The sequence below is a fragment of the Granulicella mallensis MP5ACTX8 genome, assembly GCF_000178955.2.
GTDB lineage: Bacteria > Acidobacteriota > Terriglobia > Terriglobales > Acidobacteriaceae > Granulicella > Granulicella mallensis.
In genome coordinates, this window is sequence record NC_016631.1 from 4,196,570 (window position 1) to 4,253,418 (window position 56,849).

52 protein-coding genes are annotated in these 56,849 nt (G+C 59.3%); 32 read left to right on the top strand and 20 right to left on the bottom strand.

Annotated elements, in window-relative coordinates:
- Positions 1–44: 44 nt before the first annotated feature.
- The 7 genes from ACIX8_RS16465 (at position 45) to ACIX8_RS16495 (ending at position 7,037) form a co-directional block, all read left to right on the top strand.
- Positions 45–407 (top strand): cupin domain-containing protein, encoded by a 363-nt coding sequence (locus ACIX8_RS16465; protein WP_014266500.1) that lies wholly within the window; start codon positions 45–47, stop codon positions 405–407.
- A gap of 141 nt (positions 408–548) precedes the next feature.
- Entirely contained in the window at positions 549–1,424 is an 876-nt protein-coding gene (locus ACIX8_RS16470; protein ID WP_014266501.1) for an N-acetylneuraminate synthase family protein, read from the top strand.
- Between the two features lie 124 nt (positions 1,425–1,548).
- A complete protein-coding gene (locus tag ACIX8_RS16475; RefSeq protein WP_014266502.1) occupies positions 1,549–2,088 on the top strand; it encodes a KdsC family phosphatase in 540 nt (179 codons plus the stop codon).
- Positions 2,089–2,150: 62 nt separating this feature from the next.
- On the top strand, positions 2,151–3,980 hold the full coding sequence (locus ACIX8_RS16480) for a thiamine pyrophosphate-binding protein (protein ID WP_014266503.1): 1,830 nt from the start codon (positions 2,151–2,153) through the stop codon (positions 3,978–3,980).
- Between the two features lie 154 nt (positions 3,981–4,134).
- On the top strand, positions 4,135–4,992 hold the full coding sequence (locus tag ACIX8_RS16485) for a sugar phosphate isomerase/epimerase family protein (protein WP_014266504.1): 858 nt from the start codon (positions 4,135–4,137) through the stop codon (positions 4,990–4,992).
- A gap of 200 nt (positions 4,993–5,192) precedes the next feature.
- A complete protein-coding gene (locus ACIX8_RS16490) occupies positions 5,193–6,050 on the top strand; it encodes an SDR family oxidoreductase (protein WP_014266505.1) in 858 nt (285 codons plus the stop codon).
- Between the two features lie 207 nt (positions 6,051–6,257).
- Positions 6,258–7,037, top strand: coding sequence for an SDR family NAD(P)-dependent oxidoreductase (locus tag ACIX8_RS16495; protein ID WP_014266506.1), 780 nt, complete (start codon positions 6,258–6,260; stop codon positions 7,035–7,037).
- Between the two features lie 254 nt (positions 7,038–7,291).
- Here ACIX8_RS16495 and ACIX8_RS16500 read toward each other — a convergent pair whose 3' ends face one another.
- Positions 7,292–8,137, bottom strand: coding sequence for an SDR family oxidoreductase (locus ACIX8_RS16500; RefSeq protein WP_014266507.1), 846 nt, complete (start codon positions 8,135–8,137; stop codon positions 7,292–7,294).
- Between the two features lie 270 nt (positions 8,138–8,407).
- On the opposite strand from ACIX8_RS16500, the gene ACIX8_RS16505 reads away from it, so the two are divergent.
- From ACIX8_RS16505 to ACIX8_RS16530, 6 genes are all read left to right on the top strand, one after another.
- On the top strand, positions 8,408–9,259 hold the full coding sequence (locus ACIX8_RS16505; protein WP_014266508.1) for an SDR family oxidoreductase: 852 nt from the start codon (positions 8,408–8,410) through the stop codon (positions 9,257–9,259).
- 42 nt (positions 9,260–9,301) lie between these two features.
- Positions 9,302–9,928: a GtrA family protein gene (locus ACIX8_RS16510; RefSeq protein WP_014266509.1), complete on the top strand. Its 627-nt coding sequence runs from the start codon at positions 9,302–9,304 to the stop codon at positions 9,926–9,928.
- Positions 9,929–9,999: 71 nt separating this feature from the next.
- Positions 10,000–11,040: a glycosyltransferase family 2 protein gene (locus ACIX8_RS16515; protein ID WP_014266510.1), complete on the top strand. Its 1,041-nt coding sequence runs from the start codon at positions 10,000–10,002 to the stop codon at positions 11,038–11,040.
- Between the two features lie 140 nt (positions 11,041–11,180).
- On the top strand, positions 11,181–11,792 hold the full coding sequence (locus tag ACIX8_RS16520; RefSeq protein WP_014266511.1) for a D-sedoheptulose 7-phosphate isomerase: 612 nt from the start codon (positions 11,181–11,183) through the stop codon (positions 11,790–11,792).
- A 2-nt stretch (positions 11,793–11,794) separates the two neighbouring features.
- Positions 11,795–12,079, top strand: a complete 285-nt coding sequence (locus tag ACIX8_RS16525) for an ankyrin repeat domain-containing protein (RefSeq protein WP_014266512.1) — start codon at positions 11,795–11,797, stop codon at positions 12,077–12,079.
- Positions 12,080–12,235: 156 nt separating this feature from the next.
- On the top strand, positions 12,236–12,658 hold the full coding sequence (locus ACIX8_RS16530) for a peptidase inhibitor family I36 protein (RefSeq protein ID WP_014266513.1): 423 nt from the start codon (positions 12,236–12,238) through the stop codon (positions 12,656–12,658).
- A 54-nt stretch (positions 12,659–12,712) separates the two neighbouring features.
- Here the strand turns inward: ACIX8_RS16530 and ACIX8_RS16535 are convergent, their stop codons facing one another.
- Positions 12,713–14,050, bottom strand: coding sequence for an MFS transporter (locus ACIX8_RS16535; protein ID WP_044178883.1), 1,338 nt, complete (start codon positions 14,048–14,050; stop codon positions 12,713–12,715).
- Between the two features lie 96 nt (positions 14,051–14,146).
- Between ACIX8_RS16535 and ACIX8_RS16540 the strand changes: the two genes are divergently transcribed.
- Complete coding sequence (locus ACIX8_RS16540) at positions 14,147–15,202, top strand: NAD-dependent epimerase/dehydratase family protein (RefSeq protein ID WP_014266515.1); 1,056 nt, start codon at positions 14,147–14,149, stop codon at positions 15,200–15,202.
- Between the two features lie 395 nt (positions 15,203–15,597).
- Here the strand turns inward: ACIX8_RS16540 and rfbH are convergent, their stop codons facing one another.
- Entirely contained in the window at positions 15,598–16,935 is a 1,338-nt protein-coding gene (rfbH, locus tag ACIX8_RS16545; RefSeq protein ID WP_014266516.1) for a lipopolysaccharide biosynthesis protein RfbH, read from the bottom strand.
- A 182-nt stretch (positions 16,936–17,117) separates the two neighbouring features.
- Between rfbH and rfbF the strand changes: the two genes are divergently transcribed.
- Positions 17,118–17,888 (top strand): glucose-1-phosphate cytidylyltransferase, encoded by a 771-nt coding sequence (rfbF, locus tag ACIX8_RS16550; RefSeq protein ID WP_014266517.1) that lies wholly within the window; start codon positions 17,118–17,120, stop codon positions 17,886–17,888.
- A 98-nt stretch (positions 17,889–17,986) separates the two neighbouring features.
- Entirely contained in the window at positions 17,987–19,060 is a 1,074-nt protein-coding gene (rfbG, locus tag ACIX8_RS16555; protein WP_014266518.1) for a CDP-glucose 4,6-dehydratase, read from the top strand.
- A gap of 93 nt (positions 19,061–19,153) precedes the next feature.
- Here rfbG and glgX read toward each other — a convergent pair whose 3' ends face one another.
- Complete coding sequence (glgX, locus tag ACIX8_RS16560; RefSeq protein WP_014266519.1) at positions 19,154–21,316, bottom strand: glycogen debranching protein GlgX; 2,163 nt, start codon at positions 21,314–21,316, stop codon at positions 19,154–19,156.
- A gap of 383 nt (positions 21,317–21,699) precedes the next feature.
- Between glgX and yihA the strand changes: the two genes are divergently transcribed.
- On the top strand, positions 21,700–22,314 hold the full coding sequence (gene yihA / locus ACIX8_RS16565) for a ribosome biogenesis GTP-binding protein YihA/YsxC (protein WP_014266520.1): 615 nt from the start codon (positions 21,700–21,702) through the stop codon (positions 22,312–22,314).
- 148 nt (positions 22,315–22,462) lie between these two features.
- On the opposite strand, the gene ACIX8_RS16570 is transcribed toward yihA, so the two are convergent.
- Complete coding sequence (locus tag ACIX8_RS16570; RefSeq protein ID WP_014266521.1) at positions 22,463–23,803, bottom strand: inositol-3-phosphate synthase; 1,341 nt, start codon at positions 23,801–23,803, stop codon at positions 22,463–22,465.
- Positions 23,804–23,974: 171 nt separating this feature from the next.
- On the opposite strand from ACIX8_RS16570, the gene ACIX8_RS16575 reads away from it, so the two are divergent.
- Together ACIX8_RS16575 and ACIX8_RS16580 are read left to right on the top strand one after the other, a co-directional pair.
- Positions 23,975–25,051: a hypothetical protein gene (locus tag ACIX8_RS16575; protein WP_014266522.1), complete on the top strand. Its 1,077-nt coding sequence runs from the start codon at positions 23,975–23,977 to the stop codon at positions 25,049–25,051.
- Between the two features lie 122 nt (positions 25,052–25,173).
- Entirely contained in the window at positions 25,174–25,752 is a 579-nt protein-coding gene (locus ACIX8_RS16580) for a YkgJ family cysteine cluster protein (protein WP_223295569.1), read from the top strand.
- Positions 25,753–25,939: 187 nt separating this feature from the next.
- Here the strand turns inward: ACIX8_RS16580 and ACIX8_RS16585 are convergent, their stop codons facing one another.
- Positions 25,940–27,025 carry a hypothetical protein gene (locus tag ACIX8_RS16585; protein ID WP_014266524.1) on the bottom strand — a complete coding sequence of 362 codons (1,086 nt, stop codon included), beginning with the start codon at positions 27,023–27,025 and terminating at the stop codon, positions 25,940–25,942.
- Positions 27,026–27,160: 135 nt separating this feature from the next.
- Here ACIX8_RS16585 and ACIX8_RS16590 point away from each other — a divergent pair, with 135 nt between their 5' ends.
- Complete coding sequence (locus ACIX8_RS16590; RefSeq protein ID WP_014266525.1) at positions 27,161–27,787, top strand: UbiX family flavin prenyltransferase; 627 nt, start codon at positions 27,161–27,163, stop codon at positions 27,785–27,787.
- A 309-nt stretch (positions 27,788–28,096) separates the two neighbouring features.
- Here ACIX8_RS16590 and ACIX8_RS16595 read toward each other — a convergent pair whose 3' ends face one another.
- From ACIX8_RS16595 to ACIX8_RS16605, 3 genes are all read right to left on the bottom strand, one after another.
- Positions 28,097–29,059 carry an alpha/beta fold hydrolase gene (locus tag ACIX8_RS16595; RefSeq protein ID WP_014266526.1) on the bottom strand — a complete coding sequence of 321 codons (963 nt, stop codon included), beginning with the start codon at positions 29,057–29,059 and terminating at the stop codon, positions 28,097–28,099.
- A 56-nt stretch (positions 29,060–29,115) separates the two neighbouring features.
- On the bottom strand, positions 29,116–29,763 hold the full coding sequence (locus tag ACIX8_RS16600; RefSeq protein WP_014266527.1) for a nitroreductase family protein: 648 nt from the start codon (positions 29,761–29,763) through the stop codon (positions 29,116–29,118).
- 119 nt (positions 29,764–29,882) lie between these two features.
- On the bottom strand, positions 29,883–30,932 hold the full coding sequence (locus tag ACIX8_RS16605; protein WP_150110640.1) for a hypothetical protein: 1,050 nt from the start codon (positions 30,930–30,932) through the stop codon (positions 29,883–29,885).
- A gap of 212 nt (positions 30,933–31,144) precedes the next feature.
- Between ACIX8_RS16605 and ACIX8_RS16610 the strand changes: the two genes are divergently transcribed.
- Entirely contained in the window at positions 31,145–32,074 is a 930-nt protein-coding gene (locus tag ACIX8_RS16610) for a hypothetical protein (protein ID WP_044176935.1), read from the top strand.
- Between the two features lie 228 nt (positions 32,075–32,302).
- Here the strand turns inward: ACIX8_RS16610 and ACIX8_RS25985 are convergent, their stop codons facing one another.
- On the bottom strand, positions 32,303–32,473 hold the full coding sequence (locus ACIX8_RS25985) for a hypothetical protein (protein ID WP_014266530.1): 171 nt from the start codon (positions 32,471–32,473) through the stop codon (positions 32,303–32,305).
- 260 nt (positions 32,474–32,733) lie between these two features.
- Here ACIX8_RS25985 and uvrA point away from each other — a divergent pair, with 260 nt between their 5' ends.
- Together uvrA and ACIX8_RS16620 are read left to right on the top strand one after the other, a co-directional pair.
- A complete protein-coding gene (uvrA, locus tag ACIX8_RS16615; protein WP_014266531.1) occupies positions 32,734–35,853 on the top strand; it encodes an excinuclease ABC subunit UvrA in 3,120 nt (1,039 codons plus the stop codon).
- 168 nt (positions 35,854–36,021) lie between these two features.
- Positions 36,022–36,906, top strand: a complete 885-nt coding sequence (locus ACIX8_RS16620) for a CPBP family intramembrane glutamic endopeptidase (protein WP_014266532.1) — start codon at positions 36,022–36,024, stop codon at positions 36,904–36,906.
- Positions 36,907–37,469: 563 nt separating this feature from the next.
- Here ACIX8_RS16620 and ACIX8_RS16625 read toward each other — a convergent pair.
- Positions 37,470–38,342, bottom strand: coding sequence for a TIGR03435 family protein (locus ACIX8_RS16625; protein ID WP_014266533.1), 873 nt, complete (start codon positions 38,340–38,342; stop codon positions 37,470–37,472).
- A 395-nt stretch (positions 38,343–38,737) separates the two neighbouring features.
- On the opposite strand from ACIX8_RS16625, the gene ACIX8_RS25325 reads away from it, so the two are divergent.
- Complete coding sequence (locus ACIX8_RS25325; protein ID WP_014266534.1) at positions 38,738–39,715, top strand: rhodanese-like domain-containing protein; 978 nt, start codon at positions 38,738–38,740, stop codon at positions 39,713–39,715.
- Between the two features lie 49 nt (positions 39,716–39,764).
- Here ACIX8_RS25325 and ACIX8_RS24725 read toward each other — a convergent pair whose 3' ends face one another.
- The 4 genes from ACIX8_RS24725 to ACIX8_RS16650 form a co-directional block, all read right to left on the bottom strand.
- Positions 39,765–40,163 carry a hypothetical protein gene (locus ACIX8_RS24725; protein ID WP_014266535.1) on the bottom strand — a complete coding sequence of 133 codons (399 nt, stop codon included), beginning with the start codon at positions 40,161–40,163 and terminating at the stop codon, positions 39,765–39,767.
- A 160-nt stretch (positions 40,164–40,323) separates the two neighbouring features.
- The gene (locus ACIX8_RS16640) at positions 40,324–41,064 is read right to left on the bottom strand and encodes an SDR family oxidoreductase (RefSeq protein ID WP_014266536.1); all 741 of its coding nucleotides are present in this window, start codon (positions 41,062–41,064) and stop codon (positions 40,324–40,326) included.
- A 91-nt stretch (positions 41,065–41,155) separates the two neighbouring features.
- The gene (locus ACIX8_RS16645) at positions 41,156–42,082 is read right to left on the bottom strand and encodes an AraC family transcriptional regulator (RefSeq protein WP_014266537.1); all 927 of its coding nucleotides are present in this window, start codon (positions 42,080–42,082) and stop codon (positions 41,156–41,158) included.
- Between the two features lie 66 nt (positions 42,083–42,148).
- Positions 42,149–43,525, bottom strand: a complete 1,377-nt coding sequence (locus ACIX8_RS16650; protein WP_014266538.1) for an alpha-L-fucosidase — start codon at positions 43,523–43,525, stop codon at positions 42,149–42,151.
- Between the two features lie 129 nt (positions 43,526–43,654).
- Here ACIX8_RS16650 and ACIX8_RS16655 point away from each other — a divergent pair, with 129 nt between their 5' ends.
- Entirely contained in the window at positions 43,655–45,976 is a 2,322-nt protein-coding gene (locus ACIX8_RS16655) for a DUF4838 domain-containing protein (protein WP_190273681.1), read from the top strand.
- A gap of 34 nt (positions 45,977–46,010) precedes the next feature.
- The gene (locus tag ACIX8_RS16660; protein WP_014266540.1) at positions 46,011–46,676 is read left to right on the top strand and encodes an HAD-IA family hydrolase; all 666 of its coding nucleotides are present in this window, start codon (positions 46,011–46,013) and stop codon (positions 46,674–46,676) included.
- Here the strand turns inward: ACIX8_RS16660 and ACIX8_RS16665 are convergent.
- Both ACIX8_RS16665 and ACIX8_RS16670 read right to left on the bottom strand, forming a co-directional pair.
- Entirely contained in the window at positions 46,663–47,103 is a 441-nt protein-coding gene (locus ACIX8_RS16665; RefSeq protein ID WP_014266541.1) for a VOC family protein, read from the bottom strand. The two genes, ACIX8_RS16660 and ACIX8_RS16665, sit on opposite strands and share 14 nt — an antisense overlap.
- Positions 47,104–47,192: 89 nt before the next feature.
- The gene (locus ACIX8_RS16670; RefSeq protein ID WP_190273682.1) at positions 47,193–47,996 is read right to left on the bottom strand and encodes a helix-turn-helix domain-containing protein; all 804 of its coding nucleotides are present in this window, start codon (positions 47,994–47,996) and stop codon (positions 47,193–47,195) included.
- 202 nt (positions 47,997–48,198) lie between these two features.
- On the opposite strand from ACIX8_RS16670, the gene ACIX8_RS16675 reads away from it, so the two are divergent.
- Positions 48,199–49,059, top strand: coding sequence for a TIGR03435 family protein (locus ACIX8_RS16675; protein ID WP_014266543.1), 861 nt, complete (start codon positions 48,199–48,201; stop codon positions 49,057–49,059).
- Between the two features lie 127 nt (positions 49,060–49,186).
- Positions 49,187–49,612: a hypothetical protein gene (locus tag ACIX8_RS16680; protein ID WP_044176941.1), complete on the top strand. Its 426-nt coding sequence runs from the start codon at positions 49,187–49,189 to the stop codon at positions 49,610–49,612.
- 174 nt (positions 49,613–49,786) lie between these two features.
- Here ACIX8_RS16680 and ACIX8_RS16685 read toward each other — a convergent pair whose 3' ends face one another.
- Positions 49,787–50,683, bottom strand: a complete 897-nt coding sequence (locus ACIX8_RS16685) for an RluA family pseudouridine synthase (protein ID WP_014266545.1) — start codon at positions 50,681–50,683, stop codon at positions 49,787–49,789.
- Positions 50,684–51,323: 640 nt separating this feature from the next.
- On the opposite strand from ACIX8_RS16685, the gene ACIX8_RS16690 reads away from it, so the two are divergent.
- The 3 genes from ACIX8_RS16690 (at position 51,324) to ACIX8_RS16700 (ending at position 53,746) form a co-directional block, all read left to right on the top strand.
- Positions 51,324–51,881, top strand: a complete 558-nt coding sequence (locus tag ACIX8_RS16690) for a DinB family protein (protein WP_014266546.1) — start codon at positions 51,324–51,326, stop codon at positions 51,879–51,881.
- 104 nt (positions 51,882–51,985) lie between these two features.
- Positions 51,986–52,837, top strand: coding sequence for a TIGR03435 family protein (locus ACIX8_RS16695; protein ID WP_014266547.1), 852 nt, complete (start codon positions 51,986–51,988; stop codon positions 52,835–52,837).
- Positions 52,838–52,858: 21 nt separating this feature from the next.
- Complete coding sequence (locus ACIX8_RS16700; RefSeq protein WP_014266548.1) at positions 52,859–53,746, top strand: pyrroline-5-carboxylate reductase; 888 nt, start codon at positions 52,859–52,861, stop codon at positions 53,744–53,746.
- Between the two features lie 296 nt (positions 53,747–54,042).
- Here the strand turns inward: ACIX8_RS16700 and ACIX8_RS16705 are convergent, their stop codons facing one another.
- Together ACIX8_RS16705 and ACIX8_RS16710 are read right to left on the bottom strand one after the other, a co-directional pair.
- On the bottom strand, positions 54,043–54,879 hold the full coding sequence (locus tag ACIX8_RS16705; protein WP_014266549.1) for a type 1 glutamine amidotransferase domain-containing protein: 837 nt from the start codon (positions 54,877–54,879) through the stop codon (positions 54,043–54,045).
- Between the two features lie 62 nt (positions 54,880–54,941).
- The gene (locus ACIX8_RS16710) at positions 54,942–55,820 is read right to left on the bottom strand and encodes an NmrA family NAD(P)-binding protein (RefSeq protein ID WP_014266550.1); all 879 of its coding nucleotides are present in this window, start codon (positions 55,818–55,820) and stop codon (positions 54,942–54,944) included.
- A 107-nt stretch (positions 55,821–55,927) separates the two neighbouring features.
- On the opposite strand from ACIX8_RS16710, the gene ACIX8_RS16715 reads away from it, so the two are divergent.
- Positions 55,928–56,848 (top strand): LysR family transcriptional regulator, encoded by a 921-nt coding sequence (locus ACIX8_RS16715; RefSeq protein ID WP_014266551.1) that lies wholly within the window; start codon positions 55,928–55,930, stop codon positions 56,846–56,848.
- Position 56,849 lies beyond the last annotated feature (1 nt).

Consider the following 56,849-nt stretch of genomic DNA (forward strand, 5'->3'; position numbering starts at 1 on the left):
ACAGGGAGAGGGCTCCTTACCGCAAAACCCTTTAGTCTTACTCTATGTCTTCCTCCACCGCGCATCACACATCCTGGGCCGAACTCCCCGTAGAACAGCTTGATTCCTTGGTCACCCGGCAGTTTGTTACCGGGTCGCAGGTCATGCTGGCTCGTCTTGAACTTAAGAAAGGCAGTACAGGACCGCGTCACGTGCATCCTAACGAGCAGATCTCCTACCTCGCTGTAGGAGCCATGCGTTTTTCGATCGGCGAAGAAGGTTCCGCCGAAGAAAGGATTTTCCGCGCCGGCGATGTACTTGTGATCCCCGGCAATCTACCCCATACGGCCGAGGCTATAGAAGACTCTGTGATCTTCGACATCTTTGCACCGCCACGAACAGAATGGCTTGGTCGCAATAACGGTTAGCCACTGAATGTTCATTGCATTTCAATGATTTGCAGTCTGGACGCTCTCCGTTGTTCCTGTAAGAATGCAGACAGTCTCTCAAGTATCTCTTTTTGGCCCTCAACCCGCTCCCAGCCTCTGGGAGCAACCTCTGGAGCATGAATGAGCACCGTAAAAGTCGGAAATAAGCAGCTTGGCGTCGGTCAACCCTGCTATGTCATCGCCGAGATCGGCATCAATCACAACGGCGACATCGACCTCGCGAAACGCCTCATCTCGGTCGCTGTCGCAGCCGGTTGCGATGCAGTCAAATTCCAGAAACGCACCGTAGAGATCGTCTACACCGAGAAGGAACTTGCGACGCCCCGCCCCAATCCCTTCGGCGAGACCAATGGCGACCTCAAGCGCGGCCTCGAGTTCGGTCAGGAAGATTACGAAGAGATCGACAATTTCTGCAAACAGGTCAAGATCGACTGGTTCGTCTCTCCCTGGGATGAGCCCTCCGTCGACTTCATCCAACAGTTCGACACCCCGGTCTACAAGGTCGCCTCGGCTTCTCTGACCGACGACAACCTGCTCAAGTACATCCGCAAGACCGGCAAGCCGGTCATCGCCTCCACCGGTATGAGCACCTATGCTGAGATCGATCATGCCGTCGAAGTGCTGGGCAAGGAAAACCTGATCCTCATGCACACCACCTCGACCTACCCTGCCAAGTATGAGCAGCTCAACCTGCACGCTATTCCGAACATGATTCAGCGCTACGGCGTTCCGGTCGGTTATTCCGGCCATGAAACCGGCATTCCCACCTCTGTTGCCGCCTCTGCTCTCGGTGCCTGCTGCGTGGAGCGCCACATTACGATGGATCGCGCCATGTGGGGTTCGGACCAGGCCGCCTCGCTCGAGCCCAACGGCATCTCGCGCCTCGTGCGCGATATCCGTCTGTGCGAGCAGTCCTATGGCGACGGCATCAAGCGCGTCTACGAGGAAGAGATTCCCGTCATGAAGAAGCTGCGCCGTGTCGGTGCCGCAGTCTAATTGCCTCAACCAAACAAAAGCGCCCAGTCCAAATGGATTGGGCGCTTTTGCTTGTTCCTGTTTATCCCTGGCACAGCGACCAACCGGAAACTGCCCCCGGACATCCGACTAAACTGGAAGACACATGCCCTTTGATCCCTCACAGCTTCAAACCCTGCAGGCCATCGCCTTTGATGTCGATGGCGTTCTCACGGACGGCACCCTCACCTGGTCTCCCTCCGGCGAAGAGTCCAAGAGCTTCTCCTTCACCGACATCATGGGCGTCTCGCTGCTGCGGCGGCTGGGCATCAAGATGGCGCTGATTTCAGGCGAGCCCTCACCTCTGATCGATCTCTATGCACAGAAGATGCACATCCCTTACGTCGTAAAGGGTACCCGCGACAAAGCCACCGCCCTGCGCGAGTTCGCCATCAAGTTCGAAGTCCCCCTGGAACAAACCTGCTTCTTCGGCGATGACGTCAACGACCTCTTCGCCATGGAGATCGCCGGCCTCTGCGCCTGCCCCTCCAACGCGGCAGCAGATGTACTGGCTCACGTCAGTGAACATGGTTTCGTGTCAACGCAACCCGGTGGCCACGGAGCAGTTCGCTCCTTCGCCGATGCCCTTCTCTCCGCTCGCAACCTGCGTGGTCGCGACGTCTTCCAAATGCGTCCCCCCGAATAGCCAGGTCATAGCCAATCGCCTCGAGTTCCTCTTCCTTTGTCAACGGTTTACGATAGGTGCCAATGAAGCTCTCCGATTATGTTCTGAAGTTCGTTGCCGATCTGGGCATTACGAATGTCTTTCTCGTTACCGGCGGCGGTGCGATGCACCTCAACCAGTCGCTCGGCGCGGAGTCCCGCATCACTTCGATCTGCAACTCGCACGAGCAGGCCTCTGCGATCTGCGCCGAAGGCTATGCGAAGGCCTCCAACGGCCTCGGCGTCTGCATGGTGACCACCGGCCCCGGCGGCACCAACGCGGTCACCGGCGTGGCCGGCGCGTGGCTCGACTCTACCCCGACCCTCTTCATCTCCGGCCAGGTCAAGCGCCCCGACCGCATGTTCGACGCCGTCACCGGCAAGCCGCTCGGCATGCGCCAGCTCGGCGTGCAGGAAGTCGACATCTGCTCCATCGTGGGTCCGATCACCAAGTACGCCGAGACCATCCTCGAGCCCAGGGACATTCGCTACCACCTCGAGAAGGCCGTCTACCTCGCGATGAACGGCCGCCCCGGCCCGGTCTGGATCGACATCCCGCTCGACGTGCAGGCCTCGCCCATCGACGAGACCGAACTGCGTGGCTTCGATCCCGCAGAGTACGCGCATGCGGACTTCATCCACGGAACCTCCAACATCCCTGAGGAAGTAGCCCGCGCCATCGAGGCCTTCAACGCCTGCGAGCGCCCCCTGCTCTTCGCCGGCAACGGCATCCGTCTCGCTCGCGCTGAAAAAGAATTCGAAGAACTGCGCAAGTATCTGGGCGTGCCCACGGTCGCCACCTGGTGCGCCGCCGATCTCGTCCCTTCCGACGATGCCACCTACGTAGGCCGTCCCGGCTCGGTAGCGGCTCGCGGCGCCAACTTCGCGCTGCAGAACTCCGACTTCCTGCTGGCCATCGGCGTGCGCCTGGACTTCGCGATCACCGGCTACGCACCGCACAACCTCGCTCGCGAGGCCCACAAGATCGCCGTCGACATCGACGCCGCCGAACTCGGCAAGCTGCACCCCTACCTGCAACAGCCCGTCTGCGCCGACGCCAAGGACTTCCTCACCGAACTGCTCAAGCACAAGGACAAGCTCAAGCCGCGCAACATCGACGCCTGGCTGGCCCGCTGCGCCGACTGGAAGACCCGCTATCCCGTTGTCACTGACGAGCACCGCAAGCCCGAAGGCCTGGTCTCGATCTTCAATCTCGCCGAAGTCCTCGGCGAAGAGGTCAGCCCCAACGACCGCCTCGTCGTAGGCAATAGCGGCTCCGGCATCGAGATCTACCTGCTCGCCTGCCCCACGCTGCACTCCCAGCGCCTGTACCACACCGCGGGGCTCGGCTCCATGGGCTACGCCATCCCGATGGCCATCGCAGTCTCCATCGCCAATCCCGGCCGCGAGGTCATCGCAGTCGACGGCGACGGCGGCTTCATGTTCAACATCCAGGAGCTCGAGACCATCCATCGCCTCCAGCTTCCAATCAAGTTCTTCGTCCTGAACAACGATGGCTATAGCTCCATCCGCGCCTCGCAGACGGCCTACTTCGGCAAGCCCAACATCGGCGCCGACAAGAACACCGGCCTCACGATTCCGGACCTCTCGAAGGTAGGTGCCAGCTACGGCCTAGGCACTCATGTCATCAAGGACCAGACCGACCTCCGCGCCGAGGTCCGCAAGGTCCTCGACATGAAGGGCCCAGTGCTCTGCGACGTCAACGTGCTGCCCGACGAAGTCCGCGCACCGCGCCTCCAGAGCTACCAGAAGCCGGATGGCAGCTTCGTCTCAAAACCGCTGGAAGACCTGTTCCCCTTCCTGCCACGCGAAGAGTTCCTCGCCAACATGATCGTGAAACCACTGCCGGAATAGCTCTTGCTGTTGCTCTTGCCTTTCTGGTTGTCATTCCCGCAGGGAATCTGCTTCCTGCATTTGCTGTTGTCGTTGCCTTTGCTTTTCTGGTTGTCATTCCGAGCGCAGTGAGGAACCTGCTTCCCGCTGCGCCCCAACCTCTCCTTGAGGTCCCATGTCCCACACCTACGGCATCATGCAAGGCCGTCTCTCCCCCCCGGAAGACGGCCGCTTCCAATCCTTCCCCCGCAGCGCCTGGCGCGAAGAGTTCCCCCGCGCCAAGGCCGCCGGGTTGGACTACATCGAATGGATCCACGATGCCTACGGCGAAGGCAAGGACTCCACCGGCCGCATCGCCAACCCGATCTTCACGGAAGCCGGCCTGACCGAATTCGACGCCCTCAAGCGCGAGTACAACATCGCTACCCCGGCACTCTGCGGCGACTGGTTCATGGACGTCCCGCTCATCCGCTGCTCTCCGGCGGAACGCGAACGCCGCGAGCGCCACCTGCACGACCTCATTACCATCGCGAAGCGTATTGGAGCCACTCGCATAGTACTGCCCTTCGTAGACAACTCAAAGATCAACGGCGAGTACGAACGACAGACCGTCATCGAGATCCTCAAACGCGCCCTTCCCGTCGCGGAGAAGAACGGCGTGGAACTCCACCTCGAAGCCGACTTCAACCCCACCGACTTCGCCGACTTCCTCAAGCGCATCCCGCATCCCATGCTCAAAGTAAACTGGGACTCGGGCAACAGCTCCGGCCTCGGCTACATCGCCACCGAAGAGTTCGCCGCCTACGGTGACCGCATCGGCTCGGTCCACATCAAGGACCGCTACAAGAAGCCCGAAGGCGGCGTAGAAACCCGCCCTCTCGGCACCGGTTCCGCAAACTTCGACGATGTCTTCAAGGCCATCAACAGCATCAGCTACCAGGGCGGCGTAACACTACAGGTAGCCCGCGGCGCAGACAACGACGAGGTCGAATTCATCAAGAGCCAACTCGACTTCGTAAAAAAATACTGGTAGCCGCATCCCTCTACCTTTGCTCTTGCTGTTGTTTTTGCCTTTGCCTTTGCCTTTCTTGTTGTCATTCCCACAGGGAATCTGCTTTTGCTTTTGTCGTTGCCCTTACTTTTGTCGTTGCTTTTGCCTTTCTGGTTGTCATTCCGAGCGCAGCGAGGAACCTGCTGTCTCCCGTTCTTCGTTAGCCTGCCCCAGGAGCCTTCATGCCCATCACCGCCGCCGACCTCAAGCTCAACTCCCTCTTCAACCTCGAAGGCAAGACCGCCGTCCTCACCGGCGCCTCCGGCTTCCTGGGCCGCACCTTCGCCCTGGCACTCCTCGCCAACGGAGCCCGCGTCGTCGCGCTAGGCCGCAGCGAACGCCTCCAGAGCGAAGCCAAAACCTGGGCCAACCAGTTCGGCGCGGACAAGATCTCCGTAGCGCAGATCGATATGTACAACGTCGCAGAATTAAACGAGCTCTGCGACAAGATCGCTGCGGAAGAAAAATCCATCGACATCCTCATCAACAACGCCCACGAGCTGGGCTCGGCAACCGGCTTCAACGTCCCTGAAGGCTCGCTCGAAAACTCGACCTTCGACCAATGGCAGCGCAACCTGCAAGGTGGCGTCTACTGGGCCGTGCAGACCACCCAGCGCCTCGGCATCAAGATGAAAGAGCAGCACCGCGGCTCCATCATCAACATCGCAACCATGTACGCTTCTGTCGCACCGCGCCCCCAACTCTACGAGGGCACGACCTCACTCAACCCACCCGGCTACTCCGCCTCCAAGGCCGCCCTCGCCGCCTTTACGCGCTACACGGCCAGCTTCTGGGGACGCGAAGGCGTCCGCGCCAATTGCATCTCACCCGGCCCCTTCTCCAACACCGAAGACGCCGAAGGCCAGAACTCCGTCGCCGAAGACTCTCCCTTCGTACAAAAGCTCAAGGGCTACACCGTGCTCAACCGCATCGGCCGCCCGATCGAACTCTGCGGAGCTCTGATCTTCCTCGCCTCCGACGCCAGCACCTATGTCACCGGCCAGAACCTCAACGTAGACGGCGGCTGGACCGCCGTCTAGAGGTCACCCTCCGGTAGACCTACCCCAAATTTGTCATCTCGACCGAAGGCGACGTTCTCTGTCGCCGAAGTGGAGAGACCTGCAGGTTGCTCACGCTGGCACGATTGCCTGCCGCACGGAGCCATAACCTTATCGGTCTAGATACGCGAGTATCCGTTTAGCAACGTAAAACAATCTACCCCTGTCCTTAGCGTCTAAACTACCCGCATGGATCTTCGTCTCGACAACCAGGTCGTCTTCGTCGCCGGCTCCTCCCGCGGAATCGGCCGTGCCATCGCTGCCGCGCTGCTAGAGGAAGGTGCGCGAGTCGTGCTCACCGGCCGCGACGAGACCTCCCTGCGCAGCACGCAGATCGAACTCACCACACCGATCAACCAGGACCGCATCCTTGCCATTCGCGGCGACTTCGCCGATGCCGCCACGATCTCCCGCGCGCTGGAGCGCACCGTCCATCACTTCGGCCGCATCGACCACCTCATCGCCAACCTCGGCACCGGCAGCGGCAAGCCCGGCTGGGACCAGCCCGAGGAAGAGTGGGAGCGCCTCTTCGAGCTGAACTTCTTCGCCTCGACCCGCCTGACCCAGGCCGTTCTCCCGGATCTGCTCTCCAACTCCAACGGCGGCAGCATTCTCTACATCTCTTCCATCGTGGCTATCGAAGCCACCCCCGCCCCGCTGCCCTACTCCGCCGCCAAGGCCGCGCTGGTGAACTACTCCAAGAACCTCGCGCGCCAGCTCGGTTCGAAGAAGATCAGGGTCAACACCATCGCTCCCGGCAACATCTACTTCCCCGGCGGCTCGTGGGAGCGCCACCTGAATAACCGTCGCGAGTCCGTCGAGGCCATGCTGCACAACGAAGTCCCACAGCAGCGCTTCGGCACCCCGGAAGAGATTGCCTCGCTGGCGGTCTACCTATGCTCACCACAGGCCGCCTTCGCCACCGGCTCCTGCTACGTCATGGACGGCGGCCAGACACGCAGCCTGTAGCTCTCTAGACTCACCCCAAAACAGTGGGCTCCTGCATCAGCGTTGACGATGAAGCACTTGGTGCGCCACGGCTTCGCCGCTCGGCGTTGTCGTCGTATCTGTAATGACCAGGGTATTTCCATCTGCTGACAGCACCACCGTATCGTGCTTGGTTTCCCCATGCCCGTGATCGGCGTCCCGTATCGCTCAAGGTATTACACGTTTGGTGCGATGACCCCAATATCCACATAACGGGAATATTGGGGTCTACACAGTTACCGGCTCAGCTCTTCCATCAAGCGAGCAAAAAAGACCTCGTCGCTCGCCGCCCACAACTCGACCCATTCCTCATCTGTCAGTCTCTTGCGCATCTCCATGAAGGGGACGGCGTCCGGGCCTGCCAGGTGGCGGAGCTGCCATGTACCGCTATCGGCCACTTCGAGGATTTTCTGGCCCACCAGCGATGGCGGCACCGGCTGCTGCAGGGAGTTTGCAACGATCGCAGTGAAACGTCCACACTGGCTGTAAATCGATTTGGGCGCTAAAGCCGCGACACGTTGTGACATCGCTGTATCGATGGCGCCAGGCTCCACCAGCGCAACCCGAACATTGAAGGCCTTCATCTCACTCGCCAGCGCTTCAGTCAAGCCTTCGAGTGCAAATTTGGAGCCACAGTACGCACCTTGCGAAGGGATTGCAATTCGGCCAGCGACGGAGGTTACGTTGATGATGCAACCACTCTGACGCTGACGCATGCCGGGCAGAACTGCCTGCATGCAACGAATCGCGCCAAAGTAGTTCGTCTCCATGATGGCGCGAGTCTCAGACAGAGGTTGCTCTTCCACGGAGCCCATTCCCTCCAGGCCCGCATTGTTGACCAGTACGTCCAGATGGCAATTAGCCAATACCTCTGCAATCCCCTTGCGAACCGATTCGTCCGAGTCGACGTCCATCTGGGAGATGGTGATTGAAAGCGCTTCACTTGCGGCAACCTCGGCCAGCTTCGGAGCCCTCGCCGGATCGCGCATGGTGGCAAATACATGATGTCCAGCACGAGCGAACGCCAATGCCGTTTCAAATCCAATACCCTTGCTTGTTCCAGTTACCAGGACCGTAGCCACGTAAAACTCCTCGATTGCAATATGGCGCTCCGTCGGCGATTTGCCTTAAGTCCGGAGTGCTCGCTTAGAAAGACACGAATCTCACACATTTATTCCATGAGCGCCCTATCCGCGGAAAGAATGGCCTTTACCTCGTATTCACGATTGCAAATTTTCCAGGGGATTCAAACTGATCCACTACCCAATCTTTGGGGATCTCGATCAAAAAAAGCATCCTACAAAAAGGCGCGCTTTGAACCCGCCACCACCTGCGATACTGAAGAGGCCCCTATGACTACCGTTCCCAATCGCGCACAGACCCTCTTCGATCTCACCGGCCGCGTCGCCATCGTCACCGGCGGAGCAGGCTTGCTGGGCTATCACCACGGAGCGATCCTCTCCGCTGCTGGCGCCCACGTCGTACTGCTTGACCTCGCAGGCGCCAACCCTGCACTGCGCGCCGAGCAGCTCACCCTGGCCCACGGCCCCGAGTGCCTTGGCCTCGCCGCAGACATCACCTCAGAAGCCTCACTCGAAGAGGCCCGCGACGCCATCCTCGCCAAGTTCGGCCGCATCGACATCCTCATCAACAACGCCGCCAACAACCCGAAGGTTGAATCCCATCCCCACGCCGAGCCCAAGCAGTGGTCTCGCCTGGAGAACTTCCCGCTCAAGATCTGGAACGACGACATCGCCGTCGGCCTCACGGGAGCCTTCCTCTGCTCGCGCATCTTCGGCCAGGAGATGGTGAAGCGCAACGCCGGTGTCATTCTCAACGTCGCCAGCGATCTCGGCGTCATCGCGCCCGACCAGCGCCTCTACCGCAAAGAAGGCCTCCCCGAAGACCAGCAGCCCGTAAAGCCTGTGACCTATTCAGTCGTAAAGACCGCGCTGATCGGTCTCACCCGTTATCTCTCCACCTATTGGACCGCGCACAACATCCGCGTGAACGCCATCTCCCCCGGCGGCGTCTTCGCCGACCAGCCCGACGAGTTCACCTCCAAGCTCCACCAGCTCATCCCTATGGGACGTATGGCCCACAAGGACGAATACCAGGGCGCGATCCTCTTCCTCTGCTCGGACGCCAGCTCCTACATGACAGGCCAGAACCTCATCGTCGATGGCGGTCGCAGCGTTCTGTAATCCGTTTCGGGGGCCAGGCCCTCACCCCACAGGAGAGCTCCTATGAACCCCGAAACCACTCAGTCCCGCGAGCACCTACCCGTCGTTGGCGTTCCGGCGATTCCGGAAGTCGACACACCGCAGAAGGGTGGCTTCGCCAGCCTCTTTCCCGGCGGCCAGTTCGTGCGCTATCTCTGTGTCGGCGTCTTCAACTCTCTGTTCGGATACACCACCTCGGTCATAGCGTTGACCCTGTTGAACCTGTTTCACCCCGAACAGCTTCTTTCCCTAAAGGCCGTGCTCGCCTCGGTCATCTCGACCCCGTTCAACATCACTGTCGCCTACTTCGGCTACAAGTTCTTCGTCTTCCGCACCAAGGGCAACTATCTGAGCGAGTGGCTCAAGTGCTTCGCCGTCTACGGCACCAGCATGATTCCAGGCCTGATCGCACTCGCGGCGATCACGCGTCTCCTGCAGTCCGTCATCCATCGCCATGCGGTCTCACTTCACGCCTTCCTGAGCGCTGTCGAAAGCCATCTCGGAGGCAAACCGCTGGCACTCCTGCAGCACGTCGCCACCGGCAGGGCCATGGCCGGCTACCTCGCCATCGCGATCGTCATGGGCTTCACCACGATCTACAGCTTCATCGGGCACAAGAAGGTGACCTTCAAGGTCAAACCCGCCGCCTAGTTTCTGTCCCACGCGGACGGCAATTTTCGCATCAGATAAACTTGACCCAACCCTTCAGGAGTCTTATCTCAGTGAGCCAAAAGACCATCACCATCATGACGCCCTGCTATAACGAGGAAGAAAACGTCCTCAACGTCTACAACCAGGTGCGCGAGGTCATGGTCGGCATCGGCAAGTACGAGTACGAGCATCTCTTCATCGACAACTCGTCACAGGACAACACCGTCGCAATCCTGAAGATGATCGCCGCCGATGACCCCAACGTCAAGATCATCGTGAACTCGCGCAACTTCGGCCACATCCGTTCGCCGATCCACGCGCTCTTTCAGTCCCGTGGCGACTGCGTGATCTCCATCGTCGCCGACCTGCAGGACCCGCCGCCAATGATCGCTGACATGATCCGCGAGTGGGAGAACGGCGCGTACTGCGTGCTCGGCATCAAGCGCACCAGCGAGGAAAACTCGCTGATGTTCTGGCTGCGCAAGCAGTACTACAGGCTCGCCGAACGGCTCAGCTCCATCGAGACCATCCAGAACTACACCGGCTTCGGCCTCTACGACCGCAAGGTGGTAGAGCTGGTGCGATCCTTCGACGACCCGTACCCCTACTTTCGCGGCATGATCGCCGAGATCGGCCTGCCCACCGTCAAGCTGCTCTACGACCAGCCAGCCCGCAAGTTCGGCATCACCAAGAACAACTGGTACACGCTGTACGACATCGGAATGCTGGGCATCATCAACCACTCAAAGGTGCCGCTGCGCCTGGCCACCTTTGCGGGCTTCCTCGGTGCGGGGCTCAGCTTCGTCATCGCCCTCGGCTACCTGCTCGCCAAGCTCCTCTTCTGGTCGACCTTCACCGTCGGCGTCGCGCCCATGATCATCGGCCTCTTCTTCATCCAGTCGCTGATGCTGGTCTTCCTCGGCATCATGGGTGAGTACGTCGGCGCGATCTATACACAGCTCCAGCACCGTCCTTACGCCGTCGAACTCACGCGCGTGAACTTCGAATCGGGCTTCGGCTATCCCAAGCCCAACCCCGTAGCGTTGAACGGCATCACCTCCGGCAACCCACTCGTCGTCGCGGCAACCACTAACATCGCTTCGCCGTCTTAATCCGTTGCAGTTGCCGTTGCTTTTCTAGTTGTCATTCCCAAAGGGAATCTGCTTTTGCTCTTGCCTTTCTAGTTGTCATTCCGAGCACCGCGAGGAACCTGCTTCCTCCCGCTCTTCGCCAGCCCCACCCCAGGAGTCCCATGCAAGATCTCATCCGCAAACAACTCGCCCAGTCCATCGAGACCATGACCAAAGTCCTGAACGACGAGGCCATCCACACCGCCGTCGTCGAAGCAGGACGCATCACCGCCGAAGCCATGAAGTCCGGCAAGAAGCTGATGGTCTGCGGCAACGGTGGCTCCGCCGCCGACTCCCAGCACTTGGTCGCCGAGTTCGTCTCGCGCCTCACCATCGACCGCCCCGCCCTGCGCGCGGTCGCCCTCACCACCGACTCCAGCATCCTCACCGCTATCGGCAATGACTACAGCTATGACAACGTCTTCGAGCGCCAGGTAGAAGCTCTCGGCCTCGAAGGTGACGTACTGCTCGCGATCTCGACCAGCGGCAACTCGAAGAACTGCGTTAAGGCACTGAAGCTCGCGAAGAAGCTGGGCATCCATACCGTTGCCTACACCGGCAACAAGGGCGGCACGATGGCAGAACTCGCCGACATCAACGTCATCATCCCCTCGGATGTGACGATGAACATCCAGGAGTCGCATCTCGCGCTCGAACACATCTACTGCATGGTGGTGGAGCGCTATTACTTCGGCGCAGACTTCGGCAAGAAGCCGCAGCAGTTGGCGGAATAATCATGTCCCTTTCCTATCGCGCAGCCCAAACCGTGATCAAGCGCGGCGACGAAGAAGCTCTTCGCACCGCGCTCGACCAACACCTCGACCCCAACCTCACCAACCAGAACGGCTGGTCGCTCCTCATGCTCGCCGCCGTAGAGGGCTCCGTCCCGCTAGGCCAACTCCTCATCGAAAAGGGTGCGAATCTCGTCGCCCTCAACGGCAAGGGCGACACCCCGCTCAGCATCGCTACCCAAAAAGGCCACACCGCTTTCATCGAGCTTCTCCACGGGCACGGAGCCTAAGGACCTTACGCGAACCATTGAGATACAGCCGAAACCAGGTTTTGAGTGATACCTTTCCTGAGACGATATTCACGTTGTACGAGGGCGTCTATCCTTCGCCGCTCTTCCCTATCGTGAATTGTCGCTTCTGCACCCAATCAACCTGGAGAGTCTGTCATGAAGCCTATCGTTCTCGCATTCGCTGCTTTCATCGTCCTCGGCGCATCCGGCGTGGCCAAAGCGCAGTACCCACAACCCCAAAACCGCCCGTGGATCTATAACGGCCAGCCTGGCACCTATCGTCCCGAGTGGGACCGCTACCCCACGCCTAACCGTGGAGCCTGCTTCTTTACCGATGCAAACTTCCGTGGCCGTCGCTTCTGCGTTCGCGCCGGCGACCGCCTGCCATTTCTCCCGGGGGGCTATGGCCACAGCATCTCGTCCATTCGCACCTTTGGGCGCGTTCGCGTAACTGCCTTCGCAGCCCGCAACTTTAGCGGCCCGAGCGTCAGCTTTGGCACCGTTCCCGATCTGGGATACACCAGCAACGGCCCCTTTCGCGGCTGGAACGACCGCATCTCGTCCATCGTCGTACGCTAACTGCTGTCTACCTTACAAAGAGACGCGCCACCATGGCGCGTCTCTTTACGTCTACTACGTTCCCGCGCCCTCTTCCAGATTGGGTTCACGGTCACGCAACAACCCCATCTCCCGGTAGATCGGCCGCATAATCTTCCGCACCGCCGGCAGCTCAACCGTGAACCAAACCGCTCCCAACACGCAGCACGCACCGGTCATGATCACCGTATACGGTGCTCCAAATCGATGCGCCAACCCACCCGCCAGCAGGCTGCCGAACGGCGACATCCCCACGAACGCCATCGTGTAGTAGCTCATCACGCGCCCGCGCTTGTCCTCCGGCACCAGCGTCTGGATCACCGTGTTGCTCGCCGCCAGCCCCTGCATCATCCCGAAGCCGACGAACAGCATCAGCAGCAGCGAAAGCCACAACACGTGCGACAACCCAAACAGGATCAACCCTCCGCCGAACATCGCAGCGGCGATCTGGATCATCCGCGTCAGCCCCACCACGCTCTTGCGCATCGCCAGCGATATCGCCGAAACCAGAGCGCCGATGCCCGAGGCCCCCGTCAGAAAGCCCAGCGTGTGCGGCCCGCCACGCAGCACCTGACCCGCGAAGATCGGCAGCAGCACCATGAACGGCCAGCCCATCAGGCTCAGCAGCGCAAACAGCAGCAGGATCGTGCGAATCGGCCGAAAGGTGCTCACATACGACCACCCCTCCTGCAACTGCTCCAGCATCGACGTCGTCGCGCGGCGCATGGCCAGCGGCTTCACCCGCATCGCCAACAGCGAGGCAATCACCGCGAAGTAGCTCACGCCATCGATCAGGAAGCACCAACCCTCGCCCACCGCGCCGATCACAATACCCGCCAGCGCCGGCCCTATCAGCCGCGCCAGATTCACGATGGACGAGTTCAGCGCGATCGCATTGCTGAGGTCCTTCTTGTCCTCGACCATCTGCACGGTAAAGGCCTGCCGCCCGGGCATGTCGAACGCATTGATGAGCCCCTGCAACGCGCTGAGCGCAATGATCTCGTGAATGGTGATGATCTTTGCCAGCGTCAACCCGGCCATTGCGAGCGACTGCACCGCCGCCAGCACCTGCGTCCACACCAACAGCTTGCGCCGGTCGAGCCGCTCCACTATGACGCCAGCCACCGGAGCCAGCACAAACGCCAGGATCTGCCCGGCAAACCCCACAACCCCTAGCAGCAGCGCCGACTTCGTCAGCCGGTAGACCAGCCAGCTCGTCGCCACCCGCGTCATCCAGGTACCGATCAACGAGATGCTCTGCCCCGCGAAGTAGAGCTTGAAGTTCCTATGCCGCAACGCCCGCCACGCATGGGAGAATCGCCCGCGCGACTCGACACCTGACAGTTGATCCGTGGAGGCTGTTTTCTGATTCATGGTCTTCGGATGAGACGCGCGACGGACCGCCATAGACTCATCAATGAATCGTGTGGATTGCACTCTCACAATCTCACAAGGAGGCATACTGGAAAGATGGCACCCCGCCCCCTGCCCCCCGAAGACCTCGCCCACATCCTCAAGCATGCGCACGAATCGTTTACCGCACTGCAGGACGCCCGCCTCTTCATCACCGGCGGTACTGGCTTCTTCGGACACTGGCTGCTGGAGTCGCTGCTCCATGCCAATCGCGAGCTTTCACTGAACATCCGCGCAACGGTCCTCACGCGCAACGCCGCATCCTTCCAAAACAAAGCCCCGCACATCGCAAATGATCCAGCGATCACCCTCCTCGAAGGTGATATCCGCACCTTCGCCTTCCCTGCCGAGCCGCACACCCACATCCTGCACGCCGCGACGGACTCCGGTGGTCAACAAGCCTCTCGTCCCGCCTACGAACTCGCGGAGTCCATCCTCGAAGGTACCCGCCGCGTCCTGCAGTTCGCCCAAGAGACCGGGGCTACCCGCCTGCTCTACACCAGCACAGGCGCGGTCTACGGCCGCTCCACGACGCTGCAACACACGCCCGAGACCTACACCGGCGCCCCCGACCCTCTACTGCTGCAAAGCTCCTACGACGAAGCCAAGCGCATGGCCGAGCACCTCTGCGTAGCCTACTCGCACGGAACCGACCTCCAGGCAGTCATCGCCCGCTGCTTCGCCTTCGTCGGCCCCCACCTGCCTCTCGATCAGCACTTCGCCATCGGCAACTTCCTAGGCGCGGCCATTGCCGGCACGCCGATCCACATCAAGGGAGACGGCACACCGCGCCGTTCCTGGCTCTACATGGCCGACCTCAGCCTCTGGCTCTGGACGATGCTCGTGCGCGGACAAGCCAATCGTGCCTACAACGTAGGCTCCGACAAGGGCCACACCATCGCGGAAGCAGCACGCCTCACCGCGGCCCTCCTGCGGCCCGGCCTGCCCCTCCAGATCGACGGCACACCTAACCCCGCAGCCCCGCTCAACAGCTACGTCCCCAGCATCGAACGAGCCCGCGACGAACTAGGACTGAAGGTCACCATCCCCCTCAACGAAGCGCTGCGACGTACCGCCGCCTGGCATGGATACGCAGTGAAAGACAATATCTGACCAGTTCCAAACTGCGCACGCAATCGCACAGAATGCTTTTGCCTCTGCCTTTCTGGTTGTCATTCCCGCAGGGAATCTGTTTCTGCCTTTGCACTTGCTTTTGCCCTTGCTTTTCTGCTTGTCATTCCGAGCGGAGCGAGTGAACCTGCTGTCTCCCGTTTTTCGCTTGGGTCGCCCAAGAGATATTTAGGCAGAACTGGAAAGCCAAAATTTATCTCAGCGCATAGTGTTTTCTAAGTCCCTGGCAAAGAACGGGAGACAGCAGGTTCACTCACTCCGCTCGGAATGACAACCAAAAAAGCAAAAGCTAAACCAGAACAGCAAAACCAAAAACACCTACGGCAGAGATTGATATCACTCCCGTAGGTGCACCTTCTCATCAAAAGAACAAAAAACTAAACCACCACCAACCCAGCCTTCGCCTGCTCCACAAACTCAATCGCCGTCTTCGCAATGAAGTCCAGCATCTCGTTCGTAAGCCCCGGAAAGACCCCAATCCAGAACACATTGTTCATCACGTAATCGGTGTTGGTCATCTCCCCAACCACGCGATACTCCCAGCCCTCATACGCAGGCTGCCGCGACAAATTCCCCGCAAACAAAAGACGCGTGCCAATCTTCTGGGCCTCGAGAGCCTTGGTCAGTTGATCGCGCTTGAAAGGAGCATCCGCCTTCACGCCGATGGGAAATCCAAACCAGCTCGGGTCGCTCTTCGGCGTCGCCTCCGGCAATACCACGTACTGCTCCAGGGGCTTCAAAGCATTCTTCAGATACGCAAAGTTCGCCTTGCGCCGTTCGATGAACTCCGGCAGCTTCGCAATCTGGCTCACACCCAGCGCGGCCTGCATATCGGTCGCCTTCAGGTTGTAGCCCACATGCGAGTACGTGTACTTGTGGTCATAGCCGCAAGGCAGCGTGCCCAACTGCCAGTCGAACCGTTTTCCACAGGTATTATCCACACCCGGCTCGCACCAGCAATCACGGCCCCAGTCGCGAAAGCTGTCGATCAAAACCTGCAGCGCGGGCTTGTCGGTCAGAACCGCTCCGCCCTCGCCCATCGTGATGTGATGCGCAGGATAGAAGCTCACCGTGGCGATATCGCCGAACGTACCGACCTTCTGGCCGTTGTACGTCGAACCCAGCGCGTCGCAGCAGTCTTCCACAAGCCACAGGTTGTACTTTTTGCAGAACGCAACCACCGCATCGAGATCGAAGACATTCCCCAGCGTATGCGCGACCATCACAGCCTTGGTCTTCTCGCTGCGTGCGTCTTCGAGCTTCGTCACATCGATCTCATAGGTCGGCAGTGTCACATCGACAAACACAGGCACGAGCCGATTCTGGAAGATCGGGTTCACCGTCGTCGGAAAGCCCGCGGCGACGGTAATTACTTCATCTCCCGGCTTCAACTGGCGGTCGCCGAGCTTCGGCGAGGTCAAAGCCGATAGCGCCACCAGGTTGGCCGACGAACCTGAGTTCACCAGCGACGCCGACCGCAGCCCAAAGAACCGCGCCAGCTTGCGCTCGAAGTCCTTGGCCCAGCGGCCTGTCGTAAACCAGCCATCGAGCGCGGAGTCCACCACGGCGCTCATATCGGCGGCATCGATCACCTTGCCTGAAACCGGAACCACCGAACTGCCCGGCACGAAATCACGCCGGGCAAAGGCCTCGGCATGAAACTCGGCAGTAAGTTGGAGAATTTGTTGACGTAGCTGCTCGGACCGCTCACTCATAGATACTTGCAAGGATAGCAAAGCAGGAGAAACGGTTGCCTGTTGTCCGTTGTCAGATAACAACCAGGACTACACAAACAACTGACAACTGAACTCCTCCAAATGCAGTCATAGCAATAGACATCAAGCTGCCCTTCTCACCGCGCGATACCATAGAGGGAGCCTCAAAAGGACGCAAACACATGAAAGCAGTCATTCTTGCCGGCGGCCTCGGCACTCGTATCTCAGAAGAGACCAGCCTCCGTCCCAAGCCGATGGTGGAGATCGGCGGTCGTCCCATCCTCTGGCACATCCTCAAGATCTATTCGCAGCACGGCATCAACGACTTCATCATCTGTTGCGGCTACAAGGGCTACATCATCAAGGAGTTCTTCGCGAACTACTTCCTGCACACCTCCGACGTCACCTTCGACATGAAGGAGAACAAGATGATCGTGCATAACACCGACGCCGAGCCCTGGCGCGTCACCCTCGTGGACACCGGCGAAAACACCGGCACCGGCGGACGCCTGCACCGTGTCGCAAAGTATCTCGAAGGCGAAGAGGCCTTCTGCATGACCTACGGCGACGGCGTGGCCGACGTGGACATCCCCGCCTCCATCGCCTTCCACAAGAAGCACGGCAAGAAGGTCACGCTCACCAGCGTGCAGCCGGTGGCCCGCTTCGGAGCCCTCGGGCTCAAGGACACGCAGATCTACTCCTTCCAGGAGAAGCCGCAGGACGAAGGCGGCTGGATCAATGGCGGCTTCTTCGTACTCTCGCCCAAGGCCATCGAGGCCGTCACCGATGACTCTCAAATGTTTGAACGCGAGCCCATCGAGAAGCTCGTCGCACAAGGCGAAGTCCACGCCTTCTTCCATCACGGCTTCTGGCAGGCGATGGATACGCTGCGCGACAAACATCAACTCGAAGATCTCTGGAGCAAAGGCAAGGCTCCCTGGAAGATCTGGTAATCGCGCCAGTAAGCCAAGCCATAACCATGCTGGAACCATCGGGCTTTAGCCCTTGAGGGAAACGACCTTTGAGCTCGACGCAAAACGCAACACCCATAATGAACCTCTGGCAAGGCAAGCGCGTCTTCCTCACCGGCCACACCGGCTTCAAAGGCGGATGGCTGGCCCTCTGGCTCGCCTCCAAGGGCGCCATCGTACGCGGCTACGCGCTCGACCCCAGCACCGAGCCCAACCTCTTCACGGCAGCCAAGATCGGCAGCGTGATCGAAGACATTCGCGGCGACATTCGCGATTCATCGAAGCTTGAACCAGCCCTGCGCGACTTCGCTCCCGAGGTCGTCTTCCACCTCGCCGCGCAGCCGCTCGTGCGCTACAGCTACGAAGACCCCATCGGCACATACGAGACCAACGTCATCGGCACGGCACGCGTGCTCGACGCCGTACGCCGCACGCCCAGCGTTCGCGCCGTCGTCAGTGTCACCACCGACAAGTGCTACGAGAACAAGGAGTGGCTCTGGGGCTATCGCGAGACCGATCCCCTCGGCGGCTACGACCCCTACTCCAGCTCCAAGGCCTGCGCCGAGATCGTCTCCGCGGCCTATCGCCAGAGCTACTTCCCTGTCAGCAAACTTGCCGAGCACCAGTGCGCCCTCGCCACCGGTCGTGCCGGCAACGTGATCGGCGGAGGCGACTGGTCGCTCGACCGCCTCATCCCCGATCTCGTTCGCGGCTTCCTGGCTGGTGAGCCCGTACTCATCCGCCGTCCGCACGCAATCCGTCCGTGGCAGCACGTGCTGGAGCCCCTGCTGGGTTACATCCTGCTCGCCGAGCACCTGCTGACCCACGATCCCCGCTACGCCACCGCGTTCAACTTCGGCCCCTCCGACGACGATGCGCAGGAGGTCGGCTGGATCGTCGAGCGCATGACACAGTTCTGGGGCGGCAACGCCAGCTGGAAGCTCGACGAGGACCCCGGCGTCCACGAGGCCGGTTACCTGAAGCTCGACGCCAGCCGCGCCCGCGCAGAGCTCGCCTGGCACCCTCGCCTGCGGCTCGAAACCACGCTGCACTGGCTGGTCGACTGGTACAAGGCCTGGCAGTCAGGCGAAGACATGCACCGCTTCACCCTCGATCAGATCTCGGCGTACGAGAAATTGAACCCAGCCCGCTAACCTGACTTACGGCTTCCATCAGTAGCGAGATCCGAGCAGCGAGTAACGAGACTCGCAACTCGAATCTCGCTACTCGCAACCGAACGCCCAAACCTACAGCGTCTTCGCCGGCCGATGCTTCTCCGCCTGCCCCACATGCTCGCCGCAATCGCTATAGACCCGCACCGCACGCCCGCCAACGATCACCTTCTCCGCAACCTCGGCCTCGCTGAAAGGGTCGTCGATGTTCTCCGTATCGAGCACCTGCTTCCACGGAACCCCATTCGGCGGCTCCGGCAGCATATACTCCACTCCCTGGTCCGCGGCATTCACGATGATCAGAAAGCTGTCGTCGAAGACCTGATGGCCGTCTTCATCCATCACGCCCAGGGTCTTGCCGTTGAGCATCACAGCCAGCGACCTGTTCCAACCCTCACCCCATGTCTCGTCTGAAAGCTCGTTCCCATCCGTGCCATACCAGGCGACATCCCGCACCACCGAGCCGCGAATCTGGCGGTCCTGAAAGAACCTGCGCCGGTGCAGGTTCGGATGCTCCTTGCGCAGAGCGATGAGCTTTGCCGTGAACTCCAGCAGACGCTTTCTCGAATCATCCAACTTCCAGTCGTACCAGGTCAGTTCATTGTCTTGGCAGTAACAGTTGTTATTGCCGCGCTGCGAACGAGAGAACTCGTCACCACCCGCAAGCATGGGCACACCCTGGCTAAGCATCAGCGTCGCCAGGAAGTTTCGTGTCTGCCGCTCGCGAAGATTGTTGATGTTCGCATCGTCGGTCGGCCCTTCCGCGCCCATATTCCAGCTATCGTTATCGTTCGCGCCGTCCTGGTTGTTATCGCCGTTGGCCTCGTTGTGCTTCTCGTTGTAGCTGACCAGGTCGCATAGCGTGAAGCCATCGTGCGCCGTGATGAAGTTGATCGAAGCCGCAGGCGTACGGCCATCTCCCTGGTACAGATCACTCGATCCTGTAAGGCGGTACGCAAACTCCGAGAGCTGTCCGCTATCGCCCTTCCAGAAGCGTCGCACCGTATCGCGATACTTGCCGTTCCACTCGCCCCACAACACTGGAAAGTTGCCCACCTGGTAGCCGCCATCGCCAACGTCCCACGGCTCGGCGATCAGCTTCACATCGGCCAGCGTCGGATCCTGGTGGATCGTATCGAAGAACGCGCCGAGCTTGTTCACATCGTGCAGCTCGCGCGCCAAAGTGGAGGCCAGATCGAAGCGGAAGCCGTCAACGTGCATCTCCGACACCCAGTAGCGCAGGCTGTCCATGATCAGCTTCAGCACCTGGGGGTTATAGGCGTTGAGCGTATTGCCCGTGCCGGTGTAGTCCATGTAATAGCGAGGATTGTCCTGCAGCGTGCGATAGTACGTCGTGTTGTCGACGCCCTTCATCGAAAGCATCGGGCCCTTCTCATTGCCCTCGCACGTGTGGTTGTACACCACGTCGAGAATGACCTCGATGCCTTCCTGGTGCAACCGCTTCACCATTTGCTTGAACTCGAGCACCTGCTCACCGTCGTCGCCGCTGGAGCTGTAGCGCGACATCGGCGCGAAATAGCCCAGCGTGTTGTAGCCCCAGTAATCGCGCAGGCCCTTATCGATCAGGTCGCCCTCATCGATGAAGTGATGCACCGGCAGCAACTCAACAGCGGTAATCCCCAGCTTCTTCAGGTACCCGATACTCGCATCGTGCGCGAGGCCGGCATACGTGCCGCGCAAATTCTCCGGCACCTCGGGATTGTTCTTCGAAAAACCCCGGACATGCATCTCGTAGATGATCGAATCGGCGATCGGCGTCTGCGGAGGACAATCGTTACCCCAGTCGAACGTACTATCGATCACGATGCTCTTGGGCACGCCGTCCGCACTGTCCTTGCCGCACTTCTTCGTATCGTCCCCAGACTCGATATCGTAAGGAAAGATGGGGGCTTTCCAGTCCACCTCGCCTGCGAGTGCCTTGGCATAGGGATCGACGAGCAGCTTGGAGGCATTGAAGCGCAGCCCCTTTTCCGGCTCCCAGGGGCCGTCGACGCGGAAACCATACCGCTGCCCAGGCTTGATGTGCCGGACCATGCCATGCCAGACGAAGGCCGTCCGCTCCTTCAGGGCGATGCAGTCTACCTGCTTGCCGGACTCATCGAAGAAGCACACCTTCACAGCAGTAGCGTTCTCCGAGTACAGAGCAAAATTCGTTCCCTGCGGGCTGGATGTAGCGCCCAGCGGATAGGGCTTTCCCGGCAACAATGTGCGTTCCATTTGTCCTCAATCTGTGTTCGAACTTGAACGTGAAGTAGTAGAGCCTTGGCCCACCGTAATCGCTAACTCTGCACGCAACTCGCGCATAGCCGCAACTCGATAGATGCGCCGCACAAGCTGTAAGGGTGCTCCGGCTTCGACATCCAAAACAATCGCAACTGCTAAAGAGGTTGTTCGGATGCGGAAAAAGTTCTGCCTCGTTAAGGGCTCGGGTCTACCCGTGCCGTAAATGCTCGAACCGGAATGCGGCTTTAGCCGCTGAGGGAACGCGCCTCAGCGCCATTCTCAAACTTGGCTGGATCGCGCTCGCGGCACCTACCCTGCCTGCTTCTGGTTCTCATCCTTGCGATCTTTCCCATTAAAAAGCAGGTAAGCTCAAACTTATGCGTTTCGTTCCGAAGTTCCTTCTCTCCGCGATGAGCCCCGACCACTTCCCGGACAGCGTCCGCACCGGCGACGCCCCCGAGGTCGCCTTCCTGGGCCGCTCCAACGTCGGCAAGTCCTCGCTCATCAACAAACTGCTCGGCTCCAAGGAAGCGAAGGTCTCATCCACACCCGGCCGCACCCGCGCCATCAACTTCTTCGCGCTCCACGACGGAACACCCCAGAAATTTGCGGCCCGCCCCTCGCTCATCTTCGCCGATCTGCCCGGCTACGGCTACGCCAAGATCTCAAAGTCGATCTCCGCGGAGTGGCCCACCTTCATCGAGCCCTACCTGAACGAGCGCGAACAGCTCTCCCTCTGCATCTGCCTGGTCGACTCCAACATCCCCCCGCAGGAGAGCGACACGATGCTGATCAACGCCCTGCAGCAGATGCAGCGGCCCTACCTGGTCGTAGCCACCAAGTCCGACCGCCTCGGCGGCAACCAGCTAACGAAGTCCCTGACAGCCCTCAAGAAGGCCCACAGCGTCGATCGCATCCTCCCGGTCTCTTCCAAGACCGAGGCCGGCGTAAAAACCCTGTGGCCAGAAATCACAAATCTGATCCAGGATTGAGCAAGCCCTGCCTTTGCCTTTGCTTTTCTGGTTGTCATTCCGAGCGTAGCGAGCGAACCTGCTTCCCGCCCGCAGCAGCACAAATGCCCAGCTTAGCCACAAAACAAAAGGCCCTGCATCAGCAGGGCCTTTCATCTCCTAAAACCAACTAGTCGCCGTAGTACTCCAGGCCGAGGTGCGTAATCAGATCCTCGCCCATAATGTGCCGCAGCGTGTTCTTCAGCTTCATCGACTGAATAAACAGATCGTGCTCGGGATAAACCCCAGGAGCTGTATCCGGGTCCTTGAAGTAGAAGCTCAACCACTCCTGAATCCCCAGCCCACGCAGCGTCGGCGTACGAGCGGCAAGATCCATAAACAGGCAAAGATCAAGCGCCAGCGGAGCCGCCAAAATCGAATCGCGGCAGAGGAAATCGACCTTGATCTGCATCGGGTAACCGAGCCAGCCAAAGATATCGATGTTGTCCCAACCCTCTTTGTTATCACCACGCGGCGGGTAATAGTTAATGCGAACCTTGTGGAAGATATCGCCATAGAGTTCCGGGTTCTTCTCCGGCTGGAAGATGTGCTCGAGAACCCCGAGCTTCGAGACTTCCTTGGTCTTGAAGTTGTCCGGATCGTCGAGAACCTCGCCGTCGCGGTTGCCCAGGATGTTCGTCGAGTACCAGCCGCTGACGCCAAGCTGGCGAGTCTTGAAGGCAGGCGCGAGGACGGTCTTGATGAACGTTTGACCGGTCTTGAAGTCCTTGCCGCAGATCGGCGCGTTCATCTTCTTCGACAGCTCCTGCAGCGCAGGAATATCGACCGTGAGATTCGGTGCACCGTTCGCAAAGGGAATGCCTTCCTTCAGGCAGGCCCACGCATAGAGCATCGAGGGAGCGATATCCGGATCGTCTTCGACGAGGCCCTTCTCGAAGGCTTCCAGCGTCATGTGGACGGGCTTCGGCTCGATGTAGATCTCTGTCGAACCGCACCAGATCATCACCTGGCGATCGGTCTTGGACTTGAACTCCGCAATGTCATTGCGAATCTGGTTCGCGAGGTCGCACTTGTTCTTGCCGATCTTCTGTACCTTGGGATCAAGGCGCTTGACCCAGCGCTGATCGAACACAGCAGGCATCGGCTCGATGGACTCGAGGAAGGGCCGCATGCTCTCGAGCTGGTCGCGGTCGAGCACACCGGCGGTCTTCGCGGCGTCAAACAGGTTGCCGCCGAAGATATCCCAACCCGTGAAGACGATGTCATTCAGATCTGCAAGCGGAGCCCAGTCCCGGATCAGCGGGGTGTTGTCATCGGTGCGCTTGCCCAGACGGATGGTACCCATCTGCGACATCGACCCGATGGGCTTGGCAAAGCCGCGGCGAACCGCTTCCACGCCGGCGATGAGAGTGGTTGCGACCGCTCCCATTCCGGGGATCATAATTCCTAGTTTTCCTTTGGCAGGCGTAATGTCCGCTGCCTGTGGGCTGGCGGTGCCAGATGTTGACATGAAATGGTGTTACCTTCCGTCCGAGATGTCCGTCGTGGGAAATATTTCCTTATAGCGGCCCCGATAGTATCGCCCATGGCAGAAGCCTTAGGCAAACCTGCGTATCGCCGGTATCGTACCCGTTTCAATTCTTTGCTTCCGCCCCATGCCGTGCCATGAGACGATGGCGGCATGGAAGCCGTCTCCACCCCCGTCGCGCCCAACGCCAGAGCACGCCTGGGCTGGCTGGCCTTCGTGGTGCTCGCCTGCGCACACTTTTCCGTGCTGTACGTCTGGAGGAGTCCCCAATTCCTGAATCTGGTGCGCTACTCCCACGGAAACGAACAGCTTCCCTACCAGGGCCGCGTCCTGATGGCCTGGGTGCTGGACCTGACCGCCGGCAACAGCCATCTCGCTCCGCTGCTGCTCCGGCTCGCCTCCCACCTGCCACAGGAGTTTCACAATCCCTACCTGATCGTTCTCCTGTTTACAGCCTTCTTCTCGATGCTGGCCGCCATCTTCGCAGCACGCGCCAGCCTTCTGCACCTCACCCACGACCGCCAGTTTGCCTCCTGGGCCGCGCTCCTGACGCTCTATATGGCGTACTTCAACCTGGTCGATGTCTACGGCCTGAGCTACTCCCTGCCCTACGACGTTCCTTCCCTCGCACTCTTCAGCCTCGCAGTATGGCTGGTCTTCACGCAGCGCTACTGGCTGCTGCTGCCGGTCTTCCTCGTCGGCACGCTCAATCGCGAGACCTTCTGCTTCATCACGATCTTTCTCGTCCTCTATGCCTGGTTCGGCGCAGACGCCCCCGAATCCCGAGCGGCAGCCATGCGACGCGTCGCTCCGCACGTCGCGCTCCAGGCGATTGTGTGGGTCGCGCTTCGTCTCTGGCTGCATCATCACTTTCTTCAGAATGGCTTCGAAGCGGGGCAGCAAGGAGGAGGTTTCTTCGACCTCCATCTCCTGCATAACCTCAAGTCGCTGCTGAATCCCTTCCAATGGCCGCTGTTCCTCGGGCTCTTCGGGTTCACCTTGCCACTTCTGATTCACAGCTATCGTTGGATCAGCGACCGCGCGCTCGCACGCTCAGTCGCCATCCTGCTTCCGCTATGGGCATTGGCGATGCTGCTCGTCGGCGTGGTCGTCGAAATCCGCGTCTTCGACGAACTGACCGTGTTCCTCGTGCCATGCATCGGGCTGATCGTCTGGAACCGCTGGGTGCTTCCAGCCAGACGCTGGAGCAAATTCCCTGTAGGTGTATAGCGGAACCGCAACATTTATGGCCTTTTTTTCCAGAAAAACGGTACTGCACGCCCGATTCAACTTCCCAGTAACAGGAAATTTGCTCTAACGAATAGGAGCCTCCCATCACCGAGCTTTTCCCCATCCTTGACACCGCCCTTGCGGACACCACCGTCCGCTCCGGGGAGTGGCTCGCCTGCAAACCCGGTTGCCACCAGTGCTGCATCGGCGTCTTCCCGATTTCACAGCTCGACGCCGAAACACTGCGCACAGGCTTGGCCGCCGCCGATCCTGCTGTCGCTCATCGCATAAGAGCTCGCGTCGAGGCAGCACGAAGCCGGCTCAGCCGCGACTTCCCCGGAGACCCCGCCACGGGCCTGCTCTTCACCGAGCCCCATCACGAAGAGGCCTTCGACGACTTCGCAAACGAAGAACCCTGCCCCGTGCTCGACCCGGTCACCGGCACCTGTGACCTGTACGCCTTCCGCCCCGTGCAGTGCCGTACCTTCGGGCCGCCCGTGCGCAATGAAGACGACGGCCTCGGCGTCTGCGAACTATGTTTCGTCGACGCTCCTGCTAGCGAAGTCGCCCGCTGCGAGATGGATCAAAGCTGGCGTCCCCTGGAAGAGAAGCTGATCTCCGAAGCCGAACAACGCACCGGCCTGCAAGGACCGACAATCATCGCCTTCGCACTAGCTCAACTCGTGACTTGCAACTCGTAGCTCGTAGCTCGTAGCTCGTAGCTCGTAGCTCGTAGCTCGTAGCTCGTTAATGACGGTAGTTCCCCCAGAGCAAAACGTTGCCTGATAACACCTGGCATTTCGGAAATCGTACAAGGATGGGACCCGGCGCCGAACTAAGCCCCGAAGGGGCTAGAACCGGACGAAAACAACTCACGACGAGAGAGACCTACTCCTCCGTCACCCCATTGGCTGTCGCTGGCGACGCTACCGTACCCGGCGTCACCGTAGCAGCAGGCACAACCGTGCCTGCCTTCGTCAACACCGTCCTTCCGGAAGGCACAACCGGCTTGGCAACCGCCACATTCTTCGCCTCCGCCTCGCGGAGATCCAGCGTAGGAGCATTCTTCGGCATCGCAAAACGATCATGGCTGATATACGCCACAAAGATCGCGGCGGTCGTCGTCGGCGAAAGCACGATCAACGGCACACCATACTTCTTCAACAGGCTCTCCGACACCCCCTGAATGGCATGGCTTCGGGGAATCTCCCCCTTCACCTGCGGAATCACGAACACCTGCAACCCGGTCTCCGGATGCTTGACCGAATAGTGCGCCAATCCGCGTGCCACGGACTTCGGCGAGGTGATACCGAAATCCCCAATAAAATTGCGATGAATAGCGTGAGGATAGAAGCGATTGATCGTCACCCGCACAAAGTCCGCGCAGTTGATAAACGCTCCGTTATAGCGCTCGACGTTCTTGCGGTCATTGAACGCGGCAATCAATCCCGCATCCTGCTCGGGAGTCGTCTTCACACTAAAGCCGTAGATCGTACGGTCATACGACGAACCGACCAGTTGATACCAGTTGCCCGGAGGCGCTTTTCCATCCTCGAGATCAGGAGCAATCGCCTGAAGATGAGCCCGGCGATAGGCGTCGCGTATCAGAATCTCACCCGCACGATCCATCGTCTCGGGAATCTGCTCCGGAGAGTCCACCGCGTACAGGTAAGAGACCAGCGGCATCGCAAGCCAGTCATAATGATCGATGCCATCATAGCGACTGAGGACCACGCCCAGCTCGCCCTCCCGACAAGCCCGCAGCTTCGTCGGCGACTCCGCACACACATGATCCAGATAAACGGCCGAGTGGCCTGCAGGATTAATTCTGGACAATCCGCCATAGGGCTGTTCCACCAGCACCGCCACGGAGGCCTGAGCCCGCATACAGAGTGCCAGGCAAAAGAGAGTTACCGTCAGGCCACAAAAGCCCGGAATACCGGATTGTCGTAGATGCCTTTCCTGGGCTCTCATCGAGGTCCTCCTGGGCGTAACAGCTCCGGACACCCCGTTTTTGCCGGATCGCACTACCACTTAGCTATTAAACGTCGCCTTTGCAAAAAATGTCGCGCGCAAAAGTATTGAATATTTGCGAGATAATCGACTTTGATGCCTTTCTCAAACGCAGCCGCCCGAAATCTGACGCTGGCCATCACAGGAGCGAGTGGTTCGCTCTTCGCGCGCGAAATGCTTCGTTTGTTAGATGCAGACGAGCGCGTGGCACACGTCCATCTGGTGGTCTCGCCGAGTGCACTGCGGGTATTGGCAGAGGAAGCCGGCATCAACGGCCGTAACTCCATGGTAGAAAAGCTGCTTGGCCGAAGCTCCACAAAGATCGTGCAACTCGCCTATGAAGATATCGGCGCCCCCATCGCCAGCGGGTCTTATCCCTGCGACGGCATGATCGTGCTCCCCTGTTCCATGGGAACGCTCGCCGGCATCGCCCACGGCCTGGCGGGAAACCTGATCGAACGGGCCGCCGACGTTTGCCTCAAAGAGCGACGTCGGCTCATCCTGTGCGTGCGCGAAACGCCGCTGAACCTCATCCACATCCGCAACATGGCCGCAGCCACCGAGGCAGGAGCCACGATCTTTCCCGTAATTCCCACCTTCTACAACCATCCCCAGACGGTCGAGGACATCGCGCACAACTATGTCCACCGCGTGCTGCAGCATATGGGCCTGCCACAACCCAACGCGTTCCAATGGAACCCGGCGGCTGATTCAAACCTCTAGGTGTTTTTGTTTTATCCCCATTGAATCGTCATCCTGAGCGGAGCGCCTCGCGCTTTTGCGAGGTGCGAAGTCGAAGGACCCCGAGGGACGTCATCTCGCCCATGCCGTCGGGACCTTTTCCACCACGAAAGCCCAGGCTCGAGCGCTTGAAGTAGAAAAGGTGCGAAGGACGTGGGCAGCACTGTAACCCTCGGGGTCCTTCGACTCCGCGTCCCCAAAAACCGGGACGCTTCGCTCAGGATGACGGTTCTGTGGCGAGATAAAACAAAATGCCATAGGTCCATCGCGATCGTGGTGCCGCTCAAAACCTCAATGCATCCGCGCAAGCGTTCTCACACTCCCCGAAGGAGCAGGATTCGTCTTCAGGAAGTCCGCCGTAGCCGAAGCCACCTTTGACGGGCAGGTCTTCGGAGCCAGATGTCCACACCCTTCGACAATATCCAGCTCAGACCGTGGATCGAGATCGTGGAACTGCCGTCCGACCGACAACGGCAGTAACTGGTCGTCCGAGCCCCACACAATCAACAACGGCGGGCTAAGCGTGCTCAGCCTCGCATCCACCACGTCTTTGCCCGACCGCATGGATTGCATGCTGCGGTCGACAACCCATTGGTTTGCGGCAAAGGCCCGCAGGGCATCCCGCCGGACAAACGCAGGCACAGTGCCACCATGAGGTTCCAGAAGGTCAGCAAGCCGTTGCAGCGCGACGCCATCGGCAGGATGAAACAGTTCCGCGATATTCTGCGGCTCATATGCCAGGCCGGCGCTGTCGTACAGGACCACGCGATCCACCAGCTCAGGATGATCCAGCGCGACCTTCAGCGTGACCCAGCCGCCCATCGACCATCCGCCGATATCCGTCTTCTGCAAGCCAAGTGCCTGGATAAAGTCCGTCACAAACTTCGCCTGCGTACCCATGGAATAGTCGCTGTCGGCAGGCCTGGGAGAGCGGCCATAGCCGAGAAGGTCCGGCGCATAGACATGGAAACCGGCCTTTTTCAGCCGCTTGAGCATCGGAGCCCAGCTCTCGGAGCTATCGCCAAGGCCATGTACCAGCACCAGCGGAACACCTCCGCCGGAGATAGGCGGCTCCGCTTCGTAGTAGTGCACGCGGCCTTCGGGAGTCATAACGTAGTTGCTATGAACATGCGCCAGGAACAGGCCAAGGTGGATGCTCTGCCGCTGGACCCAGAGCGGACGCTCATAGAAAGCAAGGCCGCCCAGCAGTCCGAGCACAATGACCAACAGGAACAGGCGTAGCAGCGTTCTCATCGCAGATCCTCGTTTTACAACCACTGCTATCCACTCTACTAGGCTTCTACCAGGCTTTATTTCAGAGGCTTGCCATACTCCTCACCGAACACCGTGTGTGAGATATCGAAGCGTCCGCCATCGTACTTGTCAGGCCCACGAAGCTGCCCAACTGCCAGCAAGGCGACGACCCAATAGCTCATCGGCAGCCGCAGCGTCTCGCAGACCTTGGCCTGCTCAAACCCTTCCATCGGCGCGGTGTCATAACCCATCACCTCGGCCATCAACATCATCGAGGTAAGGGCCATCATCACATGCTTGTTCAGCCATCCGCGCATCTGTTCGTCGGTAAAGCTCGACAGATAGGACGGGACACTATTGGCCGCCTGCGCGGCATAACTTTCCGGCATCCCCGCGGCACGCCCCATGCGCAGCATCTCGTCCAGATCCTTGCGCCAGCCATCGCGGTCCCCACACGCAACGATCACCGCGGAGGCCTCCTCGATCTTGGCCTGGTTGTAACTTGCCGCGCGCAACCGCTTGCGCTGCTCCGGCTGCTGCACGACGATAAAGCGCCACGGCTGCATGTTGTACCCGCTTGGAGCATGCAAGCCCGCATCGAGAATCTGTCGCAGGTCGCTGGCGGGAATCGGCTCCCCATCGAAACTCGGGGTAGCACGCCGGTCGCGAATCGCCTGGGCCAGTGACTTTTGTGTTTTTGGCATCATCGTCCTCCAAATGCAGCTAGATCTTTCAGTTGTTCTATCTTTACGATCTTTATCTTTATCGTTTGTTTTTGTCTTTAAAAACGCTGTCCGTCATTTGAACCGATCCCTGTTACAGCTCAGGGAATCTTGTCCATGTCCAGAGAAAGAACCACGGGATTCTGTTGCGGGATATCTCCAAAGACAAGCACAGCGCTATACCCCTGTCGCAACTCCGGATGGGCATCGATCAGGGCCTTGGCGACAGCCTCGCTGCGTGTGCGCAGAGCATCCGCGGCGGCGTTGGCATCCGCTGCATAGTGCAGCACCAGGTGAAGACTCTTATCGTCAGGCGCACTCTCGCTGCTGAGCGAAGTAAACCGGAACTCTACATCATTAGCAGCCTTGAGAACGAGTGGTGTCGTAGTGCTCGGCCCCTCTGGCATATCGGCAAGTTCGGGAGGAGCGGCTATCCTCTGCTCCGAATGCAGCTTATCCAGCAGGGTGCTCGTGACAAAGCTCGCCGGGCTGAGAAGTTCCTCCGCCTGGCGGAAGTACAGCCACGCCAGCCAGGACTGCTTCGCCCTCGCATGCTCACGCGCCGCGGTCCAGTACCAGAGACCGTCGTGCCCGGCGGCGGAACGCGCGTGCGGATAAAACCCGGCCATCTTCCATCCGCCGGCATCCTGCAACAGGAACGACAGCAGCCAGGGATGCACACCCCCTGTGGCCTCGACCATCGCAAAGGCATAGCGTCCGGGAGGCAGCGCCGCAATGGAAAAATCCACCTCAGAGGTGGTGCCCTTCAGCGGACAGCTAAAGTCTGCCTCACTCGTGTCGCCGGCCTTGCGTGTAGTCGCGTCGAGCACATAGAGCTGCGTCACGCTCAAGTTGTTGCCCGCGAGCTTCTCGCTCGTCGTCCGCACCAGGTATTCGGTTGGGGCAAAGTTATTGGCATACTCCGGGATCGTGATGGCCTTGAGTGCGGCGATATCGCCGGCCTTGACCGCCGTCCCCAGCGTATGGGCAGCGCCCGCCAGCGTGTCGCGCAAAGCAGGCTGCAGCGCGGCCTGGGTCGTGCAGCTCTGGGCGAAAACCGGCGCACTGGCAACCGGCAGCAACGCAAGAGCGATCGCAACCGGCAAAGCACGTTTCGCGGTCGACCCGGTAATGGTTCGGATACGTCTCAAAATACCCCTCTTGATACCGTTCTGGATACCGCTTTGGAAGCCCGCGTCTGAATGGCGCTCCCCGCACAGCATACGAAGGTGGACGCTCCGAGTCCAGTGGCACGACCTTCTGCCGCCAAAGCGAGCTTATCAAGCTCGCCATAAAGAGGCACAGCGTATTCTTGATCTGCAAGGCTACCTTCCTGCGAGCACACACGTCCCACCCTAAAGAGATGACTTCCTATTCCAACTCGCGCCTCCGGCAGATCATCGTAGTGTCTGCGTTCGCCGCCTTCAGCTTTGCCGCAGGCAATCTTGGCGCGCAGGTGCTCCCTGGCGCAACACCTCAAGCCTCCACGCTGCCGGCAAACTCGCCTACGACGCTCCCCGCGCCGATCGCGGCAAAACCGGCCACACCCACCACACCTGCCCATCATGCGACCGTCACCTACGCCGCCGGCATGCTCAACGTACGGGCAGACAACTCCAGCCTGAACCAGATTCTGCGCGAGATCAGCCGCCTTACCGGGATGAAGATTACCGGCGGCGTGGTCGACGAACGAGTCTTCGGCAACTACGGCCCGGCAGAGCCTTCGACGATCCTGGCAACGCTTCTGGGCGGCACGGGAAGCAACATCCTGTTACGCGAGTCAGACACCAACTCCCCAACAGAGCTGGTCCTTACCCCGCGCAACGGAGGCCCAACCCCTCCGAACCCGAACGCTCCTGGCTTTGACGACGGTGCCGAGGACCTCCCTCCGCATGACGTCGTGCAACCCGCGCAGCCCAGGCTTCTGCCAACGCGACCCGGCTTCCCGCAGGCTGGGCCTCAGCCACAAGCCACGCAACCAACCAGCGGCCCGCAGAGCATTCCCCAACCTGCAAACAACGTGAACGGGAGCCCTTCGAACACCTCCCCGACCGCGTCTACCTTGCCTGTAACGGACTCCGTACCAACCGACTTCGTTCCCACCCCATCGACTACGCCGTCCACCTCCGGCATCGTAGACGCCCCCAATCCGCCGCCCCCCGGCAGCACCACCAGCACGCCGTCCAATGGCGCCAAAACGCCCGAACAGATTTACCAGCAGTTGCAACAACTGCAGAAGCAACAGCAGAACACAACGCCCGCACCCACTACGCCGCCGGCAACCCCGCAATAAGCATTTGAATCGTGGTCATAGCGTGGATTGTCGTCGCAGCTTGAATGATTTTCACAGCGCGAAGCGCGTTCCGTGACGCTTTAGCGTCGCGGAGTCGGAGGGAGCCGTAGCCTTTAGGCTACGGAATAAGGGTTCGACGAGAATAGGCCTTTAGGCCCGGGCTCTTTGCTAAGGCAGGCAAGTAATCTGGACGAAGCCCCAACGGTCACATGACGTGGATGAACGCCTCTACCCTTCAATCGCAACATGCACGGCAGGACTCGAAACGCGTTCCTTCGCAGCCGCCATCGCGTGCATGCGGAAGATGCGAAACATGATCTGGCAGATGCCGTAGGTCAAAAGGACACCCAACGCCAACGACGCAGCCACGGCACACACCAACATCAGGGAACTGATCACATCCGCCTCCAGCAGAGTTGAAACTGACTATCCTAAACACGACTCCGGCCAAAGACTAATCCCGAAATCCTCAATAAAGGATGAATGGACACGGATTTCTCCGCCCCATGCCATTCTGATGCAACTTTTCAGCCCCTGCACGGTGAAAATTTTAAGAACTGTTGACCATCAGGGAACATCTCCCTGTCCGCGCCTGAAACCCCCTCCGGCCCAGAACCTTGTATCCTAAAGTTTTGGCCGCTTTCGGTATTTGACATCGCATGAGCCTTACTCACATCAACGTCCGCGGCGCCCGCCAGCACAACCTGCGGGACGTCTCCGTCTCCATCCCGCGCAACACGCTAACGGTTGTCACCGGCTTGTCCGGTTCCGGCAAGAGCTCGCTCGCCTTCGACACCATCTACGCCGAGGGCCAGCGCCGCTACGTCGAAACCCTTTCGGCCTACGCCCGCCAGTTCCTCGACCAGATGGAGCGCCCCGACGTCGACTCCATCGACGGCCTCTCCCCCGCCATCTCGATCGAGCAGAAGACCACCTCCCGCTCGCCGCGCTCCACCGTCGGCACCATCACCGAGATCTACGACTATCTGCGCCTGCTCTACGCCTCCGTAGGCCAGCCCCACTGCCCCAACTGCCACCGGCCCATCTCGCGCCAGTCCGCCGAACAGATCGTCGCCCAGATCGTCGAGCGCAACCGCACCGACTCCCCCGGCGAGCGCATCACCGTCCTCGCGCCGGTCGTGCGCGGACGCAAAGGCGAGTTCCGTGAAGAGCTCGAAGCGCTGGACAAAAAGGGCTACCGCGTCCGCATCGACGGCGAGATGACCGAAGTCGAAGAGGGCATGCGCCTCGAAAAGCGCAAGAACCACACCGTCGAAGCCATCGTCGACCGCATCATCCTGAAGCCGATCATTGACGAAGAAGGCCAAACCACCTTCGACACCCGCCGCCTCGCCGTCGCTGTAACCACGGCGCTGCAACTGGCCAACGGACTCGTGCTCATCGGTCTGCAGGCCCCCGGCGGCACTTACAACGAGACGCTCTACAGCTCCTCGATGGCCTGCCCCGACTGCGGCATCAACGTCCCCAAGCTCGAGCCGCGCAGCTTCTCGTTCAACTCCACCTACGGCGCCTGCCCGGAGTGCCACGGCCTCGGCTCGATCTACGACTTCGATCCCGCCAAGACCATCACCGACTGGTCGAAGCCGCTGCTCGACGGCGCCATGGGTCCCGGCTCGGCGTCGCAGTACCTGCTCAAGCTCATCAAGCTGGCAGCCGACAAGTACAAGATCGACCTGAAGCAACCCTTCTCCGACCTGAGCAAGGAGCACCAGGACCTGCTGCTCTACGGCCCGCCGCGCAACGAGGCCGGTCGCACCGGCTTCCACGGCATCTTCGCCTGGCTGCGCGACACCCTCGAAGACACCAAATCCGAGGGCTATCGCGACTACATGATGCAGTACATGTCCGCGACCGAGTGCCCCCAGTGCCACGGCAAACGCCTTCGCCCCGAATCTCTCGCGGTCACCATCCCGTTGGCCGACGCCGCGGCCCATCCTCCCTCCACGAAGGACGAGACCGAGCCGCTTGAAAGCTCCGACGCACGGCGCGATGCCTCCATCGCCGACTTCACCTCGCTCTCGCTCGAACGGGCTCTGCTCGGCGCACGGTCCATGCACTTCAGCGGCCGCGACCGCCTCATCGCCGACCGCTTGCAGCGCGAGATCATCGAGCGCCTTGAGTTCCTCAACGCCGTCGGCCTGGGCTACCTCTCTCTCAGCCGTTCTGCGGCAACCCTCTCCGGCGGAGAAGGCCAGCGCATCCGCCTCGCCACGCAGATCGGCTCGCGTCTTCGCGGCGTGCTCTACGTGCTCGATGAACCCTCGATCGGCCTGCACCAGCGCGACAATCAGCGGCTCATCTCAGCCCTCGAAAACCTGCGCGACATCGGCAACACCGTCCTCGTCGTCGAGCACGACGAAGACACCATGCGCAAGGCCGACTACATCCTCGACCTCGGCCCCGGCGCAGGCAAGAACGGCGGCTTTCTCATGGCCTCCGGCACCCCCGCCGAGATCATGGCGAACCCCGCATCCGTCACCGGCCAGTACCTCAGCGGCAAGATCGATATCGTCACCCGCCCCACGCCGGACAAGGCTCCGCGTCCTGTCACCGGCAAGTGGCTCTCGGTCGAAGACGCCCGTTCGCACAATCTGCAGAACGTCACAGCTCACTTCCCTCTCGGCGTGATGACCGTCATCACCGGCGTCAGCGGCTCGGGCAAGAGCACGCTGGTCAACGACATCCTGTACCGCTCGCTGGCCAAGGAGCTTTACGGCTCCCGCGAAGAACCCGGCGAACACAAGGCCATCCACGGTGCGGCACAGCTCGACAAAGTCATCCAGATCGACCAGTCGCCCATCGGCCGCACGCCGCGCTCCAATCCGGCCACCTATACCGGCGTCTTTACCGCCATCCGCGATCTCTTCGCCATGCTGCCGGACTCGCGCGAACGAGGCTACAAGCCCGGCCGCTTCAGCTTCAACGTGATGGGTGGCCGTTGCGAGGCCTGCCAGGGCGAAGGCCAGCGCCGCATCGAGATGAACTTCCTGCCCGACGTCTACGTCTTGTGCGACGTCTGCAACGGCCGCCGCTACAACCAGGAGACGCTCGCCGTAAAGTTCAACGGCTACTCCATCGCCGACATCCTCGACCTGCCCATCGAAGAAGCCTTGCCTGTCCTGAAAGACATTCCGGCGGTCAACCAGAAGCTGCAAACCCTGGTGGACGTCGGGCTCGGCTACATTCACCTCGGCCAGTCGGCGACGACGCTCTCCGGCGGCGAGGCGCAGCGCATGAAGCTCGCGCGCGAACTTAGCAAACGCCAGACCGGACGCACGCTGTACCTGCTCGACGAGCCCACCACCGGCCTCCACTTCGACGACGTGCGCCGCCTGCTCGAAGTGCTGCATCGCCTCACCGACCTCGGCAACACCGTCATGATCATCGAGCACAACCTCGACATCATCCGCAACGCCGACTACCTCATCGACATGGGCCCGGAGGGCGGCGAGGGCGGCGGTACCATCGTCGCGCAGGGACCGCCCGAGCTGGTCGCCCGCGAACCGCGCTCTTACACCGGACAGTTTCTTGCGCGCTATTATGAGAGCGCAGGAACTCTAACGGCCAGCAAGTATCTGCCGCCGATAGAGCTGCCCGACCTGCAGAAGAAACCAGCCAAACCGAAGTGGATCGCACCGGAGAAGAAGACCGGCGTACCGACAGCCTCAAAGACAAAACCGGAGTCGGACGCGCAGAAGAAACTGTCCGCAAAGAAAACCGCCACCAAAAAGACCGCAACAAAAAAAGGCTCTAAGTAACCTCTGAACAAGTGTCTGGCTTTGAAAGGGCGGTACTTTAGTACCGCCGTAAGACTCCTGAAATTCGTGCGGCTTTAGCCGCGGAGGGAATACCGCCCCCACTTAAGAGCTTCCCAGGGCTAAAGTCAACGCCGCCTCACCGCACGGCCCATTACCGACTGTCTTCACATGAACAACTCTCCCATCATCGAACCTGTACGCGACGAAGCGCTCGACATCCAGCACGATACCGATCCCGCCAAGGACCACGGGCCGGCGAAGCGGATTCCGCACCTTGGACACGCCCTCCTGTTCTTCTCGCTGGCCTCGACCTGGCTGGCCTTCTGCGCTCTTGGCTTTGCCGCCGCTGCACACATCCAGACGGATGAGGCAGCGCGCCAGCACCCCGGTCTCGGACTCGCCGCGCAGGCCCTCGGCTACCTGCTTACGCTGCTCACCTCCTTCTGGCTCTTCCCCCGCCTGTGGGAGCGCTCCTTTCTGCACGGCATTCAGTGGAACGTCCTCGCCGCCCACCGGCGCTGGATGTGGATCGTTCCGGCAGCCATCGCGGTGAGCTTCGCCTCGCAGGGCATGGACCGTTTTCTGCCGCCTTCTCCAGCCAGCGACCCCATCACCGAGATCATGCACACGTCTCTCGGCGCGTGGGCCGTCACGCTCTTCGGGGTTCTGCTCGCCCCGCTGGGAGAAGAGATCGCCTTCCGTGGCTTCCTGCTTCCCGCCTTCGCCACGGCGTACGACTGGCTCTCCCTGGAACGCACTCCAGCCGGCCTGAGCCGCTGGGAAAGCTCCTCCGGCCACACCCGCTCCGCCGTAATCTTCGCAGCCATCTTTTCCAGCATTCCGTTCGCGCTGCTGCACGCAGGACAGCTCTCGCACAACTGGGGCGCGGTCGGCGTGATCTATACCGTGAGCCTGATCTTCTCGTACGTACGCGTCCGGACACACTCCGTGGCCTGCTCGACCCTCATGCACGCCACCTACAATCTGACTATCTTCGCCATAGCTTTTTTCTCTACAGGCGGTTATCGCCACCTCGAAAAATTGAATTCATAGCGGTTTTATAAAGTTTTCGTGCCGCGATAGCCTAAACTGGGGCAGAGGTACATCGCATGGCAGTTTTGCGTACGTGCCCCCGCTGTGGCTCAAAAGAAGTACTCCGGTCCCGCAGAAGATTACTTGAGCACCTTCTGCTGCTGTTCAGGCCCTATCGCTGTACAGATTGTCAGTATCGGTTCTTTTCATTTGTGGGGATGAAAGAAAAGAAATAGCGCATCACCAGATGGCCTTGAAGCCGCCTATAAGAGATCCTGCGGCCGAATTCCGAGGCTTCACAGGACGAATCGGCGGCAACAAGGTCAAGGTCTGGGCGTTCATCTAGTGTGGTGAGTCGTTCATTCGTTGAAGTACCAGCATTACCCCATAGCGCGAAGCGCAAACCGTGACGCTTTAGCGTCGCGGGACGGAGGGTAAGGGAGGCAATCGCCTTTAGGCTACGGAATCAAGGACAGGCAAGAATTGGGCTTTAGCCCCGGGCCTTTTGATGGCAGCCGAAAGAAGGCCCGAGCCTAAAGGCTACGGCTCCCTCCGTCTCCCTGGCCGGATTTCTGATCCGAGTCTTAGTCAGCAGACAGCGGCTCGACATTGTCTATGGCGAGCTTCTCGACCACACCTCTCGTCTTCACGAGCTTTAATCCCATCTCCGGCACGGCATCCACGAGGAAATGCATCGTTCCTCCATTTTTGAAGTCCTCATCAGTTAGGACGGTCTTTGATTTGAAGTTATAAAAACCAGGTAATCCGGTTTGATCACTCACAGGAACTTGCTTAAGGTTGCTGAGTACACGCGCCAGTTGAAGCATGGAAGTTTGATAAATGGCCACGGGCGCTCCACTGGCCATACCCACATCGCCAGTTGGATAGGCGTCGCGTGGGGTGATACTTCCATCCTCTGACCGCGTGTAGAGATTCAACTCCGAGGCTTCTAATCGCAACGGACCGTCACCACGTTTCAACAGGTATACGGTTCCCTCCGGGCTCTCCATGTGGAATTTCAGATGAAACCGTTCGATGAGCAGGGCTTGCAGCATTAATCGTACCTGTAGGTCATGTATGCCGAAGTGGGAGAACTCGCCTCCGGAGATCGTGTTTCGGAGCTCCCCGGGCGGCTTGCCCTCGATGTCAAACCGGGATGTGTCCACCCACTTCTGCCCGCCAACCACCTGCCATCCGGGGAGGTCGAACGCCTCTGAAATTAACGCCCGGAGACTGTAGCCATGGATAATCAAGCGCCCACCCGGATACACCCGCAGATCGGACATGATCATCTTGCCAGGGTCGTCAGGCTTTACGGTAGCCACGTCGAACGCCAAAGGCGTCTGTGAAGGGTACGCGCCTTGACCATGTGCTAGAGGGGGTTCCGCAGCAATAAAAGCTAAAGACACTGCGGCAAGCGCACCGAAAAGCCTTCTCCACAAGTAGCCGCTTTTCATGCTCTCCAAGATACAGACAGACCACAGAGCGCACTAGTTAAAAACCGGCACAGGACATCTGTGCCGAATGCCCCTCCTCATGCGCGTTCCTTGAGCATGAGGAGGCGTCCACCTATCCTTCGCGCGGAATAGGCCCACAGGCGCGCCGCCTTGGCCAATACTCGAACATTGACCCGATTCTTCAGGCCATGCTAGCGTCAGATATGGCGTTTCCTCTGCATCCTTGTTGTCGCTGCCACCAGCCCCTCGCTGGGTGAGCTGCGACAGTCTCAGAGACTCCTGAAATTCCCTCTCCAAAGCTCATCTAGAACTCATCCTTGGTTCAATAGTTTCCGTCCACAAGCCGGCATCCACGCCTGGGCTCGTTGGCGACGGTTCAGCTCTGGAGATATCCCATGCAACTCGCAACACAGGAACCATTTGTACAGGCCGCCATCAACACATGGACAGCCGCGGAGAGCCAGATCGGCGCAACGCCGAAAACGCCCGAAGAACTCGCCAGCATCGTCTCGCAGTTCGCATCCTCAGAGGGATGGCTGGACGGTGTGCGGCTGCGCGCCGACGATCGCTGGTATGAGCGGCTGTATCATGGCCCCGACCACGACATCTGGGTGATCAGCTGGATGCCCGGGCAATCCACCGGCTTCCACGACCACGGGGAGTCCGCGGGAGCCTTCGTCGTAGCGACCGGGATTCTCGAGGAGCATCGTCCTGGGGAGCAGACCCGTGTGATCCCTCCGGGCCACCCGCGCGCCTTCGGCTCCGAGTACGCGCATGACGTCCGTAATGCCTCCCTCGCGCCGGCCATCAGCATTCATGCCTATTCACCTCCGCTTACCGATATGAACGAGTACGAGCTGGAGGGAAATCAGCTGGTTCCGCGCGAAAGCGTGTCAGAACGGGCTGAGACACTGAATCAGGAGCGACACGTGCAGAACCCGAACCCCACAAAACCAGCTGGAGCCTTGAGCATTGAGCAGCTGCTTACAGCAGCACGTGCTCGATTGCGACGGCTATCTCCAGAGAAGGCCAATGAGGCGGTGGACAAAACAGGGGCAATCCTCGTCGATATCCGGCCCGAAGGCCAGCGCGCGATCGAGGGTAGTATTCCGGGCGCGTTGATCGTCGAGCGTAACGTGCTCGAGTGGCGGTTCGACCCTGCATCCAGCGCTCGGCTGCCGGTCGCAAACGATCATGACTTTCAGGTGATCGTGTTCTGCTCCGAAGGCTATACCTCAAGCCTCGCGGCCGCGTCTCTGCAGGATCTCGGTCTCTGGCGCGCGACGGACGTAGTGGGTGGATTCCATGCATGGCACGCAGCAGGTCTGCCGATTGTGCCGCCAGGCAAGGCTCCCCAAAACCTGTCCCGCTGAAAAGCGGTAGGCTCAATTCCTGTACTTTATTGCCCTGGCATGAACACCCTTAGGGTTGAGGTGTGTCCGTGCTTTCAGCCTTTTTTGAATGGTGGAACGGCTTCGCGATCAGCCTTCCGGTGCCTTTGCCGATCTTGCCGGCTCCCTTGGCAGCGCCTACGCCAGCCTCTCCAGCACCTTTACCGACATTCCCGACCGCCCCCACAGGATGCAGCGTTACCAGGTCGCCGGCTCCCTTGCCGACTCCCTCGGCCCCCTTGCCTGCGCCTTTGCCAATGTCGCCGCTGCCGCTGCCGATATCCCCTCCAGCACTACGTTTATGTTTTTGTGGCGGGGCTGCGGGAGCAGGTTGAGATTGCGGAGTCTGAGGCTGAGGAGAATTCTGACCGACGGCAATGAGACTAAAAGCCAGCGGCATTAGCAACAAGAAGGTGAAAGGAGTTTTCATAAACAACCTCACATAACTTGGATGCATAGCGGTTCAAACATGGCCGTACGCTTCACCAATCCAATGAAGGATGCCATGTACGGCCTCCCGCAATCCCTCCAGTCACCACCAACGCAAAAAGGGGCAGCCAAAGCCGCCCCTCCTGCCCAACGTCCGACCATCAGAGTGTCTGCACGGAAGGTCGCACCACGATCTCGTGCACGCCCACATTCGCCGGCTGCCCAATCGCAAATGCAATCGCATCGGCGATGCACTGTGGAGACACAGCGATCGTCAGAAATCCGGCCAGGGCCTCTGCTGTCTCCTGGTGGTGGATGCTGTTCCCAAGCTCGGTCGAGATCGCCCCCGGCAGAATCACCGTTGTGCGGATGTTCTTCGCCGCGACCTCCTGCCGCAGTGTTTCCGTGATCGCACCCACAGCCCACTTCGATCCGCAGTAGACCGCCGCGCTTGGGAAGGTGCGAATGCCTGCAACCGACGACACGTTGATAAAGTGCCCGCTGCCCTGCTTCTCGAAGATCGGGAGCGCAGCCGCGATGCCATACAGCACGCCCTTCACATTCACGTCGATCGTCTCGTCCCACTCCTCCACACGAAGCTCGCTCATCGGAGAAAGCGGCATGATGCCCGCGTTGTTCAGCAGCACATCCACCTTGCCGAACGCCTTTACCCCGGCTTCAACCAGCACAACCAGATCCCCACGCTTCGTCACATCGCAAGCCACGGCAACAGCCCTTCCGCCGTCCGCTTCGATCTCCTTGACCAGCGTATCCAGCCGATCCTTGCGCCGTGCGCCTAGAACAACCGCAGCGCCCTGCTTTGCCAGCGCCTTTGCCGTCGTTGCACCGATACCGCTGCTGGCGCCTGTAATCACTACAACTTTGCCTTGAATGTCAGCCATGGTTTGTTGCTCTCCTTGAGAACAACACTAGGCTCGCAGAGCTTCCGTTCGTTAGCCTACTTCTTCCGATTCCTTGCCTAAAGCTCTTGCATCAGCCAGCAAACGCCAGTGACTCCCCTCCCTGCAACACGGTGACGTCCTTGCGCGGGGGTTGTCCAAACTGCCGCCGGTACTCGCGGTTGAACTGCGTTGCGCTCTCATAGCCGGTCGCAAATGCAGCCGATGCCGTATCCATTCCTTCCGTCAGCATCAGACGTCGTGCCTCAAAGAGCCGCAGTTGCTTTTGAAACTGCAAAGGGCTGTTGCCGGTCATCTCGCGGAAGTGGTGATGCAGCGTCGACACCCCCATGTGCGCATGCTGCGCCAGATCTTCAACCCGCAACGGCTCACGAAAGTTCAGACGCAGCCAATCCACAGCCCGCGCTACACGCTGGCTCTGCGAACCTGCCGTCACAATCTGCCGCATGACTCCCGCACAGGCGCTGGTAAGCAGACGGTACAGGACTTCCCGCTGCAGCAGCCTGGAGAGCACCGGGATGTCCTGCGGGCTCTCGTTCAGGCGAACCATGCGGAGTACCGCGTCGAACAACTCCACCGTCATAGGTCCGGTCGTTACGGCCAGGCCTTTTACGGCTCCATCGCCAGGAGCCGCCTCGACCTCGGCAATCATCTCCCGCGCCGCCTGCATGTCCAGCACGATCGCACACGCCAGATAAGGCCGCTCATCACTCGCCTTCGTGATCCGGAACATGGCGGGAACATGCAGCGGCGTCAATAGCCAGATCCCTTCACCGAAGGAAATCAGTTCGCTGCCGACGTCAACCGCCTTTGCGCCCTGTGCCACCACAGCGACCCCAGGCTCATACACCTGACATGCGCCAACTATCGGCGTATGCCGGCGGAAAAGATGCAGCCCTGGCACTGCGCTCGGAAAGTCGCCTTCACTCGGCAACTGCCGCGCAATCGTCTCGGCCAGTTCGACTCTCAACTCCGCCAGCACACTTCGTTTTGTCTTCATCCAAAGAGGATCAGGCAATCCGCTTCATCGTGCAACCCGGCAAATATCTTCCGAACCCTAACTGGCTCAAAGCGTCACATTTACGCCGAGGCGAGGTTTCGCGAGGCGCAGCTCGTGGTCCAGGTTCATCCGCGGCTCACTCTCACATTCCAGAACGAGCGTCGTTATCGGATGATCGGGAACCTCGGCCGGAAGGCCTGTAATATGCACCCTCCAGGCATCCTGTGTGAACGCAAGAGAGGTAGAGCTCTTCAGCAGACGCACCGACTTCACCTTCGTCTGCAGCCCCGAAAGCGAAACATCGCTGCCCGGCCAGAAGTGGACGTGCATATAAAGCGTATTCGCGCGTCGCGTAAACATCGCATACGAAGGCCGCCACGGCTGGCAAGGGTCGGTGTTGAAGATCGCTTCCCCGTTGCCCTTCAGCCAATCTCCAACCTCGGTCAGGATTCGCACCGCCGGCTCGGGAAACGTGCCGTCTGCCGTAGGACCGACATTGATCAGAAAATTGCCCTGATCCCGAGCGCAGGTAATCAGATTTCGCAGGTGCGTGCGTGGCGACTTCCACTCATCATCCGCCGCATCGTAGCCCCAGCTTTCGTTCAGGGTCATGCAGCTCTCCCAGGCTCGTCCATTGTTGGCTGCGATGATGCTCTGCTCTGGAGTGGAGAAGTCGCCGGACGCATGATTGCGTCCGTTCACCACGATATCCGGTTGCAGGGCAAAGACCATCTTGTTCATGCGCTCGGCCTCCCAACCCTCGGCCTCCAGAGGCATGCCACCGTCATACCAGAGGATGTCGATCTTGCCGTAGTTCGTAAGCAACTCCCGGATCAGACCGAAGGTGTATTCGATGAAGCGCTTTCGCGCGGCTTCATCGACAGAGCTTCGTTCCCCGTCCGGATGATGCCAATCCATCAGGGAGTAATAGATACCTACCGGCATTCCCGCTTCGCGCGCAGCTTCCACATACTCCCGAACGAGATCGCGCTTGGGCCCTTGCTTCATGGAATTGAAGTCGGTGAGCTTCGTATCGAAGTTACAAAAGCCTTCGTGATGCTTCGCCGTGACCACCATGTATCGGGCGCCGGAGGCCTGCGCGATCCTGACCCACTCTTTAGCGACCCCAGGCTTGGGAGAAAATCTCCGAGCCAGGCTCTCATACTCAGACCATGGAATCGCTTCTTTCTCTACCGCCCACTCCTGGCGGCCGTGAAGGCTATAGAGACCGTAGTGAATAAAGAGGCCATACCGTGCCTCCTTCCACCACTTCAGCCGGCGAGCCTGGTCGGCCGTCGGTGCAGGAGAAGAGGCGGGCGCAGGGTGCGCGGGGCATGCCTGAGGCGCACTCGCGGCCTTCGTCTGAGCGTTCGCGCCCATCACTGCACTCGCTAACGCAGCCCCAGTGCCAACCAGCATACTCCGACGACTGATGTGATCCATCTCGCTCGCATTCTCCTCTTTCGAAACTTCTGACTGCAGGCTAACAGATTCGGTAATGAAACATTATTACCGCTGATGAATGACTATCTGCTAGCATCAACCCACAAAGTTATGAAATCGCACACAACGATGACCCGGTTCGACTTCCTAAGAAATTCAGGCTTGATCGCAGCAGGCTTTAGCTTTCTGCCGCACACCACATGGGCGACGATCAACAAACCCCAGGGCAGCAAGCAGGTGAGTACGCGAGAGCTGGCCGAGTATCAGATTGTTGTGCCCGACCAGGCGAGCGCTGTGGAACAGCAGGCCGCCGAGAAGCTGCAACAGTATCTGGCTAAGATCGCGCACAAGAATCCGGTGATCAGGAAGGAGGGCGACTATCGGAGTGGCCCTGCCTTCTTTATCGGTCAAACACGCTATGCAAAGACGCAGAAGGTTGACTTCAAGCAACTCAAAGAAGATGGATTTGCGTATTACCCCGCCGGGAAGAAACTGATCGTTGCCGGTGGCTCAGGAAAAGGGGTGCTGTACGGCATCTATGGCCTGCTGGAGCTCTGGGGCTTCAGGATGTACAAGTCCACGGTGATCCAGGTTCCGACGACAAGCTCGGTCAGCCTTCCGACCAAAGAGGTCGTAGTCGTTCCTGTGGTGGGATACCGCACCACCTCTTACCCAGACACTCTCAAGCCGGAGTACACAGACTGGCACAAACTTTCTTCGCGGGACGCCTGGGGATTGTTCGTTCACACCTTCAATGAACTGCTTCCCCCGGACCAGTACGGCAAGACGCATCCTGAATACTTTTCTCTGATCGACGGCCACCGGCAGCCGGGCGCGCAGCTATGCCTTTCTAATCCCGAAGTTCTCCAGATCGTGATCACCAACTTACGCACGAAGATCGCCGCGAATCCCAGCGCCACCTATTGGTCGGTCAGCCAGAATGACAACGATCAATACTGCCGCTGCGGCCCCTGCACGACGCTCAACACCAAGTACGGCAATGTGCCCAGCGGATCGATCCTGTACTTCGTCAACGGCGTAGCCAAAGCGTTTCCCGACAAGACGATCTCTACCCTGGCTTACTGGTACTCCAGAACGCCGCCGCAGAACATACAGGCCGAGCCCAACGTCAACATCATGCTGTGCAATATCGAAAGTCGGCGGCACGCTCCGGTCTACGAGACCGATCCTCGCTTTACCCAGGAGTTCCTGGCCTGGAATAAGATCGCCAGCAATATTCTTATCTGGGATTACGATATCCAGTTCACCAACCTGGTAAGTCCCTTTCCGAATCTCCACACCATCAAACCCAACATCAAGTTCTTCACCGAGCACCACGTCAATTCGCTCTACATGCAGACGAACGGCCAGGTCGGCGGCGAGATGGCCGCGCTGAGAGCCTATCTCATCGCCGAACTAATGTGGAATCCGGAAGCAGATGACAACGCCATCATTAACGAATTCCTGAATGGCTACTACGGAGCCGCCGGGCCTTACATCCGTCAGTACATCGATAAGATGCGGGAATCGCTGCTCGCCACCGGCTTCAAGCTCGACATCTTCGGCAGCCCGGAAGCGGCGAAAGACGCCTATCTGTCCGTGGACATGCTGAAGGTCTATCAGTCGTTATTTGACCAGGCAGAAAAGGCTGTTCAAACAAACCCGGAGTTACTCACACGCGTGAAGATCGCGCGCCTTCCGATCGTCTATGCCGAGATCCAGATCGGTCGCAACGAAGTCGATACGCCGCGGAGCATGTTCGCGCATACGCCGGATGGCAAGCCGTTCGTAAAGCCGGAGATGAAGGCGCTCGTCTATCCCTTTGTAAGCTTGTGCAAAGAAGATGGAGTGACGAAGGTACGAGAGAGAAGCACAACACCGGATGACTACCAGGCCTCCTATGACAGGGTCTTCCGCAACATGGACGAGATCTCCAGGAACAAATCCTTCAAAAAAACAATCACTCCTGTAACTCTCCCTGAAGGGGGAGAGGCTGTCCTGCCAAAGCTGACGGACGGCATCTTCGGGTCCTGGGAGTCCTGGAGTTCGCCCGATATTCATTGGGTCTACTACAAGGGCAAGCACATGGACTTCGTCCTGGATCTCGGAGAGGTCACGGATGTTCAATCCATCAGCATGGACTTTCTCAATGCCCAGGCCCAGCCCGAATGGAACATCATGGTGCTGCCGACCTATGTCACCTATGCCCTCTCGGCCAACGGAAAAGACTTCGACAACGAGATCAAGATCGTCAACCCGAACAATCCAAACCCCAAGGAAAATCCGGATATTGCCAAGGTTCCGCTCCAATCATTCCGAGCCGCTCTGAGCACGCCCGTCAAAGCTCGATACATAAAAGTCCACGGCGAAAGCATGCTCCACATGCCTTCCTGGCATATCCTTGCCGGCCACGTAGCCGAAATTTACACCGATCAGATCGTCGTTACATAAGCCATTTCGTAACACCTATGCGACGATAAACAGCATGAGTGAACTAGTCAGCCTGAGAGGCAAAGCCGTCCTGTTCGATATGGATGGAACGCTCGTCGACTCTACTCCGGTCGTAGAACGCACGTGGAAATGGTGGGCGGCACGACACAACCTCTCTCTTGAAGAGGTGCTATTGTTCTCCCACGGGCGTCCGGGGATAGCCACTCTTGAGCAGTTTCTCCCCGGACGAGACCATTCGGAGGAACTGGCGGAGCTTGAGCATTCCGAAGAGACACAAACGGAAGGAATCCTGGCTGTGCCGGGAGCCGCAGAGGTTGTGCAGGCGCTCCAGAAACAGAATCACCCCTGGGCGATCGTGACCTCCGCCTGGAGGAAGCTGGCCGAAGCCCGTGTCATCGGCGCGGGCTTGCCTCTACCCAGGGTGATCGTTCCTGCGGATGAGATCCGCAACGGCAAGCCCGATCCGGAAGGCTTCCTTCTCGCAGCGGAACAGTTGGGCGTAGCACCGGAAGAGTGCATCGTCTTTGAAGACACACGCCCCGGTATCGATGCGGGGCTGAGCGCGGGCATGCAGGTAGTGGGTCTCCTGACGACGTTCTCAGCCCAGGAGTTGCGCTACCAGCCTCTCATCCGTGATTTTCGCGATGTCTCGATTCGGAGCGAAGGCGAGTCTCTGAAGATTGAACTCACTCAGAGGTAGCTTCCTTCGACCACGGATCGTACTCGCCCAGCGCCCATATCTGTCCTTCGGGATCACGGACAATAAAAGAACTTCCGCCGTAGCTCTTGGTCTCCATCTCCTGCATGAACTCGGCTCCCGCTGCCTTTGCCGAAGCATAGACAGGACCGCAGTCCGGCACGATCAGATACACCGAAGAGGTAACAGCACCTACCGAGTGTGGCTGAACAAACCAGTGAGCCGTTTGCTGGTTGTGCCCGGACGTCCCGATCATGACCATGCCGTTACCTAGAACCAGTTCAGCATGTTCGACGATGCCGGCCGGGCTACGGTATACCGCCTTCTCGGTAAAACCAAGCGCCGTCTTGAGCCATTGAATCGCTTGGTCGGGGTCCACGTATCGAATCGCCGGGATAGTAGTCACGCGTATGTTGCCAGGGTTTTTCATAGCTTCATCCTCCACCTGTGATCCTCCCTCTACAGATCTCCAAAGTCTTGTAAAAATCGGAAATCCACGGACACGCAAAACAAAAACCTTTAGCCCTCCCGGACATGGTTCGCCCACTCACCGACGGACACTACGTAGGTTGACGGGTCGATACCGGAGAACGCCTTGAACTCTCTGCAAAAATGCGACTGGTCGTAATAACCGCAGTCCAGCGCGAGTTTGTCCCACCGCGGGATTTGTCCAGCGTGCAGAAGCCGAATCGCTCTCTGGAAACGTGCCGTGCTGGCCCACTGCTTGGGCGACAGGCCGACCTCCGTCTTGAATACCTGATGCAGTCTCCGCTCACTAACACCCAGCGAGCACGCCACCTGCTGTACGCTGTGCTGCCGAAGCAGTTTGAGCCCCTCAACAACCAGGGGCTTTCGCGCAGCGCTCCCGTGGCGCGTCAGGGAGAGCAGCCACTGCTCAACAGCCGTCAGCTTCTCAACAGGATCTGGCAACTCGCGCAGGAGGTCTCGCAGGTCCGTCCCTGAATGCACATCCTCCACGGGAATGGACTGCTCAAAAATAGCTCCGGCATCTTCCCGCACGAGAGGTGCAGCACCCCCCGGATGAAACAGGATACCGACCAATTCCAGCAGGTCTCGAGAATCAATCAGCTCATATTGACTCCGTGGGCCCACCAGTAATGAAGGAGAAAGCCTGCCGATCTCCTCGCCGGTCTGCGCGCAGCAGTCCGTGAGTGCATCCGATGCCAGGTTGAAGAGAATCTGCACTCTTCCCGTAGGAAGCACCCGCTCCCGGGCATGAGGCAGGGCAGGCGCCCGGCAGTACCAGAGGCGATCTACAAAACACGCAAGCGGGAGAACCGGCCGACGTTCAAGGTAGATCATAAGCATCCCCTTTGGCCTACAAGTGTAGATCGTGCCGGCGAGATCAGTCACGAGCAGCCAACCTATCGATAGCGGTCCTCCGCATGCGGCCAGTTACTATGGAATCTCACGAAGACGGTTTAGTTCCGCGCCGGAAGATACGGCTCGTACAAGGGTCAACCTGGGTTTCCGATAACGAACGATGTTGTTTAGGAGTGAGGATATGACAAAGTCTCCCTGGGGACCTGCCGCTGCCATCGTGGTAGCTCTTATGTTGCTTGCGCAGCCGATACGGGCGCAGTTGACGATGTCGGACGTGGACCGAGGCACCAACGCGCCAGCGGCGGGCCCGCTGCCGGAGTGGGACGTCGCTGTGATGAAACCACATCCCGCCGAGGATCACTCGATGATGTGGCGGATGACGGAGGATGGCCTGAGCCTGATAAACCTGCCTCTGGAGTCGATGATCTGCAGCGCGTGGAACCTGAAGACGTATCAGGTATCCGGCTTGAGCGGTTGGATGAAAAGCAGCACCTTTGACCTGACCGCCAAGGTGAGTGGCGACGACGTAGCCGCCTACAAGAAGCTGAGCGTGGCGCAACGTGAGCAGATGCTGCAGAAGCTGCTGATCGAGCGCTTTCAATTGAAGGTCCACATGGAGACGAAGACCCTGCCGATCTATGACCTCGTGGTCGACAAGAACGGGTCAAAGCTGAAGGTGTCGACGGCCATCGAGGCGCCTTCGGACGAGGAGAGGAAAGCGAATCCTGACAAGTACAAGAAGGGCTCCATGATGATGGGCCCCGGAGCGTACGAGGGCACGGGCATGCCGGTGCAGTCACTGACGAGCACACTGGGGAGTGTGCTGGGCAAGCCGGTGCACGACGCAACAGGGCTGACGGGCCTGTATGACATCACGCTCCACTTTCGCCCGGAAGAGGCAGAGGCTGGCAACGACGACAACGCCGATGCACCGTCGGTCTTCTCTGCAGTGCAGGAGCAGTTGGGGCTGAAGCTGCTCCCAAACAAGGGGCCGGTGGAGACGCTGGTCGTGGATGCAGCCCAGAAACCGGAAGTGGACTAAGCGTGCAACATTACGAGATATTACGAAATCCATGGGCCATCGCCCGTCATGCACCGGATCAATCACGGTAGGCTGACTTATCGGTACTGACCCAAGTCGACGTTGACGTGAGTAATAGAATTCTGATGTGACGAAGCCAGAGTTGAAAGTGCAGCTCCATCCAGGATGGCGCGAAGTCAAAATCCCTAACGCTCCGACCACATACGTCCGAGGTGCCACATCCGACTCTGGAGCGCTGCAGATCTCGCTCGCCCAGTTCAGAGCCGGCAAGCTTCCTAATGCCAGCGAGCAACTACTCGTTGCAATCTGCGAGAAGATGGCGAGTAATGTTCAGGGTGTCAAGGAGAAGTCGAGCCGTTCAGGCATCTGCGATTTCGGAATGTTCGGGACTGTCGTAGTTAGGGGGAATTCCCCCAGCTACTTCCAGGTCTGGGTACTCTCGAACGTCCGCGAATTCATTCTGGTGACTCACACCTGCGCCAAGGAGCCGGACCCGGTTGAGATTGTTGAAGCAAACGAGATTGCATTGAAAATTGGATGTACCTGGGCATGACTCACTTTGAACTCGGCAATCGTCAATAGCAGATTCGGCCCCGACAAAACGCGCTTTTCAGAAGCAATGGTCACCGACGATATCGGAGTGTTGTTAACCACGCTTCGTCGCGATTCGGAATGGCGGGATCGCGCAGGTTTCAACGGCCACCCCAATTTGATTCCCTCCACAAACCTACTGATGCAATGAGAATCCAGACGGCAAAGCTGCCTCAAGAGTGATTTGTTCTCCGGTGATGGGGTGGTGGAATCTCAGAAATTGGGCGTGCAGGAAATACCCACCATCGCCCGGCAGCCCGGGGCGATCTTCAAGAGGCTGGCCGTTTAAGCCGTACAGAGGGTCGCCTACCAGGGGATGGCCGATGGAGGCCAGATGGATTCTGATTTGCTGAGGGCGGCCCGAATGCAGGCTTACCTCAAAGGTTGTGGTGCTCGTGGTGCGTGAGATCACCTTTGCCAATGACTTCGACGGTTTGCCACTGGGGCTGGCGGCCCACACAGAACCGATGAGCGGGTGCGGTACAAGGCCGATGGGGGTGAGAATCTCGTAGGCGTCTTGCTGTGCAACGCCTTGAGCCAGCGCTCGGTAGATCTTTTGAATTCTGGAGGTGTTCCAGTTTGCGGATAGTTGAGAGGCCGCCTGCGGTGTTTTGGCGAAGAGAACGATGCCGGTAGTGGCGCGGCCCAACCGGTGGACAGGGTTTGCGTTGGGGTTTTGCTTTTGCACCAGGCGCAGGAGTGTGTTTTCCATGAAGCCGCCGCCGGGGAGGGTGGGCAGCCCGCTGGGCTTGTTGACGGCCAACAGATGGGAGTCATCCAACAGGACTTCGAAGTGCTGAGGAGAGTCTGGTTCGATCCAGGGTGGACGCTCCCAGACAAGGGTTTGGCCTAAAGTAACCGATTCGCTTCCGGTAGCGATGATGCCGTTGAGGGTGACTTCGCCGCTGTCCAGATTTTGTTGCCAGGCTTGTAGGGTTGAGTGGGGGTAAAGACTTGCCAGGTGGGAGAGCAGGGTTTGTCCACGGGATTTGCTGCCGATGATTGTCGTGTAGGCATAGCCCCGGTTGAGCATGTGGTTTGAGTCTAAGCTATGGTATCTACTGCAGGAGTTGCCGGGTTTCGAGCGTCACTGGATTTAGAGCAGTTTCCCCCATAGCCGTAGAGTTTTCTTTTTCGAATTCCCTAAAAACTGTCATCTCAACCGGAGGTGGCGTTCTTTGCCACCGTAGTGTTTTTTGTTTTATGTCTCCGCACAGAAGCGTCATCCTGAGCGGAGCGTCCCAGCTTTTGGGGACGCGGAGTCGAAGGACCCCGAGGGTTACCCTCTTGCCCAGACTCTTAGAACCTTTTCAACCTCGATCGCTCGAGCCTGAACTCTCGTGCTGGAAAGATCCCAACAGCCTAGGCGAGATCAAGTCCTTCGGGGTCCTTCGACTCCGCACCTCGCAAAAAACGCGAGGCGCTACGCTCAGGATGACGTCTCTGTCGGGGAACAAAAAAACTATGCGTGCAACGAGCTTGATTTCGCTCTACGACCGGGGGCCCCGATTCGTCAGATACGACCTAATCGACTCTCGAATAACCTGCTACAGCAAATCTCCTGTAGGTGTATAGCGAAACCACGACGCTTATGGCCGTTTTCCCCCAGAAAAACGGCGCTGCACACCCGATCCCACTTCGCAGTAACAGGAGATTTGCTCTAAAGTGTGGGGATGCTCAGAAGACTGGTTTTCGTTGCTCTTCTTTTAGGCGCCTGCACACTACACGCCCAAACCCCTGCTGAGGCGGCTGCCAACGAGGGAATCTGGCAAGGCTACGACGGCGAATGGCGATACGTTTCGCGCCTGCTGATCTCGATGGCCGAGGCGATTCCGGCCGACAAGTACGGTTGGCGGCCGGAGCCGGGAGTGCGCTCCGTGAGCGAAGTGCTCATGCACATCGCCCAATCGAACTACTACCTGCTCAGCGTAACCGGGCCGAAGATGCCGCCCGAGCTTGCATCCAACGATGTAGAGAAAAAGATCGTGTCCAAGCCGGAGGTGGTGGCCTACCTGCGGCGCTCTCTTGAGGCGGTGAAGACAGCGCGAGCCCAACTGAAGCCTGGCGATCTGCAACGCAAAGTGAAGATCTATGGCGAACCCGTGAACGTAGACGGGATGTACCTGCGGATCATCTGTCACGATAACGAGCACATGGGCCAACTGATCGCCTACGCCCGCATGAACGGCATCGTGCCACCTTGGTCAGCAGGCGTGGTGCTCCCGAAATAGGCCACCCGGTTCGACGCAAAATTTGTTTGTCGTTCGGCTCGACGTAAATGCGGGAACCGGACCGTTCGTTCAGCCGTATGATTCCCACAAGGAGTCCTACGCCCATGTTCCGCATCGTTCAGCGACATCTTGGTTTGCTCGCGGCCCTTCTCATCTTCGTGCCTGCCCTCTGTGTGCACGCGCAGACCCCTATCGTGGAAGAACCGAACTATACGCCCACGCTCACCTTTGACGTTGCCACCATCCGTCTTGCACCGCCGCCGGACGCCAACTTCCACGTATCCGTCTCCAGCCCGCCGCACTCCAGCCGTTTCGAAGCCACGAACCTTCCGATCAAGGCCCTTCTTCAGATTGCTTACGGCTTCGAGGCCCCGGTTACCGGCGCACCGGACTGGGCCACGAACACGTTCTACGACATTCAGGCCCGCTCGGACGAAGCCGCCGACGCCAGGCTCGCCAAGCTCACCGCTAACGAGGTCCGGCTGGAAAAGCGAAACGCGATTCGCGTGTTGTTGACCGAGCGCCTCGGCCTGAAGACGCATCTTGAAACGCGCAATAGCGCCATCTACAACCTCGTTCTGGGTAAAGGCGGCTCGAAGCTGCAGGTTGTGCCCCCGCCGCCCGAGGGTGAAGCGCCGGCCACGCCTCCACCCGCCAACGTTCAGGCGCATGGGTCGCAACATGGCCTTGAGCTCGACGGATCGAATGCCCCGATGCGGGCCCTCACCGCGACTCTGGGCGCGATGGTAGAGGCGCCCGTCGTGGATAAAACGGGTCTCACCGGAACCTACAATTACACGCTTCAGTTTGGCCGCGAGTGGTCAGCGCACGATCCGGACAGCTGGCCGTCGATCTTCACCGCGATCCAGGAGCAGCTTGGGCTCAAGCTCGAAGCGGTACACGAGTCCGTGCCCAATCTCGTGGTCGACCACATCACGAAGCCAACAGAAAACTGATTTACAAACTAAAGGAATCCGATGTATCAGAGGCACCACTCACAATCCACCGGCACCCCTCTCGATCTCAACGTCGTGCCCAAGGTTGGCATCATCGGAGTGGGCACCATCGCGGAGGCCCTGACGATGGGGCTATGCGGGTTCGACGACCAGCGTGCGGAGATCCTTCTCTCTCCTCGAAACGACACCCTCGCGCGCCGGCTTGCACTCCGGTACCCCAACGTCAAGGTCGCCACCGATAACCAGGCTGTCGTGGACGGAAGCGAAATCGTCGTGCTCGCAGTGCGGCCGCAGGTGACCGAAGAGGTCCTCGGAGCCCTGCGCTTCCGGCCCGATCAGCAGATCGTCAGCCTGATTGCAACCTTCAGCGTCAAGCGGTTGTCGTCGCTGGTGGCGCCGGCGAATGAGATCTCCCGCGCTATTCCGCTGCCGCCGATTGCGGAGCGACAGGGGCCGCTGGCTCTCTACACACAATCTGCGGAGATCCTGCGGTTATTCGACGGGTTGGGAAGCCTGATTCGCGTTGAAGACGAGGCACACCTCGATCTGATCAGCGCGGTCACCTCGCTCATGGGCACATACTTCGGCATGATGGGGACCGTGGACGATTGGCTGATCGAACGTGGTTTCAAGCCGGAAGCCTCACGCGCCTATGTGGGCGAGATGTTCTTCAACCTGGCCTCGGCTGCGAGAAATCGTTCGGCAGAATCTTTCACCAGACTCAGCGCGGACTACTCGACCCTTGGCGGCCTCAATGAGCATGCCTGGCGCGAACTACAAGCCGCCGGGTGGGCAGATCATCTCCAGGCTGCACTGAACCTGATCCTTGACCGCATCCACGGCCGCGCGACCTTTGACACACAGCTCCCCGGAGCCGCGAATCCTCGCATTGATCAGCGCAAGAGCTAGGGTGTGTCATCAAATTGCTATTTCGGATTGAAAATCGAGCCGTGCAAACAGCATCATGAGGCAAGACTCGGAAGGGAACGGCTTCAGCCGGGCCGTAAAAGCCGGAGCCAAGCCCTTTCCACTCTGCCGAAGAACCGGGCCCCGGCGAGCCGCTTTCGCTCGCTGGGTGGTAACGCTGGAGCAAAGGCGTAGCCGAAGCGACTGAATTGCTTTTTTCGGTGCTGCCAAGACTGTGCATGACTCTCCTGCTTACGCAGAGCGGGTAAAAGCAACCCGCTCTGCGTGAAGCACGCTCCTCACTGGTTCTTCAACGTACGCAGCACGATGTCCATCAGAGGGGCATCTGAAGCAGGGTTCTGGCCTGTGATCAACTCGCGGTCTTCAATCGCATGCGGCTGCCAGGCTTCCGCCGCATTCGAGATACTTCCTCCCGCGACCTGCAGAGCATCCTGCGGGAAGAAGAGCGGATCGCCCTTGAAGACATACTGGGCAGCAATCTTCTCTTCTGCGTCGCTGAAGATGGTCATGTTGTACCCGGCATAGGGCCACCCAGCGGCGATCTTGCGGGCCGCATCGAGATCGCCTGAGCGGAGCGCTTTCTGGTAGGCAATCGGGTCACTGGTTGCCGAAGCGAGAGCGACCGGTCCATGACACAGCAGGATGGTCGTCTTATTGTGCTTGTGGAAGTAGACAAGAATCTTTCCAAGCTCAGGGCTTGCCATCAGATCGATCATGGGCGCAGGTCCTCCGGGAACAAACACTGCCTTGTACTGATCTAAGCCGCCTTCGATCGCCTGACGAAGTGTCAGCGGATGATCGAGATCGCTCAACGTTTTCTGAAATTCCACGGCTGCTTTCAGACGCTCTTCGCTATCGCCAAAGTACGTCTTGTTGATGGAGTCGGCTGCCACTTGCGGTATGTTGCCCTTTGGATTGGCAAAGACAAGCTCATAGCCAGCGTCCTTGAAACGCATCGCGGGGTCGACCAGCTCATTGAGGTAATAGCCGGTCTCGAATGTCTTTCCATCTTTCAAAGGAAGTGTCGTTTCGCTCGAAAGAACTACGAGAATCTTTCCTTTGCCGTGCTGCGCCGAAGCGCCGCTTACTGAGGCTGCCGTGATTGCTGCTGCCATAACAATGTTCCTCCATATCTTCATGTCGTTCCTCTTTCTCGCCTTTCTGTCCCGCTGCTTACTTATTCTTGTGTCGAGCTGAGAGTCTCCTGCAGCACTTGTTCCAGTGTTGTTGCTGCAACGACGCGCTCGGCGCTCGTACTTCCAAATGCAATCCAGTGGCTGTTAAATCCTTCAATCATTTCGGCCATCGCTTCAGAAGAGCGCGGGGTGAGACCCCAGCTTTGATAGGTGGGGATCCATTGGTCTCGCGGAACAATAGAGGCCTTGATCTCCCTGCCGAAGACTTTGCTGAAGCTTGACGCAACGTCGATTGGAGAGAGCGCGGGCTCTGCTGCAAGCTCAATCACTCGATGACCCGACCATGTCTGCTGAAGCAGGTCTGCGGCAAGCGTGCCTATGTCCTTGGTAGCGATCATGGGCACACGCAAAGGCAAAGGATCGAGAAAACTCCAGAGCACGCCCGTTTCCCGGGCGGAAGAGATAAGTCCATGGAAGTTCTCCATAAACCAGCCCGCGCGAATGGCGGCCGTCGAGATCGGCAGGTTCGAAAAGGCCTCTTCCAGCGCGTGCAGCTTGAGGATGGCTCCAGTTCCGGTTTCGCGTTCGGCCCCGATGGACGAAAGAAAGACAACCTTGCGAACGCCCGCGGCCATCACCGCGTGCTTCAGGCTGGTCAGGTCCCTGGTGTTTTCCGCGAACATGTCCTGCGCCTCGAAGTAGGTCGGCAGCATGACGTACACGCCCTCGCTTCCCTCGAAAGCGCGTGCCATCTGATCTCTATCTGAAAGCTCTGCTGCGACGATCTCCGCGCCTCGCTCCCGCCATTCGACCGCTTTGGCCACATTGCGGACGACGCCCCGGACCTTATGCCCTTGAGCAAGAAGTGCCTTTGCTGCCGTGCCGCCCGTCTTCCCCGTGATGCCGATGACTGTGTACATATGTATCTCCTCAAATCAAATTTCCTGTTACGGCCAATAAGATTCGCGAGGATACGCACGCAATTCACGCATATGTCACACAAGACATATGATCTAAAATCATCAATATGGAGATAGACGCTCGTATCCTCGGCGGAATTGCCACACTCTCAGCCGTGGTTGAGTCAGGGAGCTTTGTGAGAGCAGCCAACACCTTGGGCGTCACTCAATCTGCGGTGAGCCGCGCGATCGCCAAATTGGAAGTCCGGATTGGCATACGGTTGTTTCATCGCACAACCAGGACCGTGAAGCTGACCGCAGAGGGCAAGCAGTTTTACGAGGAGATCGCGCCTCTGCTCGACGGCATTAAGAATGCTGTGACATTGGCGAGCGGAACAGGCGCCTCAGTCAAGGGGCATCTGCGCGTCAATATCGACCCCTTGTTTTCACGGCTGCTCATCGCTCCACAGATTGGGAAGTTCCTTGATCGTTATCCTGAACTTTCTCTGGAACTGGTGACACGAAGTTTGCTGGGAGATTTGGTCAGTGAGGGCTTCGATGTCGGCATTCGCTTCGGAGATCCGGCTCCATCTTCGCTTGTCATTCGAAAGCTGTTGGATACCCGCATTCTCACCGTAGCCGCACCCGGCTATATCAACAAATTCGGCCGCCCGAGCAAACCCACCGATCTCAGTCACCATAATTGTCTTCAATTCCGCAATTCTGCCACCGGGCAACCGTATGAATGGGAATTTCGTAGGGGCCGCAAAGTCGTCCCGGTCAAAACCGATAGCCGGCTTATGTTGACGGACGCGGGCACTCTGCTGGCGACCTGCCTCGCAGGCGTCGGCATCGCGCAAGTGATGAACCTTGAGATTCAGCCACTACTCCATTCTGGCAAACTCATCGATCTTTTCCCGGACTGGCCCGATGAAACATTCCCTCTCTACATGCTCTATCCCTCTCGCACATTGCCCCCGGCGAAGTTGCGGGTATTTATCGATTTCGTGCAGACCGTGACAGGGCAGCGTTCCGATGTCGCTGGGTAAC

Bases quoted from the DNA above. Each gene is read 5' to 3' on its own strand.
- ACIX8_RS16690 (WP_014266546.1), top strand. From the start codon at position 51,324: ATGCTCAGAAGACTGGTTTTCGTTGCTCTTCTTTTAGGCGCCTGCACA.
- ACIX8_RS16650 (WP_014266538.1), bottom strand. From the start codon at position 43,525: ATGGATCACATCAGTCGTCGGAGTATGCTGGTTGGCACTGGGGCTGCG.
- ACIX8_RS16530 (WP_014266513.1), top strand. From the start codon at position 12,236: ATGAAGCCTATCGTTCTCGCATTCGCTGCTTTCATCGTCCTCGGCGCA.
- ACIX8_RS16710 (WP_014266550.1), bottom strand. From the start codon at position 55,820: ATGTACACAGTCATCGGCATCACGGGGAAGACGGGCGGCACGGCAGCA.
- ACIX8_RS16670 (WP_190273682.1), bottom strand. From the start codon at position 47,996: ATGATCTACCTTGAACGTCGGCCGGTTCTCCCGCTTGCGTGTTTTGTA.
- ACIX8_RS16620 (WP_014266532.1), top strand. From the start codon at position 36,022: ATGAACAACTCTCCCATCATCGAACCTGTACGCGACGAAGCGCTCGAC.
- ACIX8_RS16520 (WP_014266511.1), top strand. From the start codon at position 11,181: ATGCAAGATCTCATCCGCAAACAACTCGCCCAGTCCATCGAGACCATG.
- ACIX8_RS16525 (WP_014266512.1), top strand. From the start codon at position 11,795: ATGTCCCTTTCCTATCGCGCAGCCCAAACCGTGATCAAGCGCGGCGAC.
- ACIX8_RS16645 (WP_014266537.1), bottom strand. From the start codon at position 42,082: ATGAAGACAAAACGAAGTGTGCTGGCGGAGTTGAGAGTCGAACTGGCC.
- ACIX8_RS16660 (WP_014266540.1), top strand. From the start codon at position 46,011: ATGAGTGAACTAGTCAGCCTGAGAGGCAAAGCCGTCCTGTTCGATATG.
- ACIX8_RS16655 (WP_190273681.1), top strand. From the start codon at position 43,655: ATGACCCGGTTCGACTTCCTAAGAAATTCAGGCTTGATCGCAGCAGGC.
- ACIX8_RS16705 (WP_014266549.1), bottom strand. From the start codon at position 54,879: ATGGCAGCAGCAATCACGGCAGCCTCAGTAAGCGGCGCTTCGGCGCAG.
- rfbF (WP_014266517.1), top strand. From the start codon at position 17,118: ATGAAAGCAGTCATTCTTGCCGGCGGCCTCGGCACTCGTATCTCAGAA.
- ACIX8_RS16490 (WP_014266505.1), top strand. From the start codon at position 5,193: ATGCCCATCACCGCCGCCGACCTCAAGCTCAACTCCCTCTTCAACCTC.
- ACIX8_RS16600 (WP_014266527.1), bottom strand. From the start codon at position 29,763: ATGCCAAAAACACAAAAGTCACTGGCCCAGGCGATTCGCGACCGGCGT.
- ACIX8_RS16495 (WP_014266506.1), top strand. From the start codon at position 6,258: ATGGATCTTCGTCTCGACAACCAGGTCGTCTTCGTCGCCGGCTCCTCC.
- ACIX8_RS16625 (WP_014266533.1), bottom strand. From the start codon at position 38,342: ATGAAAAGCGGCTACTTGTGGAGAAGGCTTTTCGGTGCGCTTGCCGCA.
- ACIX8_RS16470 (WP_014266501.1), top strand. From the start codon at position 549: ATGAGCACCGTAAAAGTCGGAAATAAGCAGCTTGGCGTCGGTCAACCC.
- ACIX8_RS25325 (WP_014266534.1), top strand. From the start codon at position 38,738: ATGCAACTCGCAACACAGGAACCATTTGTACAGGCCGCCATCAACACA.
- ACIX8_RS16540 (WP_014266515.1), top strand. From the start codon at position 14,147: ATGGCACCCCGCCCCCTGCCCCCCGAAGACCTCGCCCACATCCTCAAG.
- ACIX8_RS16700 (WP_014266548.1), top strand. From the start codon at position 52,859: ATGTATCAGAGGCACCACTCACAATCCACCGGCACCCCTCTCGATCTC.
- rfbH (WP_014266516.1), bottom strand. From the start codon at position 16,935: ATGAGTGAGCGGTCCGAGCAGCTACGTCAACAAATTCTCCAACTTACT.
- rfbG (WP_014266518.1), top strand. From the start codon at position 17,987: ATGAACCTCTGGCAAGGCAAGCGCGTCTTCCTCACCGGCCACACCGGC.
- ACIX8_RS16675 (WP_014266543.1), top strand. From the start codon at position 48,199: ATGACAAAGTCTCCCTGGGGACCTGCCGCTGCCATCGTGGTAGCTCTT.
- ACIX8_RS16715 (WP_014266551.1), top strand. From the start codon at position 55,928: ATGGAGATAGACGCTCGTATCCTCGGCGGAATTGCCACACTCTCAGCC.
- ACIX8_RS16575 (WP_014266522.1), top strand. From the start codon at position 23,975: ATGGAAGCCGTCTCCACCCCCGTCGCGCCCAACGCCAGAGCACGCCTG.
- ACIX8_RS16595 (WP_014266526.1), bottom strand. From the start codon at position 29,059: ATGAGAACGCTGCTACGCCTGTTCCTGTTGGTCATTGTGCTCGGACTG.
- uvrA (WP_014266531.1), top strand. From the start codon at position 32,734: ATGAGCCTTACTCACATCAACGTCCGCGGCGCCCGCCAGCACAACCTG.
- glgX (WP_014266519.1), bottom strand. From the start codon at position 21,316: ATGGAACGCACATTGTTGCCGGGAAAGCCCTATCCGCTGGGCGCTACA.
- ACIX8_RS16505 (WP_014266508.1), top strand. From the start codon at position 8,408: ATGACTACCGTTCCCAATCGCGCACAGACCCTCTTCGATCTCACCGGC.
- ACIX8_RS16585 (WP_014266524.1), bottom strand. From the start codon at position 27,025: ATGAGAGCCCAGGAAAGGCATCTACGACAATCCGGTATTCCGGGCTTT.
- ACIX8_RS16590 (WP_014266525.1), top strand. From the start codon at position 27,161: ATGCCTTTCTCAAACGCAGCCGCCCGAAATCTGACGCTGGCCATCACA.
- ACIX8_RS16475 (WP_014266502.1), top strand. From the start codon at position 1,549: ATGCCCTTTGATCCCTCACAGCTTCAAACCCTGCAGGCCATCGCCTTT.
- ACIX8_RS16510 (WP_014266509.1), top strand. From the start codon at position 9,302: ATGAACCCCGAAACCACTCAGTCCCGCGAGCACCTACCCGTCGTTGGC.
- ACIX8_RS16640 (WP_014266536.1), bottom strand. From the start codon at position 41,064: ATGGCTGACATTCAAGGCAAAGTTGTAGTGATTACAGGCGCCAGCAGC.
- ACIX8_RS16695 (WP_014266547.1), top strand. From the start codon at position 51,986: ATGTTCCGCATCGTTCAGCGACATCTTGGTTTGCTCGCGGCCCTTCTC.
- ACIX8_RS16610 (WP_044176935.1), top strand. From the start codon at position 31,145: ATGACTTCCTATTCCAACTCGCGCCTCCGGCAGATCATCGTAGTGTCT.
- ACIX8_RS16485 (WP_014266504.1), top strand. From the start codon at position 4,135: ATGTCCCACACCTACGGCATCATGCAAGGCCGTCTCTCCCCCCCGGAA.
- ACIX8_RS16685 (WP_014266545.1), bottom strand. From the start codon at position 50,683: ATGCTCAACCGGGGCTATGCCTACACGACAATCATCGGCAGCAAATCC.
- ACIX8_RS16665 (WP_014266541.1), bottom strand. From the start codon at position 47,103: ATGAAAAACCCTGGCAACATACGCGTGACTACTATCCCGGCGATTCGA.
- yihA (WP_014266520.1), top strand. From the start codon at position 21,700: ATGCGTTTCGTTCCGAAGTTCCTTCTCTCCGCGATGAGCCCCGACCAC.
- ACIX8_RS16480 (WP_014266503.1), top strand. From the start codon at position 2,151: ATGAAGCTCTCCGATTATGTTCTGAAGTTCGTTGCCGATCTGGGCATT.
- ACIX8_RS24725 (WP_014266535.1), bottom strand. From the start codon at position 40,163: ATGAAAACTCCTTTCACCTTCTTGTTGCTAATGCCGCTGGCTTTTAGT.
- ACIX8_RS16570 (WP_014266521.1), bottom strand. From the start codon at position 23,803: ATGTCAACATCTGGCACCGCCAGCCCACAGGCAGCGGACATTACGCCT.
- ACIX8_RS16535 (WP_044178883.1), bottom strand. From the start codon at position 14,050: ATGAATCAGAAAACAGCCTCCACGGATCAACTGTCAGGTGTCGAGTCG.
- ACIX8_RS16465 (WP_014266500.1), top strand. From the start codon at position 45: ATGTCTTCCTCCACCGCGCATCACACATCCTGGGCCGAACTCCCCGTA.